The organism is Pseudomonas sp. GM30, assembly GCF_000282275.2.
Taxonomy (GTDB): Bacteria; Pseudomonadota; Gammaproteobacteria; order Pseudomonadales; family Pseudomonadaceae; genus Aquipseudomonas.
Genome location: NZ_AKJP02000005.1, coordinates 1 through 57671 on the forward strand (window position 1 = coordinate 1; position 57671 = coordinate 57671).

A 57671-nucleotide genomic window follows, 5' to 3' on the forward strand; every position below is an offset into this window, starting at 1 on the left:
CCGAAAACTGCGCAACTCATTGAATCTCAAGGAGTTTTCCGTTTCGACTGCGCCGGAAGTGGGGCGAATTATAGACCTCCTGAATCTGCCGTCAACCGTTAATTTCAGTTTTCTATGAAAGCACCCCAAAATGCCTTCTATATATAGACGCAACCGCTGCGGATGCGCAGCATATAGTCCATCGCCTAAGACACCGCCTTCGGATGATGTCTCACAATGACAGTCCAACTTCCTGGATCTGCCCCCATGCCTGGCTCCCGAATACGCCCTACCCCAGCGCCCCTGCTCAATCCAGGCGAGACCGTGGTGCTGTTCGACGGCGTTTGCAAGCTGTGCAACGGCTGGGCGCGTTTTCTGATCCGCCACGACAACAAGCAGCGGGTGCGCCTGGCGGCAGTGCAATCTCCAGAAGGTCAAGCATTGCTGGTATGGGCCGATCTGCCGGTGGACCAGTTCGACACCATGGCGGTGATCCGCGACCAGCATTACTGGGTACGCTCGGATGCGTTCTTTGAAGTCATTGCACTACTGCCCGCTCGTTGGTCGCCGGTCAGGCTTCTGCGTGTTTTCCCACGAGCACTTAGAGATTGGGCCTACGACCGCGTCGCACTGAATCGCTATCGGATTTTCGGCAAGTACGACAACTGCCTGTTACCCAACCCCGATCACGAACGACGCTTTCTCAAGTCGCCGGTGTGAATGCTCAGCTACAACATCAACCGCAGCCACTGCCCCGGCGTCATCTTCGTCACCATCATCAGCACGATCACGAACATCCCGAGAAACCCGCAAACACCCATCCAGAACCACTGCCGATAAACAGCCCGGTAATCAGCATCAAGCCCTGCCCCACCTTGCACCGCGTCCGCCGCCATCCCCTGCAAACGTTTCTGCAGCAACAGCACCGGCAGCCAAAGCGAGCCCACTGTAAAGAACAGGATCAGCGACATCAGCACCCAGTCCGTGGTCAAGGGCAACCCGGAAACCCTCGTCAGCCAATAACCCGTCGCGATCTGGATGAAGCCCGCCGGCGTGGTGATCCAGGCGTCATAGCGCACGACCATTCTCGCCACATGTGCGATCAATTGTGGATTGGCCGTGCGACTGGCGGCGATCAGGTACAGATAGGAACCCATGCCGAAGCCGAAGAGGAAAATCGCAGCGATGACATGCACGTACTTCACGCTCAGATAAAGCATGCTCAACGCAGCCCGTCAGAGAAATGCACCGACAGGCCAAGATTCTGCGGATCGTTGATCGCTGCCATGTATTCGTCGACGCTGATCTCACCGACACAAGGACGGGCACCCGGTTCGGGCAAGTAACCTCGGGCGATCTTCGCGGCCAGAGCAACGGCAGCACAACTCGGGATCTCCGGCCCCCTGTCATTCAGCGCGGTCAGTTGCGCCGTCATCGACAACGGCTGGTCGTTCAAGCCGACACCTTGCACATCTATATACATCGCACTTTTGCCATCCCCGAAACGCTCAAACCATGTCCCCCAGCGATGCAACCGGGCCGCCCACACCCTGTGGTCACGCACCAGCCCTTTCCTCATCGCCAGTGCAAACAGATAATTGGCTACGCCGCCGAACTTGAGGCCCGCGCCAGCCTTGAAACTCAAAGTGTGAGCGCCAAACCGGCTGGCAAAGATGTCCATGTCCGGCACATCCACATTGGCCAGCGCGCGAGTGCCCAGGTTCTGCAGCTTGCGCAGGGTCAGGTCTTCCCAGCCCATCACTTCATGCACTTGACCATTGCGCAGTTGGCGGATCGGTTTGCCCGCATATGCCAGCACACCCTCGATCGTCGATAACCCCGGCATTTTCGCTGATGAGGAAATGCCGTGCTCGATCGAGTCGATGCGTTTGAAGTGATGGCGCTGCTCATCGATGATCGCCGAAGACAGCGTCGGCACCGAACTGCAACCACTGAGGATGGTGAGACCGGCCTCTCTGGCCCGTGCATCGAGTATGCCGATGCCATTGACGAATGTCCGGCAATCCGCCAGATCGCAATAGTTGACGCCCGCCTCGATGCAACTCTCGGCCACCGCATAGGATTGCCCCTGAAACGGGCCGCCCGTGTGAACCACCAGTTGAATATTCATCGCGCGCAGAGCCGCGGCGAACCCGGCGCCCATCGCATCACCACACCAGTGCTCGCAGGTCGCCCCCAATTCAGTGACCTTGCGCGCCAGCTTCTGCGGATCGCGCCCCGAGATCGCCAGTTCGATGCCCGGCATGTCGATCAGATGCCGACAAACGATACTGCCAAAGTTTCCATACCCGCCAACCACCAACACCCTGAGTACCATCAACGCTTCCCTGAACGATTCATCTCGAATGGTAGATTTTGGCCGATAGCAGCCCCCCCCCTACCGCCCCGAAAACAACGCTAACCGACAAGCCAAGCCAAAAAACACCGCCCCCAACACCTGATTCAACCGCCGCGCGATCCGTGCATTACTCGCCAGCTTGTTCCCAACCTTGCTGGCCAAAACAATCACCGCCCCATTCACCAGCAATCCGATCACATTCAGGATCGTCGCAAACACTAACATCTGCAGCACCAGCGAGCCCTTCCCTGGATCGACAAACTGCGGAAACAGCGCCAGCACAAACAGGGCCATTTTCGGATTGAGCAGATTGGTCACCAACCCTTGGCGGAAGATGCGCAACAGCGGTGTGGCTGGCAGGGTCTCGCTGGTGGCCAAAGATGATGCGACGCTGGTGAAGGCTTTCCACGCCAGGAATGCCAGATAGGCGGCGCCGGCGAAGCGGATGATGTCGTAGGCGGCGGGCACGTTGGCGACCAGTTGCGACAATCCGAGGGCGGCTGCCAGTGCGTGGCAGTAGGTGCCGGCCTGAATGCCGGCGAGGGAGACGAAACCCGAGGCGCGGCCCTGACTCAGACTTCGGGAGGCGATCAGCAGCATGTCCGGGCCGGGGGTCAGGGCAAGCGCGAAACAGGCGCCGGCGAACAGGAGTGCTACGGAAAGGTCGATCATAAGGGCCTCGGCGTTTTTATTGTCTGGGTCGCCTTGCGGGCGAGTCGAGGCAGTTTACCGAACGGCAAAGCCCGTGACGAAGATCATGCGCAAAGTGCGATGTCGCGGCCATTTTAGATAGCGAATCGACTACCCTTCGCCACTGAGGTTTCACCTTTGAATGACTACACAGGGAATAACCATGTCGATCCATGCAGTGACCCTTCCTCGTTTCGCCCAGATGTTGCGCTCGCTGGCGGCCATCCTGTCCAAGAGCGAGGCTTTCGCCCTTGAGCGCGGCTACGACGCGCAAGTTCTGCTAGACGCACGTCTGGCGCCGGACATGCACAACCTCGCCACGCAGGTTCAATACACTTGCACTCAGGCTCAGGACGCCGTGCAGCGGCTGACACAACAACCGCTGACCAAGCTCACACCGCCTGAGAACATGGCGGCGGCCAAGGCCTTGATCGACAGCACACTGGAGATGCTGGCGGCGGCGAATCCGGCGCAGATCGACGCCAGCGCGGACAAGAACATCGCCCTTGAACTGCAAAACGGCATCGCCTTCGACATGACCGGCCGCGAATACGCCGTGGACTGGGCGATGCCGCAGTTCTACTTCCACCTGATCACCGCGTACAACATCCTGCGCCACAACGGCGTGCCGCTGGGCAAGGCGGATTATGTGCAACACATGTTTGCGTATCTAAGGAAGTAAGTGCAGCGCGAGCTTCGGGTCAATCAGGATTGACCCGGAGTTCCTGCAGAAGAAACGCCAGTGACTCCACCGCACCGTGATGGTTCTGTGTCGAACGCTGTGTATCCCATGACATGGCATCGTCCACACAGAAATCGCCAGCGCACTCCACGTTCAGGTCCTCATCCAGCAGGCCGAGCGGAATCCACACGTAAGGTGATCCGCGCAGCGGGTTGGGCACGGTCGAGCCGCATTGTGCGCAGAAGTCATTCCTGTAGCCGCTGGGTTTGACCCAACTGTTTATCAAGTCCTGGCCCGCCTCCCAGCGAAAGTCCCGAGCGCTGACCAGCGTAGCGAGGTTGAACCCGACACCGGTTTGCTTGCGACACAGTGAGCAGTGGCAGCGATAGAAAAAGCGCGGTTCCACTGTGAGGGAAAAGCGTACTGCAGCGCAAAGACACTGCCCTGTTATCACGGATATCTCCTTTGGACGAGCGCTTGCACATCCATGCTGAAGTTTTTGCTGGCCAAAACAGCATTCTAATGCCCCGGATGAAAAACCAAAGTTTTCCGCTCTGCACTGCATCCGTTTCACCCCCTGCTCCGTATATTCAACACCCTCATTTGAAGGGTCGAAGAATCCAGGAGACGCACCATGCACATGTTCATCAGACGCCTTGCTGTCGCTTGCTTCACCCTGCTCTGCCTCGGAGCCGGATCCAGCTTTGCCGCCGATACCGTGATGGTCGGCGGCGCGGCCATGTATCCGACCAAGACCATCGTCGAGAACGCAGTCAATTCTAAGGATCACACGACACTGGTCGCTGCGGTCAAGGCCGCCGGGCTAGTGGATACGCTCAACAGCAAGGGCCCGTTCACGGTCTTCGCCCCCACCAACGAAGCCTTCGCAAAACTGCCCGCCGGCACGGTCGATATATTGATCAAGCCTGAACACAAGGTCGATCTGACGAAGATCCTGACTTACCACGTCGTGGCCGGCACACACACGGCCAAGCAGTTGATGGACGATGCCAAAATGCACGGCAGCAAAGTGATGCTGAAAACCGTCCAGGGCGAATCGCTGACCGTAATGTTGCACGACGGCAAGCTGTGGGTGCAGGACGCCAAAGGCGGAAAAGCTGCGATCACCATCGCGGACGTCATGCAATCCAATGGCGTGATTCATGTGGTCGATACGGTGCTGATGCCGAATTGACTGGCTGACGTTGGCGGGCTCTCGTCAGAGCGTCCGCCAACGTCACGATTGAAATGCCTTGCGACTCACGCCGAACGTTTTTCCACCCAGCGCCGATATTGCCGAGTGCGAAACGCCATGGCGATCTGCTGCAAAATCAGCGCTCGCAACGGGGACACACTCGGATCAGGCTTTTTCGCTCGACTGAGTTTACCCAGCTGAAACTTCACCACCGCCATGTTCGCCAGGGCGGCGATGGCCTTGTTTTTCCAGGTGATCGGCGGCAATTGCGGGGCGTTGTCCTTGCCCTGCTGCCAGTCGCGCGGCAGGTGGGGATCGATCGCCAATGCGGTACCGATACCGACCATGTCCACACCACTCTGCACGACGTTTTCGGCAACCGGACGACGGCGGATGCCGCCGGTGACCATCACCGGCATTTTGGCAACGGTCTGAAGGTCCCGGGCAAACTCGACGAAATAGGCCTCGCGAGCCAACGTGCGACCATCGCGCGCCTCACCCTGCATGGCCGGGACTTCGTAGCTGCCACCGGACAGTTCCACCAGATCCACCCCCAATTCGTTGAGCAGCTCAACCACCTTTTTCGCATCGTCAGCGGTGAATCCGCCGCGCTGGAAATCTGCGGAATTGAGTTTGACCGCCACCGCAAATTGCGCGGAAACCACGGCCCTGACTGCCTTGACGATCTCGACCAACAACCGCGCACGGTTCTGCAGAGAGCCGCCCCACTCGTCCGTCCTTTGGTTGGTCAGAGGCGAGAGAAACTGGCTCAACAGATAGCCGTGAGCGGCGTGGATTTCCACCCCGGTGAAGCCGGCCTGTTCACCCAGGCGTGCGGTATTGGCAAAGCGCTGGATGACGTCCTTGATCACACTGGTGGTCATGGCGTGGGGCGTGGCGAAACGCTTGGACAGTTTGCCCAGCTCCAGCGGCACCGCTGACGGCGCCCAGGTTTTCTGCCCGAGGTTGGACTGCATCTGGCGCCCCGGATGATTGATCTGCAACCAGAACTGCGCACCGGCAGAACGACCGATCCGCGCCCAGCGCTTGAACTTGTCGAGTTGCTGATCATCCTGCAGCACCACGCCGCCCGGCCCGGTCATGGCGCGGCCGTCGACCATCACGTTGCCGGTGATGATCAGCCCGGCACCGCCATCGGCCCACGCCTGATACAGACGCATCAGCTCTGCGGAGGGCGCCTGGTCGGCGTCCGCCATGTTTTCTTCCATGGCGGCTTTGGCGATGCGGTTCTTGATGGTCGAACCGTTGGGCAAGGTCAGGGCGTCGAACATATTCATGGGGCAGTCCTCAACTGGAGATGAGGCCACCATAAGATTGAAGTCAACTTTAAGGTCAATGACTTTTTTCAAGCTCATTCAATGTTGATTTCGCTCGACCCAGGCAAGTGCGTCACCAGATCCGCGCCCAACAACCGCGCAGGTGTGTAGGCACCGCCGGGCGGACGTGTCTGCAACAGATAGCCGACCACCGCCAACGCAGCGTCGATCGTCAGGCTGTAGACGTTCGCGGTGTGCACGCGGGCGACTTTGCTTTCACCGCGAGCATTGCGCGCCTCGCCCCACACATAGGTGCCTTGGTCAGCACGTTTTGCTTGATCCGGGCCGGTCACGGTCTTGCCGATGCGCGCCTTGAGCAGCCGCTGCACAAACGACAGTCCCAGCAACGGACGAATCCAGTTAGCGAGCCTGGCGCCGCGAATCATCCCCGCCGAACCCGGTATGAACACCTCGATATTGGCGATGCCGGTGGTGTGCCAGGCGGTGGACACATCGCCCCAGGGGATGGTCATCGCCAGCTTCTCCCCGGCACCGAAATCGATACGCCGAACCCGATAGGCCAGCGGCACGGAAACGATCTTGCCGTCACGCCGGACCTTGCCGCCCTGCGCCAGGCCTTCGATTGAAGTCTTGGCAGTGCCGGGTGAAAAGCTCGAACGTGAATCGAAGCCCAGCGCCAGATGCGTCGCATCCGGCAGCGCGTCTTTCAGGGCGGCGGCAACGCAGTCGGTCGGAACTACATCGAAGCCGACGCCGGGGCAAATGACTGACCCCGCTGCCCGCGCCCGCTCATTCAGAGACTGCGCATGTTCGAATACGGCAATCTCGCCAGTGATATCCAGATAGTGTGCGCTGGCTCGCAGGCAGGCTTCGATCATCGGCGCGGCGGTTGCGGAAAACGGCCCCGCGCAATGCAGAATCAAGCCGTGACCCTTGATCTGCGCCAGCAACCGCGCAGGGTCATCCAGACCGAACACCCGGGCTTCGAGACCCAGCTCCCGGGCCAACGCTTCGACCTTGTCGCGGCTACGTCCGGCCAACACCGGTCTGAGTCCACGCCTGACGGCATCGCGAGCGATCAGTTCGCCGGTATAGCCGTTGGCGCCATAAATCATCCATTTCATCGGTGTATCCGGTTGGTCTTGCTGACTCATGCGTGGCTCCTGAGTGGATTGATGATCGGCGTTATTGCCTTGCCCAATCAGCGTCAGACGCTAGCGTTAAAGTCAGGTTGAGGGTCAAGCAAAAGTCCGATGGCATCGACGCAAATTATTCGCAGCAGCGGGGGTTGACCTTAAAGTGAGGTTTAAGGTGAGCATGCGCCGACCTGCTTGCTCGATGGAGCCCGGATGATGCTCAAGACCCTTGTTTCCTCTGCCCTGCTATTGATAGGTGGTGCTTTCATGACGTTTGCAAATGCTCAGTCGGCGGCTATCAAGGATCGCCAGATCCTGGTGATCATGACCAATCACGCCAGTTATCCCTCTCGAACCGATACCACCGGGTTGTGGCTGACCGAGCTGACCCACTTCACCGATGTGGTGGAAGCCGCCGGCTACACCACTGTGTTTGCCAGCCCCAAGGGTGGCGCGGTGCCTCTGGACGAACGCAGTCTGGGCTGGTTGTACATGGACAAGGCTGCGCGGGAGCACTTGCAGTCCCCTGCGTTCCGCGCGCGCCTGGCCAATACGCTGCCGATCGCCGAGGTCGATCCGTCCCGCTTCGGCGTCATCTACTTCACCGGGGGCCATGGCGTCATGTGGGACTTTCCCGACAACCCTGACCTGCGCCGTGTCGCCGAAACCATCTACAACCAGGGCGGCATCGTGTCGGCCGTGTGCCATGGCGTAGCGGGTCTGCTGGATCTGAAGGACAGCCAAGGCCAATTGATCATCAAGAACCGAAACATCACCGGTTTCTCTGACCGCGAAGAGCTGCTCTCGGGCATGAAAAATCAGGTGCCATTCTTTCTTGAGGACCGCTTGGTGAGCCAGGGCGCGCACTACCGCAAGGGCTGGCTGCCGTTCACTTCATTTGCCATTACCGATGGAAGACTGGTGACCGGCCAGAACCCTCAATCGCCCAAAGCCGTGGCTGAAGCCGTGATGGCGGTGCTCAACGCCGACGAACGAACGCGCTGAATCTTTTTGTAGTGCCTACCCACCGGAGAAAGTCCGATTGAAACTCGCAAGCGCCGTTTTAACAGGATTGCTGATCACCACTTTTGCCAACGCTGCGTTGGCGGAGACACCTGAAATGTCCGACCTGACCGAGACCACCACCATCGACATTGCCGGCCACCCGGTGCCCGTCGTCAAGGGTGGCCTCTATGACCGCTTTCGCTCCAATCCGCCGTTGTCGGTGATTGCCGCCGAAGTCCCGGGCGTTGATTTAAGCTGGTTCAAAGGACTGGAAAAGCACAAGGTCGACATTGGCTTCGAGTCCTATTCCCCAAACTTCTACTACCAGAACAGTCGTGTCACGGCGATCTATACCGCCGACCTCGACCGGCTCCGGGCGTTGATGCCGCCCGAAATACTGGCCACCGTGCAACCGCTGCAAGTCTGGCCAGGACGTGGCTTGATCGCATTCACTGCGTACACCTACGAGCATTGCGATAACGACGCCTATAACGAAGTTGCCGTGTCGATCATCACCAACAAACCCGGCAAAGCCAACCTGGGACCGCTCACGTTGATTGGCCAATCGATGTCAGAAGACTTCTGGGGTTATGTGCTCAAGTTGCCGGTCAATACCGAGCTGGCACGGGTGCGCGGAGTCGTCGGTTACAACCTGCCGAAGTGGCTGACCGGGATTGATCGCAAAGAAAACCGGCAATCGGTGATCTATGAGATCAGCGACAGCCAGACCGGCAAACCGGACGTGTCCTTCACCGCGAAGAAGCTCGACAAACTGTCGCGCAATGAGAATATCGTCACCAGCAGTTTCACCAACCTCGATCACCAGGGCCAACTGGCCTATGGCTACGCGGTGTCGCGCCAGCTCAGCCACGGTTCCAGCCGGGACGCGGATGCCGCCACGCTGACGCTGAGCGATGGCAGCCTGTCAACCTACCTGCGCGACCTGAAGCTGGGGAAAATGGTCAAGTACGAATATGTCCCGGAGTTCCAGAGTGCACTTTACGCACCAAAGCCGCTCGCCACGCTGGTTGGCAAGCGCTGAAAGCGGTAACGCCCGTCAGGCTCGGGATGCCTGGCGGGCGTTTGCTTTTCTTGCCGCAGCGGCTGGCTGCTTGTCGGGCGCAGAAGCCACGCCGTCTTCGCGCAGCCGATGGATCAGCATCTGCGCATTGTCGGCACACGCCATCCCCGCAGGTTTATCCTCGATACCCTGGATGGCCCGCAGCAGTTGCTCCTTGTTCTGCGCCAGTCGCTGCTGCAGGACTTCGATTTCATCGACTTTTCGCTTCAAGCCACTGAGCAACTGGTCGTGCTGCCAACCGCTGGCATTCATTGGCATCAACTGACGGATTTCCTCCAATGAGAAACCCGCCGCCTGCGCGCCCGTAATGATCTGCAGAATCCATTGGGTATCGGGGGCGTAATCGCGATAGCCATTGGCTTTGCGCGCGACCGAAGTGATCAACCCGCTCGCTTCGTAGAAGCGGATGCGCGACGGCGCCAGTCCGCTGATTTTCGCCAGTTCACCGATTCTCATGTCCAACTCCGCAAGCACGTTAACCTTGAAGCTGACTTTAAACCCGAAGGAGTGCAAGAGCCAACACGGCAGATCAAGCCAACAGCTCAGTCATCCACTGAATCTGCCGCGCTATCTCTTCCAGCTTTTCCTCGGGTACAGCCTGGCGCGCCTGTTTGAAGCTGTTCAGGGTCTTCTGTTTCTGCCGTAACGAGCGCTGCCATTTGGCGATGAATGCCGGGCTGCGTGCTTGCATCAACAACGGGCCGAAGTACAACTGTCGGGCGCTGTAGCTTACCGGGGCACCGCGTTCGGCGACGATGATTTCATAGAAGAAGCGGTTTTCCTGCAGCACTTCCTCGTCGAGGATGCGGTAGCCGTTGTCCATCAGCCATTGGCGCAGGGGTTGCTCGCCGCCGTTGGGTTGCAGGATCAGCCGTTCGTGCCCGCGCAGGCGCGCCTTACCGCTGTCGAGAATGTCGCGAATCGTCTCGCCGCCCATGCCGCAGAGGCTGATCGCGGTGATTCCGTCATCAGGCTCGATCGCCGCCAGACCGCTGGCCAGACGCACGCTGATGTGCTGCTGCAGATCGTTGTCGCGCACCGTGCGCACCGCGGCATGGAACGGCGTCAGCGCCACCTCGCCGGCCACCGCCGCAACGATGGCGCCACGACGCATCAGGGTCACCGGCAAATACCCGTGATCCGAGCCGATATCCGCCAGCCGCGCGCCCGCCGGTACCTGCGCCGCCACCCGCTCCAGACGCATGGACAAAGTGTGTTCGTTCAACTGCCGCCCTCTTCCCCAGCCATCGCCGGCGCTGCTGGCCGGACAAGGGGCGCGACTCTAGCGGGCAACGTCGGGTAATTCAAATCCGGACGGGCGCGGCCTTACTCCGACGCCGCTCGCTGCAGAGCCGCCTGCATCCGCTATCTTCTTTGCAACCGGCCTACTAATCTGCGCGCAGCCGTATCTCAAAACAACAAATGCACTCATGGAAGATCAACCTTGAAAACAGCTCTCGGCGCCCTGCTTCTATTTGGCCTGTCCACCAGCGCACTCGCGGATTCGCGTCCCACCGGCTTTCACAGCACGACCCTGGCGGCGGGCGCAATCGAAGTGCTCGAAGAAGACGCACCGGGCGATGGCGTCATTTGTCGGGATGGCGACCATGCGCGCCCGCGTGAGGAGATCCAACAGCAGGTGGTGGCGCTGATCAGCGATTTTCTGGCGACGTCGAAGCCATGATCGAGCGCGAGCAACTTCACCGGCAAGGTTATGCGCTGCTGCGCCGTGCGATCCCGGGAAAGTGGCTCGCCGACCTGCGCGCGGTATTCGATGCAAATGTGCAAGCATCAGAACACTGGCCGGTCCCGCGCGGCGCGGACTGGCGCCATTCGCTGCTGGACCTGGATGCAACCGTGCAAGCGGTGTGTCGCCTGCCGCAGGTACTGGCGGTGGCAGGTGAGCTGATTGGCGAACGCTTCTTCCTGTCCCAGGTCGAGGGTCGCGAACCGCTTGCCGGCGGCGGCCATCAGCAACTGCACCGCGACTTGTCGATCCAGCGGCCCGGCGACATGGTCAACGCCATCGCCTTTTTCGACGACTACGACCCCGCCAACGGCGCCACGCGCATCGTCCCGGGCAGCCACCGACCGTCGCCACAACAACTCCCATTCGACCCCAACGACGAGACCGCCGTCGTGCAGCTTTCAGGGACTGCGGGGGACATTCTGCTGTTTGACGTCGATCTGCTCCATGCAGCCAGTCGCAATATGAATGGCGCACGTCGGCGCTCTATTCTGATCAACTATTGCGCGCAGGCGCTGTACACGACGCAGCTGGAAACCGCGGCGTTGCGTGGTGTGCGCATGGACACCCGTGAACAGTTCGATCCTGCATCGCTGCAACAGACTCGCCAAAACGCTGCGAGCCGGTTTTAATGCGCGCCTGGCGGGCAGATGCCCAGCCCCTTCACCGAGAAGAAACATGAACCGTCAAAAGAAACTGCAGCAGTTGTTCAAGGAAAAGGCCAAAAAGGCCAGCGCCAAACTCGCGCCGAAAAAACCCAAGTACATCAGCAAGGCTGACCGCGCGAAGATGGCGGCCGAAGCGGCGGCCGAACCGGTTGAAACCAACGAAAGCTGATCCAGCGCGCCAGAGTTCAATCACACTCGGTCGGCTGAGACAGGCAGTCGGCATGCCGAGGACCGGGGATATATTCAGATTCTCGCATCCGGCGGCATATTCACTGGAGGCCAGCAGGCGTCTGGAGCGGGTGGCGCTTTGAGTGCTGAATGGGAGCTTGTCACGGGATCGTTCAGCTGCAATTCATTAATAAATGGATAGAGCGCAACGCCGCCTCCGAGAAAAATGATTACAAAAGCCATGCTCTTCATCCGTGTCCCTTCTGGCCATTTTCCTGGCCGGCATTTTTTTGCCGTGCCGAGCTCGTGCGCAGCAGTTTTTGCAGCGTAGACGCCCACAGCATAGTCAGCCCGGCTGCCTCTGGCGCCGTATGCGTATCTCCTGCCGATCGCGCGTCCGTCATGTCCTCAAGGCGCTCGCGACTGACTGTACCTGGAGACAGCCCGTAGCAGCGCAGAACAGTGGAAAAACGATACTGCCCTGCTAACCTCAGTTTCGGGTGGCGCGCCTGCGTACCCGGATCGCAAAGACAAATGTGCCATCCCATTCATGCAATTGCGGATCGTGAATGAAAGCTCGATGTCCCGAATGTGGCTATGTGACAAACAGCCCTCCGCCAACCCATAAGTGCCCTCAGTGCGACAATTTCTCCCATGACTGGCTGATTTACGACTGGGACAGCTTTGCTTCAATTCAGCGTCAGCATATTCGCTACAACCTGGTGATCATTGGCATAGTGCTGATCAGCCTTGTTACGACCATAAGCCTGGGACTGACCAGTGTGTTTCCGTGGATGATTGCCCTGTTCATCATCCCTGCCACGATCAGTCTGTTTTATTGTCGCAAGCGGCTTGCCAAGAAATCCGAATACAAAGGACATAAAGGCACGGCTATGTTTCCCTGGTTCTCTGGATTCGGGGGACTCTGAACGAGCACGCAAGTCCCGCGTAGCTGCAACTCATCAGGGCGCCGACGGTCGCCATGATCGCCGTCATGACCGCAATCTTGCAGGCGAAGCGATCGCCTTGTGCATGGGCATGATGGGTGGTGTGCTCGATGTGTTGCTCAGGGGGGCTGGAGACTTCGAACTCTTCAGGCATGGCTGTCGAACGTGGGTGAGTGACAAGAACTGGGCGGTCTTATGAGGACAACCACAGCGAAACACGCAAGCCACGCTGCGCCACTTCATCGACAAAACTCAAACCCACCCGAATCCCCGTGCGTTCGGCGATCGCCCTGACAATCGACAGCCCCAACCCGGACCCGGCCTCGCCGGTGCCCAGGCTGCGGTAAAACGGATCGAACACCAGCGCCTGTTCTTCGGCGCGGATGCCCGGCCCCGAGTCCTTGATTTCGATGCTCACGCCCTGCTCCGTCCGTTCGACGCTGAGGTCGACTCGTCCGCCCGCCGGGGTATAGCGAATGGCGTTATCCACCAGGTTCTTGATCAGGATCAACAGGTCGAGTTCGTTGATGACGACCTGCACGTCGTCGATGCTTTCCACGCCGATATCGATGTCTTTGTTCTCTGCCAGTGGCAGCAGGTCTTCCAGCACTCGGCGAAACACGGCATGCACCGACACAGCGGCCTCGGCGCGTTGCGCGATTGATTGCGCGGCGGCCAGGGCCAGCAATTGTTCGATCAGCTTGCGACTGCGCTCGATGCCCTGAGCCAGTGGCAGAAAGTTCTGCCGGGTGTCAGCCGACATGGGCGCAGCGGCCAATCGCTCAGCCTGCAGCGACAGCGCGGTCATCGGCGAGCGCAGTTCATGGGCGGCATCGGCGATAAACCGTCGTTGCGCCTCCATGGCCTGCGCCACACGTTTGAGCAATCGATTGATCGCCACAACGAAGGGCCGGATCTCGCTCGGCAGGTGCTGTTCATCGATCGGATGCAGTGCCTGCTGGTCACGCTGATCGATTTCCGCCGCAAGCGTCGCGATCGGTCGAAACAGCTTGCGCACCAGATCCCCCACCACCAACAGCAGCACCGGAAACAGGATCAGAAACGGCAGCAGACTGCGCCAGGCGCTTTCCCGCGCCTCCTTGTCGCGCACGTCGGCTTCCTGCGCGACCGCAATGCGTTCGCCTGCCGAGGTGGTTCTGACCAGTACACGATAGTGTTCACCGGCAATGTTCTGCGTCGACAAACCATCGGCCAGGGTCAGGGGAAAGGGCAATGGAATACTCGCGTCATCAGTGCCGACGGCTTTGCTGCTGTCAGCCAGGTATTGCACGGTGATCCGCGAGTCTTCGTCATCACCAACGACCTGCCCGGCAGCGGGATAACCCAAGGTCATGTGCTGCCGGTCGAACAGCAGCGCCACCTGACGCAGGCTTTCGTCCTGCATTTCGTGCGCTTCGTCGAGCGCCGAGATGAACGCGAATGCACCGGCGAGCAAGGCGACGATGAGAATCGCCAGTGACAGCGTGATGGAAAGCCGTGACTGCACCGAGTCGCTCAAACGCCTTTTGAAACCATCCATCCCATCCCCCTGACATTCCTGATGACATGGTTGCCCAGTTTGCGCCGCAGCGAATGGATCAAAAACTCCACCGCGTTGCTTTCCACTTCGTTGCCCCAGCCGTAAATCCGGTCTTCAAGTTCGCTGCGCGAGAGAATCGCCCCCGGGCGGATCAACAGTGCCTGCAACAGCGCGAACTCGCGGCTGGAAAGCTGCACATCGGCGACTTGCGCGGTGGAGGCCTGTTTCGAAATCAGGTTCAACGACACCTCGCCGTTATCCAGCAACGATTGCGCGTTACCGCCGCGCCGGCGCAATACCGCTCGCATGCGTGCCAGCAACTCGGCCATGTCGAACGGTTTGAGCAGGAAGTCATCCGCGCCGCCATCGAGGCCGCGCAGCCGGTCATCGAGGCCATCGCGGGCGGTGATAATCAGCAGCGGCACGGGGTTGTTGCGCGCGCGAATGGCATCCAGCACATCGAGCCCGTCCTTGCCGGGCAGGCCGAGGTCGAGCAGCACCAGGTCGTAGGTCTGAGTGTCCAGCGCCGCCAGCGCGGTGAGGCCGTTTTTCACCCAGTCGGTGGCGTAGCTCGCCTCCTTGAGCGCCGCCTCGATGGCTTCGCCAATCATCAGGTCATCTTCGACCAGCAGAATCCGCATGCAGCGCTCCGACAGAAAAAGGCGCGACGGTCATGGCCATCGCGCCTGTATTGAAGCACTTGAACCGACGTTTGTCCGCCGCCGGTTCAGCGCTGCGATCACTGCTTGCCGTTCATCGAATCGAAAGCCTTGAGCAGGTCGTCCATGGCCGCCTTGCAGTCAGCCTGCTTCGGCGAGTTGGCGCGCAGGGCATCCAGCGCGCGGTCGATGGCCTTGTCCAGTACATGCCAGTCGGCAGCGGCACGCGGCTTGATGCCGGCTTCGGCAGAGTCCCAGGAGGTCTCCAGATCCTTGATCCGGGTCTTGGCGCCGAGCAGGTCGTTTTTCTCGACCCGCGCGCTGACGTCGGCGGCGATGTTGCGGAACTCGCTCAGGTCACCCAGCTTCGAGCCCGATTGCGGCGGCGCGCTCAAAGAGCTGGTCGGCGTGCCGGCAGCGGGCTTGTCGGCGGGTTTCGAGCAGCCGGCGAGGCTACCGAGCAGTACCAGAGACGAGATGATCGCGACGTGGCGAAAAGCCGTTTTGAAGGCGTGCATATTGATTCCTTGATGGGTATCCAAACGTTTATTGAGTGAGGGCTTTGCGATTGCCAAGGCTGATCTGCGCGACCGCCACCAGCAGCACGATGACGCTGAGGAAGATCGCACTGGTCCAGGCGGCGCCCATGCCCAGGCCACCGTAGGTCTTGGCCTGAGTCAGCAAGTCACCGAGAGAGGCGCCGAACGGACGGGTGAGGATGTAGGCGATCCAGAAGGTCAGCACCACGTTGGCCCCCATCCGCCAGGCCAACAGCGTCGCCGCGATCAGCGCGCCGAATATCACTGCACCGACGGTGAAGCCCAACCCCAGCGCTTCGGTTGCCAGGTCCCCGGCGGCAGTGCCCAGGGCAAAGGTGCAGAGCACAGTGGACCAGTAAAAAAGCTCGCGCCGCGGCGTGTTGATTTCGCGGATCGACAGGTTGTCCTCCATCGTGAACCAGATCAGGAAGTTAACGGCCAGCAACACCGAGAACACCGCAGTGCTGACGTACAGGCTGATGTCGAGCATGTCGGTCATGATGTCGGTGATCTGCGTGCCGACGATGCTCACCAGCACCACAGTCAACCAGTAGATCCAGGGCGTATACGCGGTTTTACGCATTTGAAAGAACAGCGCGCACCCGAGTAACAGCGCCATGCCGATGCTGGTCCAGCCAGCACCGAAACCGGCATCCACGGCGAGAAAGTCGGCGCCGGTTTCCCCCACGGTCGTCGAGAGAATCTTGATCACCCAGAAGGCCAGTGTCACTTCGGGGACTTTGTTAAGCCATCCGGCTTTTGCGGGATTCATGTGTGGATCGCCTCTCCTGTCCAGCGCTGAACTTGCGCTGAGGGGAAGATACGAGCCAATACTTAGCTGAGACTGAGGACGTATACGGCGCGACCGATTCACCGGCCCGCTCTGCTCCCCGGAAATTTTCCGCCGTGCCCGGTTCGATCACCTAACCTCATAGATTGTGTGATCAACGAGAACCGGCCCCTCTCATGCGCAACACATTGAAGTTATTGTTTTTTGTCGCGCTGCTACTGCTCGCTCCGGGCGGTTCGGCACCGTGGGCGGCGGATTTGCCGGCGCCTTCGGCGACCACTGCGGTGCCGCTGGTGGAGGTCTCACAAAGTGATCTGCAAGCCCTGCAACTGCGCCTCGACGGGCTGAAGCAGCAGATTTCCGCCGCCAACAACTACAACCAGCTCGAAGGCCCGCAAGACCGGGTACAGACGTTCATTCTGGACATCGATCGGTTGTCGGCGTCGTTGTTGCCGCAGCAGGCACAACTGGCGGTGCAACTGGGGGTGCTCGGCGCGGCGCCGGATACGCAGATTGCCGCCGAACAAGCGGAAATCGCCGCGCAACGGGCAATGCTCAGCGAACAGAAAAACAAGGTCGATGCCACGCTCAAGAGCCTTGCCGCGCTCAAGCAAAGCGCCGCCGAGCTGATCACGCAAATCGCGGGGATTCGCCGCACGCTGCTCGAAAGCGAACTGACGCTGCGCACCGACAGCATCCTGAGCCCCGACTTCTGGTCGCCCTTGGTGTCGCCGGAGCCGGATGACCGCCAGCGCCTGAAGTTTTTCATCGATCAGGTGAACCTCACCTGGGCCACGGTCTGGGCGCCCGGGCAACGCTTTTTCACCTGTGTGCTGGTGCTGCTGGCGCTGGCTTTCTGGACGCTCGGCCGCCGACTCGCCGAGCGCGGGCTGACCTGGCTGTGCATCCACCGCATGCCCGAGGGGCGCCTGCGCCGCAGCGCGCTGGCATTCGCCTCGGCGCTGGCGACCCTTGGGCACCACGGCCATCGCTTTGCACCTGCTGTTTTACGCCTGCACCCGCCACGAACCGCTGACGCCGGTGCTGCAGACTTTTTCCGAGGAATTCGAAAAAGCCGTTTACGCCTGCGTCCTGATCACCGCGCTGAGCCGCGCGCTGCTGTCGACCAAACATCCCTCGTGGCGACTGCCGGCGATTGCCGACTCGGTGGCGCTGGCGTTGCGGCCCTATCCACGGATTCTCGCCGCCACCCTGCTGGTGCTGGTGACGCTGGTGCAGGTCAGCAACGCCACCGGCATGAGCAGCCAGATCGTGATCGCCCAGCGTGGGGTGATCGCCATCGTGGTGATTGTGATTCTGGTGCCGCTGCTGTGGCGCGTCGGCAAAGTGCGCAAGGCGCTGATCAGCGCCAATGAACCGGAGGCCGGCAGCACGTTTGCCGGGGCGATCTACAGCATTGCCACGGTGTGCATGTGCATATCGGCGCTGGCCTTGCTCACCGGCTACGTGTCGCTGGCCCGCTTCGTCACCTATGAGTTGGTCTGGGCCTATATCGTGCTGGCCGGGTTCTATTTGCTGATTCAAGTGGTCAAGGATGCCTGCGAATACCTTTTCTCGCCGCGCTACTCGGCCGGCAAGACCCTCAAGCAAACCCTGGGCATGGGCGACCGGCGGCTGGAGCAGATTTCCATTGTGCTGTCCGGTGCCAGCCGTGCCGGGCTGTTGCTGCTGGCGGTAATCACCCTGTTCGTCGGCGGCATCGGCACCACGTTCGGGCAACTGACCAGCAACGTCATGGGCATTCTCGGTGGCGCCGGGTTGCGCAAGCTGAACATCGTTCCCGCGCATCTGATCAATGCGGTGCTGGCGTTGCTGATCGGCATCTACCTGATCCGCGCTTTGCGCCGCTGGCTCGACAACGAATTCCTGCCCAAGACCGACATGGACCCGGGCATGTGCGCGTCGTTGAGCACGCTGTTTTCCAACATCGGTTATGCCACGGTCATCCTCCTGACGCTGTCGTCGCTGGGCGTGCGCTGGACCAATCTGGCGTGGATCGTCAGTGCGCTGTCGGTGGGGATCGGTTTCGGTCTGCAGGAGATCGTCAAGAACTTCGTCTCCGGGCTGATCCTGCTCACCGAACGGCCAGTGAAGGTCGGCGACCTGATCAGCATCAGCGGCGTCGAAGGCGATATCCGCCGGATCAACGTGCGCGCCACGGAAATCCAGCTCAGCGACCGCTCCATCGTGATCGTGCCCAACTCGCAACTGATCTCGCAGAACCTGCGCAACGTCACCCTCGGCGGCAGCGCCCAGGGGGTGGCAAGCCTGGAGCTGATGTTCCCGCTGGACATCGACCCCGAACAGGTCAAGGAACTGCTGTTGAACACCTACCGTGAAAACGAAAACATCCTCGACAAACCGGCGTCGTACGTGCGCTTCAGCAAACTCTCGCCGGATGGCATCACCTTGACGGTAACCGGCTACGTTGGCAGCCCACGGATTGTCGGCGGGACCAAGAGTGATCTGCTGTTCGAGATTCTCAAGCGGCTGGGCGCCGAGGGCATCGCGCTGGCCAAACCACCAGCGACGTAATCCTCCTTGCAGGAGCTGCGGCAGGCTGCGATCTGATGATCTTGAAATCCAGACATCAAAAGATCACAACCTCGTTGCACTCGACAGAGCCTGCAGGCTCTCGTGCCGCGTATGGATTCTGGCAAGGTATAAATCTATTTATGCCAGTACGCGAAATCGCCAATTTCACTTATGCGTCACCAATCCCTAGCCTCTCGCCAAATTCCTTCTTGAGCGAGGCTCCCATGCCCTATGTCATCTACATCTTTACCCTCAGCGCCTTTGCCTTGGGTCTGGCCGAATTCGTTCCGATCGGCCTCACCGACGTCATGGCTCGCAGTCTCGGCGTCGACGTCGAGGCGACCGGGGCAACCATCACTGCGTACGCCTTGGGCGCCACTTTCTCAGCACCGATCTTCAGTGCACTGATGGCAAGTTGGTCGCGCAAGAACGTAATGCTGGTGACCGCTCTGGTGTTCAGCGTCGGCAGTCTCGCCGCGGCGTTTGCAACCTCGCTGACCTTGATGCTGGTAGCGCGATTCATCGCCGGCATGGGACATGGCCTGTTCCTGGCGGTGGCTTCAAGCACCGCGGCGCGTCTGGCCGGGCCGGGTCGCGCAGGGAGCGCAGTGGCAGTGGTGTTTGGCGGGTTTACCCTGGCGATGGCGATTGGCGTGCCTGTCAGCACCTATCTGGGTGGCGTAATGTCGTGGCGCCTGGTGCTGGCGGCGATTGCCGTGTTCGGAGCGATTGGTTTCTTCGGCTTGCTGTTCGGCATGCGCGATCCGCTACCGACTGCTTCCGACGGCAGCTCGGCGTTGCACAGCCTTAAAGCGCTGCTCAACGGCAAGTTGCTGGCCGGCGCCCTGGTCACTGTGCTCGGCTACGCCGGTTCGTTCGTCGCCTACACCTACATCGCGCCAATGCTGACTGAAGTCACTCATACCACTGCCACCACTGTCGGCGTGTTCATGTTGTTGTACGGCGCGATGGCAGCCATCGGCAATGTACTGGGCGGCAAACTGACCGATGCCTGGGGAGTGGATCGCGCCAGCGCCGCATTGATTGCCGGGATCGTAGGGGTGACAGCGGGCATGTGGGGCTTCTCCGGTTCGCCGTGGATGATGGGCTTGCTCGTCGGCTTGTTGGGGATGTTCAGCTTTGCTGCAGTGCCGGCCTTGCAGGCCCGGCTGCTGGGAATCGCCGAGCGCCATGCGCCGCACGCGCATGGCGTTGCGGCCGGGCTGAACATCGCCGGGTTCAACTCGGGGATCGCGCTGGGTTCGGTGCTGGGTGGCGTGACGATCAGCCAGGTGGGCCTCAGTCATGTCGGGCTGACCGGTGCGGCAGTCTCAGCGCTCGGGCTGCTGCTGGTGTTAAGTCAAATGTTCGCTACGCCACGCTATCGCACGGCTGATAATCTGTAAGCCAACCTACATTTTCACGGGCGCCGAAGCACCATGAGCCACCTCACCCACCTGCGCACATTCCTCGAAGCGTACCGCACCAAGTCGTTCTCCAGGGCGGCGGACCATTTGGGCATCACCCAACCGGCGGCGTCGATGCATGTGCAGGCGGTGGAGGCGCTGGTCGGCAAACCGCTGTTTCAGCGTTTGCCTCGCGGGGTGGAACCCACCGAAGCGGCGGATGAACTGGCGCGTTCGGTGGCACCGTTTCTCGATGGGCTGGAAAACAAGATCGCGTCGCTGCGTCCGGGCCTGATCAAGGGCGGCACAGTGCATCTGGTCGGCCCCTCCGACTTCCTTCATGCGCTAGTCGCCGCTCGCCTCGCACCGCTGATCGACGAAGGCTTCACCCTGCGTTTTCACACCGGTGCCAAAAAGCGCATTTACGAGATGCTCGAAGCGAAGCAGACCGACTTCGCGATCACGGCCTCCATGCCCAACGAGCAATCCCACGGTTACGCCCATCTGCTCACCGAACGCCTGTTGCTGGTGTATGCACCGAGCCTCCTGGATCGCCTCGGCAAAGACCCGAATCAAGCACAACTCAAGCAAGTCCCGTTGATCGCTTTCGATGAGGATCTGGCGCTGGTTCGGCCACTGTGGACTTCAATGTTTCAGGTCGCGCCGCAACTGCAAGCGGCGTTGACGATTCCCGACCTGCGGATCATCAAGCAGCTGGTGCTCGACGGTCACGGCTGGAGCGTGCTGCCGGACTACCAGTGCGCCGACGCCATCGCTGACGGTCGGCTGATTTCACCGACACCGCCCAGCGAGGCACCGGTCAATGTGCTCTATCTGGTGTGGAGCAAAAGCGTGATGAAAAGCCCGAGCCTGCTTTACGTGCGCGACTATTTGCTCGCTGCATTCAGCGCCTCAGGCCGGCGCCCAACGCCGATGTAGCCATCGCGCCAACGCATCCAGGGCAAAGCCCAACACGCCGATCAGCAGCACCATCGCCATCAGTTCCGAATACGCCAGTCGATCTCGCGTATCGAGAATGAAGTAGCCCAACCCGGCGCTGACCCCGAGCATTTCGCACGGCACCAGCACGATCCACAGAATGCCGATCGACAGTCGCACCCCGGTCAGCACATGGCCGAGCACGCCGGGTAGGATCACCTTGCGCAGGGTTTCCCAACGGGTAGCGCTAAGACTACGGCTGAGTTGCAGCCAGCGCGGATCGAGCTGGCGCACGCCGGCCACGGTGTTGAGCAGGATCGGCCACACCGCAGCAAAGGTCAGCAGAAAGTAGATCGGCTGATCGCCAATGCCCATCAGCATCACCACCACCGGCATCCACGACAGCGGCGAAATCATTCGCAGAAACTGAAACGCCGGCGTGGTCGCCGCTTCCAGATGCCGGTAACTGCCGATCATCAGGCCCAGCGGCACGCCGATCAGCAATGCCAGCAGCAGGCCGACCACGATCCGCTTCAGGCTGACCAGCACATGCTCGTACAGCTCCGGGCGCAGCAGCAGTTCGCCGAGGCTGGCCAGCGTCGCCTCGGGTGAAAAGCGCAACGCCAGGCTGTGGTTGCCACCGAGCAAATGAACGCCCAGCCACCACAGCAGCAACAGGCACAACAGCCCTGCTACGCCCAACAAACCGTGCACGGTCGATGAAGATCGCTGACGCATCAGAGGCTGAACTCCTCGCTGCGTTCGAAGCTTTCCGGCAGGCCGAAGGTCTGCATGCCGCCCACCGACGCGATGGCATTGCGCACGAAGCGGTCATCCACCAGATCTTTAGCGGTTTGCTGCGGATCGAGGCTGGCGAGGAAACCCTTATCGCCCTCGATCAAGGTGTCCTTCAGGCGCTTGACCAGTTCCTCGGTGTAGCTCGGGAACGGGTACGGCTGAAAGTCGATGCGCTGCTCGTCCCAATGGCTGTGCTGGATCGCGCCGCTGGCCAGATACTGCTCGCGGTCGCTGGTGGCCGGCGCCAGCACCCGGTCGAGCACCGGTTGCGCATGCGGGGTGTAGCGATTGGCGCCGTCCTTGGACAGCAGTTTCGCCGCCTCGGCGCGGTTGTCGCGGGTCCAGACCTGAGCCTTGACGATGGCGTTCACCACTTTCTGCGACCACTCGGGGCGGTTGTTCAGATCCTGTTCGTGCATGAACACCACGCAGCAGGCGTGATTGCGCCAGACGTCGCCGGTAAAGCGCTGCACTCGGCCGACCTTGAGCTCCTCGGCCAGCGCATTGAACGGCTCGGCGACGATGTAGCCGGCGATGCGTTTGCTCGCCAGGGCGGGCGGCATGTCCGACGGCGGCAGCACCAGCAGATTGACCTCGTTCGGCGCCAGCGCGGCGCTCACCGACTTGCTCACGGGCACCAGTCCATGGTCGCGGAACAACTGCTGCACCACCACGTTATGAATCGAATACCAGAACGGAATCGCCACTGATTGCCCGCCGAGTTGTTTGACCTCGGTGATGCCCGGCGCCACGGTCAGGCCGGAGCCGCCGACGTGGTTCCACGCCACGACCTTGGCCGGCACCTTGCTGCCGTAACGCGCCCACACGGTCATCGGCGACAGCAGGTGAATCACGTTGACCTGCCCGGAAATGAACGCCTCGATCACCTGCGCCCAACTGCGCAGCAGCACCGGGCGCTCGGCCTGAATGCCTTCGGCTTCGAACAGGCCGTTGTTGTGCGCGACCAGCAACGGCGTGGCGTCGGTGATCGGCAGATATCCGATGCGCACTGGCGCGTTCGGCTCGGCAGCGGCGCGAGCGTTGAGGCTGTTGAGCAGCGGCAACGCGCCGCCGGCGGTCAGCAGCGCGCTGAGTTTGAGGAAGTCACGACGTGTGTGAGTGAAGTCGTCCAGGCACATGGTCAATCTCCGACGTAGCGGGCACAGGTTGAGTGAGGGGGTTGCGGCTCGCCCGCCGAAGGGTTTTGAGGATGTCGATGCGCAGCGCGCCCAGTTCCTCGACCAGCTCGGCACGCGGCTGAGGCAGGTCGATGCGCCACTCGCCGAGGATGTGCGCCGGGCTGTTACCCAGTAGCAGAATCCGCTCGGACAGCAGCAGGGCTTCGTCGATATCGTGGGTGATCAACACAGCCGCGGTGTGGTGCTCGGCGATCAATTGCAGGAGCAACTGCTGCATGTCGGCGCGGGTGATTTCATCCAGCGCGCCGAACGGTTCATCGAGCAGCAGCACCTGCGGCTGCCGCGCCAGACACCGCGCCAACGCGGTGCGCTGGGCCATGCCGCCGGACAATTGCGCCGGGTGCTGCAACCGCGCGTGGTCGAGGCCGACCGCAGCGATGGCGTGGTCGATCCGCGCCTTGCGCTGCTCGGCCGTCAGGTGCGGCTGGCGGGCGAAGTCGAGGCCGAAGGCGACGTTCTTTTCCAGGGTCAGCCACGGCAACAGGCTCGGGTCCTGAAACGCCACCGCCACCCGTGGATGCGCGCCGGTCAGCGGCTCGCCAAGCAGACTCACCCGCCCCTGTTGCGGCGCCTGCAACCCGGCCAGCACCCGTAGCAGGCTGGACTTGCCGACACCGCTGGGGCCAAGAATGGTCACCACTTCACCGGCCTGCAACTGCAGGTCGAAGTGTTCCAGCACCGTGTGCCAGCCCTGCTCTCGCGGGTAGCCGAGGCTGATGCCGTGCGCCTCCAGCAACGCTGCGGTCATGCCGTCGCTTCCCGTTTCTGCCGCTGCAATTCGGCGCGCAGTTGCACCAGGCTTGGGGTGACAATCGGCACGAACGCCGACTCGCGCCAGCGCCGGGCGAAACCGCTGCCGTGATCAGTCAGGTAGGCTTTGCCACCGCTGGATTGCAGTTCCAGTTGCACCGCATTGGCGGCGGATTCGGCCAGCGCGATGCGGATCTGGAACAACGCGCCCGGCTGGGTCAGGAAACGTCCGTCGTGCAGGCCCTGCTTGAGCGCGTCGACGGTCTGCGCCAGTTGCTCGCGCTGCTCCTGCAAAGGTTCCAGCAGGATCGAACGACCGTCCTGCAAATGCCCCTCGACCTCGGCCAGCGCCCGTCGCGCCAGACCAATCGCCATGCCGCACTGCAAGCCGAGAAACGCCGGGCGCACAGCAGGCAGAAACTTGCGCGCGTCGTCATGCAGCAGCCATTCGCGTCCGACCGCCACCTGCGCGAAATCGATCGCAGCGGTGTTGCTCGATTGCAGCCCCATCAGTTGCAGATCGGCGGAACGTTTTACGCCGGCAGCGTCATCGGCGATCGCCAGCACGAACGGCGAACCACCCTCCTCGTGCTCGATCGCCGCCGCCACCACGAAGCCGCTTTGGCGCAGATTGGTCACCCAGTGCAGGCGCCCGTTCAAAGTCCAGCCATCGGCGGAGTTGGCGGCGCGCACTTGCAGTGCCTCGATGCCCGACAGGTACTTCATCGCGTTGGACAAACCGGTGGCCCCGGCCAGTTCGCCGCTGAGCAACGCCGGCAGCAGTTTTTCCCTCAGCGCAGCGTTGGGGCTGTGCAGCAGGTATTCGATAAAGGCCCGTTGGCCCCAGAACACAAACGCCGCCGCCAGTGAATGGCTGGCGACAGCGGCCAGGGTTTCCACGGCATCACTGACGTGACCGCCGCTGCCACCCAGCGCTGGGTTGATGCCGACGCGCAGCACCCCGGCCTGCGCCAATTGCGTCAGCACCTGTTGCGGATCGCCGTCGCCCGCATCCAGGGCCTGGGCGTTGTGTTCCAGCCATTGCATCAATGCCGGATTGAGCATGTCGTTTCTCTCCTTGTACGCAGCAGCATCAACCATAGACGACGCTGCCGGAGCCGCCGACCGATTACGCGCGATACGCTGCCAGCTCAGGGTTGAGCGGCGTGTCGGCAAACACGTTGGCGAAGTTGCACAGGGTCGCCAGGCTGATGCCGAGGATCACTTCCAGCGCATTGCCTTCGGTGTAGCCGGCGGCCTTGAACTGGTTGAAGGTCTGATCGCTGACCTTGCCCCGGGTAGCAATCACTTCGCGGGCAAACGCGGCCAGGGTTTCCAGTTTTTCCACGGGGACAGTGGCTTTCTCACGCAGCGCACTGACCACTTCCGGTGGCAGTTTGGCCTTATTCAGCGCCACGGCGGTATGACCTGCGACACAGAAATCGCAACCATGATTGGTCGCCGCGATCAGTTGCACCACTTCGCGCTCGGCGAGGCTGAGTTCGGACTTGCCATTGAGCGCCGATACCGTAACGTAGGTTTCCAGCGCGGCCGGGGCATTGGCCAGCACGGCCAGCAGATTTGGAATGAATCCGGAGTTCTTCTGAGCATTTTCCAGAAACGGTCTGGCGGCTTCGGGGGCGCTTTGCACGGTGTGTAGAGTGACGCGCGACATGGAGTGGACTCCTGCTGTTGAGTGTCGGGCCAGTCTGTTGGTTATAAAAATTTCGATCCATATTCTAAAGTAGCGATTACTTGCTCCTGAGTGTTTCCATTAGATGATTTCGTCCAGCCCCCTGGTTGATTGGTTATTAGAAAGCCTCGAACTCGACGCCAGCCTGTTTCACGTCGGCCGCTACTGCGGTGGCTGGCATGCAAGTACACACGGGCTGGCGCGCGCCAGTTTTCATCTGATCGTGCAGGGCCGCTGCTGGCTGCACATTGACGGGCAGGAGCAGTCGATAGCGTTGAACGCCGGAGATGCGGTGTTTCTGCTGCGCGATCTGAACTACCGCCTCTCCAGCGCCGAAGAGCCGGCCCTCGCCCAGACGCTGCCGCGCAGGGCCATGACCGCGCTCGACAGTCAGGCACAGGATTGCGTCGGGCTGGTCTGCGGGTTCTTTCATTTCAAGTCGGGATTGTCATCGCTGATCATCGAAGGCCTGCCGGACTGGGTCATCCTGCGCGCGGGCGATCCGTCTTCGAGTGCGGCGCGCGCCTTGTTCGAATTGATCCTGCAAGAGTGCGAACGCCTGCCGGCGCCGTCCTCGGCGCTGCTCGAGCGCTTGAGTCATCTGCTGTTCCTGTACGTGTTGCGCCAACAGATGGCCGACAACCAGAGCCTCGGCGGCCTCGTGGCTTTGGCGCGCAATCCGCAGTTCGCGCCGTTGCTGGACCAGTTGATCGAACAGCCGCAATTGCCGTGGTCGCTGGAGAGCATGGCGGCGAGTATCGGCCTGTCGCGCTCGGCGTTTTTCAAACGCTTCAACGAACTGGCCGGGCAATCGCCGGGGCAAGTGCTGCTGGCGTTGCGCATTCGGCATGCCTGCCAATTGCTACGGGCCAATCACACGGTGGAACAGGTGTGCGCGGCGGTGGGCTATCAGTCGATCGCCGCGTTTACTCGGGCGTTCGCCAAGTCGGTGGGGGTGCAGCCGGGGGCGTATCGCAAGCAGCATGAGGGGCGCTGAGCGGCGCCCTCGCCAAAGAACTTAAAAGCATTAATAAATACAAAATCATTATTTATCGTTATAAAAATTATTGCGTACTCTCTGAGTCAATCCCTCATTGATCACAGTGAAGTGCGCCATGAACCCGACTGCCAACCTGATCGACTTCGTCGCCTACCGCAAACGCCGCCAGGCCCAGCAAGCTGCTCGGGCCATGTGGGAAATGTATGCGCGCAACGCCGGTTACCAGGCCTTTCAGTGGGTGCAAGCCAGTCGTTCGACCGAGCCTCGCCAAGCGTGAACGCGCGTGATCCCTCGCGCTTTCTGGCGAGCGCCGACGAACCTGTGCTGGATCTGAACAGCCTCGAAGCACTGGAAGAAGACCCGATCTGCGAACGGGTCGCGCAGAATTTGCAACGCTTGCGCGCCAAACGGCATTTGTCGCTTGATGCACTGGCGCGTCAATGTGGTGTGAGTCGGGCAATGCTGGCGCAGATCGAGTCCGGGCGCAGCGTGCCGTCAATCAAGGTGCTGTGCAAAATCGCCAAGGGCTTGAAGGTGTCGGTGGCAGCGTTCCTCGAACATCGTGCCTTTGAGGGCGTGGCGGTGTTGTCGGCGAGCCAGAGCAAACGGCTGGTGAGTGCCAGCGGTGCTTTTGTCAGCCGTGCGCTGTTCCCGTTCGACGTGGCGCGGCAGTCGGAATTTTATGAACTGCGTTTGAGTCCATTGGGCGAGGATCTGTCCGAGGGCCATGGGCCGGGCGTACAGGAAAACCTGGTGGTGGCTCAAGGTGTGCTGGAAATCAGCGTCAATGACGAACGCTATTTGCTCTCCACCGGCGACTCGATTCTGTTTTACGCCGACCAACCCCACCGCTACCGCAACCCCGCGGACAGCGAGGCCGTGGCCTATCTGGTCGTGACCTACCCCGAACGCCTGGACTGACCGCCCCTTTGTGGGAGCGAGCCTGCTCGCGAAAAGGTCGGCACATTCAGCATTTGCGTTGCCTGACTCACCGCTATCGCCAGCAGGCTGGCTCCCACAGGGGTTTGTGGTGATGGCTGGATAAGTGTTGGTCAACAGAATGAAAAAGCCCCCGAGGCCTGAGGCCGTCGGGGGCTTTTTTTGCGCTGCCGGGATCAGCAGGTGCAGCACATCATCGGCATGCCGTTACAGCTCATCATCATCGGCATGCTGCAGTCGTTCATCATTTTCATCATCAGAGCACAGCAGTTTTTCATCATGTCCATGCTCATGCCGGGCATCGGCATGATTTTGCACATCATGCAGTCAGCCATCATGGTGCATTCCATCACGCACTTCATCGATGGCATCGGCATGCCCATCATCGGCATCGGCATCATCATGTTCATCATCGGCATGGCCATGGCCGCCTGAGACATGCACATCATGCTCATGTTGCCGCAATGCATCATCATCGGCATGCCGCAGTCCATCATCATCTGCATCATTTCGCCGCTGTTCTTGAACATGGCCATATCCATGCCGGCGGCAGGCATCATCTTGCACATCATGCCGTCGTCCATCATTTCGCAGCTCATGGTCGCCATCATCATCGGCATGCCGGTCATTGGCATCATCGGCATGTTGGCGTTCATTGGCATTTGCATCTGCATGGCGTTCATCATGGTGTAGCTCCCTGAGGATTTAAGAACTGGATGAAAAGTTGATGGCGCTGATTCTATGGACTGGAGCAACCGGAACAAGATGCCCATCGAACAGCAAAATCCGATGTTCAAACCGCTCAAGCGCAGCGTTCCGCGCGCGTTGAACTGTTGGAGCAGCAGAGTAGACGCCATGACAGAAAGAGCAAATGTACTGACAGCGAATCCGACATCATGGATATGTAAAACAACGCTATATAAATAACCGAAAGAAATTATCGGTCTAACACGGGCGATTATTTTTCTTATTCCATCAATCAACCAACAAACCACTTTTTAATCTTTTATCGCTATTAACCTCGCCCCTTATAATTGCGCGTCTGCACTTAACTCATAAAAAGGGATGTTCCATGCAAAGACGCCTGTTACTGGCTGCACTGTTTGTCGCTGTCGCCGGGTGCGCCAGTCCTCCTGCTATTTCGGTGCACACCAAAGACCCTGCCAGTTCGACCCTGCAAGGCGACGCCTCGCGCCCGGCGCAGGCGCAGTGGATTCGCACCGAGCTGTACTTCTCGGTAGGCACGGTGGATGGCAAGGACGGTGCAGTGAGCCCGACGCGCTGGCGCGAGTTTCTCGACAAGGAAGTGACGTCGCGGTTTCCCGACGGTTTCACCGTGTTCGATGCGTATGGGCAGTGGCGTGATCATGGGGCGAAGGAGCCGGAGCGGCTAAGCACCAAGGTGATCGTGATCCTCCACGAGAACAATCCGCAGAACGCCGGCAACATCGAGGCAATTCGACTGGCGTACAAACGCATTACCGGGGATCTGTCGGTACTGCGTCTGTCGCAACCGGCCGACGTTTCGTTTTAATCGCTGATCTGCCCCAGAGCTTGCCGAGGCGTCGACGCCAGGCGGCTCAATCCCGCTAGCAGCAGCGCGCCCACCAGCAACACGCCAATCCCCAGAAACGCGCCCCACCCCACCACCGTCACGCTCGAATAGAGCATGTACAGGCACAGACCGAAAAACAGCAGCGGCACCAGCGGATACAACGGCACCCTGACCGGCCTCGGCACCTCGGGAAAGCGCCGCCGCAGAATGATCAACGCCAGGCTGCTGAAGCTCAGAAACAGCCAGTACACCGGGGTCAGGTACTCGACCATGGTGTTGAAGCCGCTCTGGGTGAAACTGCCGAACAGCACCAGCAACAATGCCACCGCGCCCTCCGCCAGCAAGGCTTTGCGCGGCACGCCGTCGCGTTCGTGCCACTCGCCGAAGCGACGCAACTGCGGCACATCGCGGGCCGCGGCATAGGTGGTGCGGGCGCCGACCAGCAAGGTCGAGTTGATGCTGGCGATGGCCGCGATGCCCACCATCAGCAGAATCAGCAGCACCCCCGGCGCACCGAATGCACGGTTCAACAGTTCCACCGCCGGTGCGTTGCTCGCCGCCAGTCCGGCGAATCCCAGGCCTCGCACAAACGCCCAGTTCAGCGCCAGATAAATCGCCATCAGCAGCGTCAGCGCACCGAGCATGGCGATGAAGATTCCGCGTCGTCCATCGCGCACTTCCGCCGACAAGGTCGCCGCATCGCTCCAGCCACCAAACGCCAGAAACACGAAAATCATTGCCGCCGAAAACCCGGCCATACCGGTGTTTTCCGGCGCAACCGAAACGCTCGCTGGCGCTGCTTCAATCCCCTGCCACGCCAGCCACACCCCGGCGCTGGCGATACTCAGAAAGCCCAGCGCCAACAAGCCGACCAACAAGGTCTGGGTGATGAAACCGATGTGCTTGCCAGTGAGATTGAGCAACACCAGCGCAGCGATCACCCCGCCGGCAAACAGCCCCGAGCCGTATCGACCGAGCGGCACCACGGCATTGACGTAGTCGGCAAACATGAACGCCGACAAGGCGATCCAGCCGGTGTGCATCACCGAAAAGCGCGACCAGGCGAACAGGAAACCCATGCGCTCGCCATAGGCCGTGCGCAGAAAGTGATAGTCGCCGCCAGGATGTGGAAATGCCGTGGCCATTTCGGCAAAGCACAACGCCCCGGCCATCGACGCCAGGCCGCCGAGCACCCAGACCCAGTAGAACCAGGCAGGCCCGACGTTCAGCGCCACGGTCGGCGCGGTCTTGAGGATGTCGGTGGTGATCACCATGCCAAGCGTGATCAGCAACGCCTGCAGCACCGGCAGATGGCGCTTGGGGCCGTTCGACTGATTCATTGAGTGTCCCGCAGAAGATCCGCCGTCCATGGCGGTTCGGCTCAGAAGCCGTAAGTGGCGCTGGCGTAGTAGTAAGCGCCGTTGGTGCCGATCGGCGACAACACGTCATACGGCAAGTTGCCGCCGTAATTGATCGCCGAGCCGGAGCGCTCCGGGTAGTTGTCGGTGAGGTTGTTGCCGCCCAGGGCCACGCTGAATTTCGGGGTGAATTTGTAGGTCACCTCGGCGTCCAGTTGCCACACCGCGCCATAGGTCTGCTCCGGTTGCGAGTCGCCGAAATCGAACACGCGAGTGGTCTCGCCCTGACGGGTCAGACGCCCGAGCAGGCCCCAGTGTTCGCTGGCCCAGTTGGCGGAAAACACGAAGCGATCCTTGGGCGCAGCGTCGGTGAGAGTATTGGTTTCTTCAACGCCGACCAGTGCATCGTTGCCGATCCCCAGCGCCGTCAGTTGCGACGGCGTGCCTTTGGTGCTGGTGACTTTGGTGTGGTTGTAGGTGTACGCGGTGGTCAGGCCCAGTTGCCCTTCGTATAGCGGCTGATGGTAGTTGAGCACCAGTTCGGCACCGTGGGTGCTGGTGTCGGCGGCGTTGGTGAAAAAGTTGACGTCATGCACCCCGGCCACGCCGAAGTTGTCGTTGATGTATTGCTCCATGGCGTCGCTGCCGATGCGCTGCGACAGAGTGATGCGGTCCTTGACGTCGATGCGGAACACGTCAAGGGAAGCATCGAAGCGCTCGTTGAGCTGGAACGTCAGGCCGAGGCTGAAGTTTTTCGAAGTCTCCGGATCGAGTTTCTCGGCCCCCAGCGCACGGGCAATCGGGTCGTTGACCGAGAGCACGCGAATATCGGTGAGCGTGCCGCCTTCGCCGAAGTTACTGGTGGTGTTCTGGAAACCGCTCTGCGCCAGCGACGGCGCACGGAAGTTGTTCGACACCGCACCGCGCAGCGCCCACTGCTCGGTCAGTTTGTAGCGACCGCTGAGCTTGCCGGTGAGCTTGCTGCCGGCATCGTCGTAATGTTCCCAGCGGGTGGCGGCGTCGACAAAGAAGCGCTCGGTGAGATCGCCCGACAACTCGGCGTAGGTAGCAAACACGTTGCGGTCCAGGTCCGACTCTTCGCTGGGGCGCAGGCCATTGGCGCCGTCAGCGCCGGAGCCGATGTAAGAGGCCTCGTCGCCAGCGTAGGTCAGGTAGTTTTCGTAACGATATTCACCGCCCAGCGCCAGCACGAATGAGCGTCCCCCGAGGCGCAGTTCGCGGCTGAAATCGAGGTTGGTGGTGGTCTGGCGCAGCTCGTAATCGCCAGTGTCGAATTTCGTCGGCGAGTCCTCGCCGAGGCTGACGTTAAGGGTGCGGCGGGTGGATCCGTCGAAGCGGTTACGGCCATGGGTAACGCTGCTGTCGAAGTCCCACTCTTCGCCGATCATGCCTTTGAAACCGGCGGTGGCAGAGACGTCCTTGTTGTCGCCCAGCGACTGCGGCAGATAGCCGTTGGGGTAGAACTGCGGCTGCTCGTAGGGATAGCGATAGAATTCGGCGCCGGTGGTGTGGCGCTGGTTGTAGGTGCCGAAGCTGTAGGCCTTGCCGCCGGCCAGCGGCAGCTCGCTGTTGAACCACAGGTTGACGTCCCGCGCCAGGCCGTCGCCCATCACGTAGTTGCGCTGATCGGGGGCATCGGCAAAGCCATCGAAACCGGCGCGGTTGGTCGGGTTGCGATTTTTGTACTCGGTGCCGCCGCGAATGAACCCGCCCTCTTCGCCCAGGCGCGTGCCGATCTTCGCGGTGGTCACGCTGTTCTGGCCGTCGGTGGTGGTTCTGTCGATGGCGTCCTGATGAGTGTGAAACGCGCCGTAGTTGGTGGACACTTCACCGCCCTCAGGCGCGTCGTCGAGGATGATGTTGATCACCCCGGCAATCGCATCGGAACCGTACTGCGCACCGGCGCCGTCACGCAGCACTTCGATGCGTTTGATCGCGCTGATGGGGATCGAGTTGAAGTCCACCGGCGCCGTGCCGCGACCGATTTTCGACGAGTCGTTGACCACCGCTGAAGTGTGGCGGCGCTTGCCGTTGACCAGCACCAGCACCTGATCCGGGCTCATGCCGCGCAGCTGTGCGGCGCGCACGTGGTCGGCGCCCCCGGAGTTGGACTGACGCGGCATGCTGAACGATGGCAGCAACGTCTGCAGCGCCTGGCCCAGTTCACCGTCAGCCGCGCCGGTGGACTTGAGATCGGCGGCGGTCAATACGTCCACCGGCACCGGAGAATCGAGCACCGTACGCGCAGTGCCCCGGGTGCCGGTGACCAGCACGGTACCCAGCCGTGTGTCATCGTCTGCGCGGGTCGAAGTGTCTTCGGCTTGCGCCGGAAGTTGCCAGATCGCACCGACCACCGCGATGGCCAGTAATGAACGGGAACGCTGATACATGTGACAGCTCCTTTATCGCAGCTAATACCCGGCCGTTGCCGACAATAAAGGGTCGGCAATCAATGCACGGCAATGTCTGCTGTAGTTTTAGAAAGCAGGAAGGTGGTGAAGGCTTTTTAGCGTGACGAGTGAGTGAAACGCAGGATCCCCATAGTTAGTTGTTTCCCCGTGAACACCGATGCTAGACGGGCCAAGCCTTGCCGTAAAAGAACCAATAACACTTAGGTTAGATCGGGCTGAATAGTTGTTTTTAGAGCAACACAAGTGTTGATCCACCAACACTTAAACCCTAACTAACACCCACTAATTCAAGATCAGCCAAAGATCTTTTGTAGGAGTGAGCCTGCTCGCGAAAGCGGTGTATCAGCCAATGCAGATGTTGGCTGAAATGGCCTCTTCGCGAGCAAGCTCGCTCCCACAGTTGTTATTGGAGTGAGCTGACTTTTTACTCCCAGCTGAAATCCAGTGTGGGAGCGAGCTTGCTCGCGAAAGCGGTGCATCAGTCAATGCAGATGCTGGCTGAAATGGCCTCTTCGCGAGCAAGCTCACTCCCACAGTTGTTATTGGAGTGAACTAACTCTTTACTCCCAGCTGAAATCCAGTGTGGGAGCGAGCTTGCTCGCGAAAGCGGTGCATCAGTCAATGCAAATGTTGGCTGCAATGGCCTCTTCTCGAGCTGGCTCGCTCCCACAGTTTTATGGAGGTGAACATACTTTCTGCTTTCACTACAGATCCAGTGTGAGGGCGAGCCTGCTCGCGAAATCGGTGTATCAGTCAATGCAGATGTTGGCTGCAATGGCCTCTTCGCGAGCAAGCTCGCTCCCACAGTTGTTATTGGAGTGAACTGACTTTTTACTCCCGGCTGAAATCCAGTGTGGGAGCGAGCTTGCTCGCGAAAGCGGTTTATCAGTCAACGCAGATGTTGACTGAAATGGCCGCTTCGCGAGCAGGCTCACTCCTACAGGGATCGGTGAAAGATTCAGGACTTTCAATTCGCCACAGGAATCCACTCAGCCCGCGCCACATTGGCGGTATCACCGAAGGCCGGGAGTTTTTGCGCCAGGTCGCGGACGTTTTTCACGTCCAGATCGAGCAACTGCTGACGGGTGATCAGGGTCGGTGGCACCAGCACTTGATGCCCGGGATTTTCGCCGGCAATCAACATCGCCAGACTGCGCACGCTGATCGCCCCCGCCACTTGCGGATTGACCGCTGCGGTCGCCGCCCAGGCGCTGTCCGGTTCTTTCATGATCTGGATGTCGGCGGTGGAAATGTCGGCGCTGTAGATCTTCACCTTGCGCCCTAGCCCCGCCTCGTCGACGGCGATCTTCGCGCCTTTGGCGAACTCGTCGAATGGCGCGAAGATCACGCTGATATCCGGATTGGCCCGCAGCACCGCGCTGGCCTGATCGGCCACCGAGTTGGCAATAGGCGGGTTGAGCGTGCCGAAGCGCGCCTTTTCGATGATGCCCGGATTGGCCTTTTTCACCTGACTCCAGATCTCGTCGCGGCGCTCCATCGGCGTGAAGCCGCTGATGTACACGTAACCGGCATCGAACCGCGTGCCGTTGTCCTTCACCGCCTGATCCAGCGCCAGTCGCGCCAGTGCATGGTGATCCTGTTCGACCTGAGTCACCTGCGGACTGTTCAGATCAACGTCGAACGCCACCACCTTGATACCTTTGGCGATCGCCCGATCAATCGGCCCCTTCAGGGTTTCCGCCAGGCCCAGTTGCACGATGATCCCGTCGACCCCGAGGTCGATCGCCTGATCAATCATCTCGCCCTGACTCGCCGCCTGCTGGCGCGCATCGAACACCCGCAGATTGGCCCCCAGCGCCTCGGTCTGTTTCTCCACGCCGCGCAGATACGCCTCGGGAAAGTCCCCGGAAAACAGATAACCGACCAGCGCGATCTGCACCTGACCTTTATCGAACGGCGCCGGAGCACCTGGCAATGCCTTGGCCTGAGCACTCAAAGCCAATGCCGAGAGCACCGCGCCGGCGAGGCAATGGCGTGCGAACTGCTTGATTGAACCGTGCATACATCTTCCTTGCAGCGACAAATGAACCGGCTCAGCGCGCCCGATGCGCGAGGCCGAAGGTGAACATCAGGGCCAGCACCAGCACCAGTCCCTTGACGAAATCCTGCGCGTAATACGGCGCGTTGAGCATGGTCAGGCCATTGAGCAGCGACGCCACCAGCAGTGCGCCGACCAACGTGCCGAAGGCATTGGGCTTCTTCGCCCCGAGCACGGCAAAGCCGATCAGCGCCGCGCCGAGGGCGTCCAGCACCAAGCCGTTGCCGGAGCTGACATCACCCCGGCCCAGGCGCGCCGCCAGCAGCAACCCACCGAGCGAGGCGAGCAATGCCGACAGCACGTAAGCGAGCAACTTGAAGCGCTGCACTGGTGCGCCGGCCAATCGCGCCGCCTGCTCGTTGCCGCCAATCGCATAAAACAATCGGCCGATGCGCGTGCGCTCGAGAAACAGCCACACCGTCAGCGCCACCAGCGCAGTGATCAACACCGGAACCGGCACCACGTCCCACAAGCGCCCGCGGCCGAGGGCGAGAAACGCCGCACTGAACGTGCCTTCGGTTTCCACGCCGCTGGGCAAGGTCATGCCCACCGCAATCGAGCGCCCACCCGTGGGAATCAGTTGCACACCGATCACCAGAAACATGCTGCCCAGCGTCGCGAGAATGTCCGGCACCCGCAGCTTGACGATCAGCCAGCCATTGAGCAGCCCGACCAGTGCGCCACCGGCCAGACTGATCAGCACCGCCGGCACCGCGCCCCAGCCGAGCACCACCATCACGTAACTGGCGATCATCAGGCTCATTGCCGCCACCGCACCGATCGACAGATCAAGCCCGCCGACCGCCATGGTCAGGGTCACACCAAGGGCCAGCAGTGCGACGATCGACACCGACTGCAAGATGCTGAACAGATTGCCGACGCGCAAAAACGCCGGTTCCGCGACACTGAAAAACACCACGATCAGCGCCAGCAGCCACAACAGGCCGTAGCGGATCAGCGCTTGCAGCAGGCGCTCGGCGGGTGCCGTAGCGGACGACAACAATGAACTCGAGTCAGGCACTCGCTCTGCTCCTTGGCGTGGCGTGAAAGGGATTTTCGCTAGCGTCGCTGCCGGCCAGCGCAGCGACCAGGGTCGCGCGTTCAAGGCCGGCGCGCGGGTATTCGGCGACCACCGCGTGATCGCGCACCAACAGAATGCGGTCGGCGATTTCCAGGGCTTCATCGACATCGGCGCAGATCACCAGGGTCGCGCGGCCGCCGGCACTGTCGCGCAACAACTGGCCGATCTCGCGGCGGGCGCGCACGTCGACGCCCTGAAACGGCTCGTCGAGGATCAACACCCGCCCTTCTCCGAGCAGCCAGCGGCCAAGCACGACCTTCTGTTGATTGCCGCCGGACAGCGCGCTCATCGGCACCTCGATGCCGGCGGCCTTGATTCCCAGTGCCGCGACTTGCGCCTCGACCGCTGCAGCTTCGGCGCGGTTGCGAATGAAACCGGCACGGGTGAAACGCTGTAGAAACGGTAAGGTCAGGGTGCGGCGCAGGGAGAAATCCGGCACCAGCGATTGACTGGCGCGATCCTCTGCTGCGAGAAACACGCCACTGCGAATCGCCGCCCTTGGCGAGTTCGGCAGCCAGTCCACACCATCCAGTTGCAGGCTGCCGGCGACGGCTTTGCGCAAGCCGAACAGCACTTCGGCGATCTCGCTTTTGCCCGCGCCGAGCAGTCCGGTCAGTACCACCACTTCGCCTTGGTGCAGGTCGAAATCGAAGCGTCTGGATCGTGGCAAAATCTGCAAACCGCGCACACCAAGGACTTTTCGGCCCACGCTGCCGGGCGTGTAGACATGCCCGTCCAGCGCCTGCCCGAGCATGGCGTGCACCGCTTCCGGCAACTGCCGCGCACTGAACTCTCCGGCCAGTCGCCCATCGCGCAGGACAATGGCGCGGTCAGCCACCCGTTGCAGATCGGACAAGCGATGGGAGATGTACAGAATCGACACGCCGCGGCTGCGCAAGATATCGATCAGATCAAACAGGCGCTGCGCCTCGGCATCCGACAAGGCTGCGGTCGGCTCATCGAGAATCAACAGACGCGGCTGCAAGGCAAAAGCCCGGGCCAGCACCACCAATTGCCGTTCGGCCTGGCCGAGGTCTTCGATCGGCTGCTCCAGCGGCAACACCAGCCCCAATCCGGCGGCAATACTCGCGGCGCGCTCCAGCAGGCGTTGGCGATTGAGCCAGAAGTCTGCGTCGGGTTTGCACAACTCATCGAGCAGCAGGTTTTCCGCCACGCTCAAACCGGGCGCGATGCCCTCGTTGATCTGCTGATGCACCGCGACAATCCCGACCCGACGGGCCGACAGCGGCGAACTGAATTGCCGGGGCTGGCCGTCGATGTAAATCTCGCCGCCATCGGCGCGCTGGCTGCCCGCCAGAATCTTCACCAGCGTCGACTTGCCGGCACCGTTGGCACCGAGCAACGCCACCACTTCGGCGGGATGAATCTGCAGGCTGACGCGATCCAGTACGCGGTTCGAGCCGAAGCGCTTGCTCAGTTCACGCACCTGAATCAGCGGCGCGCGGGCCACGACGACACTCATAAAATTCCTTAACGTCGATGGGCCAGCGAACGCACCAGCCGGTCGCCCAGGCTCTGCACGCCCTGCACCAGAATGACCAGCACCACCACGGTGGCGACCATCACTTCATTGTTGAAACGCTGATAGCCATATCGGATCGCCAGATCACCGAGGCCACCACCGCCAATCACCCCGGCCATGGAAGAAAAACCGATCAGCATCACCAGCGTCAGAGTGATCCCCGCGAGCAATGCCGGCAGCGCTTCGGGCAGCAGCACTTTGAAAATCACATGGCGGATATCGCCGCCCATGGCGAGGATCGCTTCGATCCGGCCCTTGTCGACTTCATCCAGGGCGTTCTCGACGATCCGCGCGAAAAACGGAAACGCGCCAATGGTGATCGGCACCACCGCAGCGGTGCTGCCCAGAGTCGTACCGACCAACAGACGCGTCAGCGGAATCAGCGCAATCAGCATCACCACAAACGGCAGCGAACGCCCCAGATTGACCAGCGAACCCAGCGCGGCATTGAGGCGTGGCAGCGGCCACAGTCCGTCACCGCGACTGACGAACAGCAACACCCCGAGCGGCAAACCGATCAGCAATGTGAACAGCCCTGCGAGCAAGACCATGTACAGGGTTTCGCCGGTGGCGTTGAACAGCAGTTGCAGGATTTCATCCCAGTTGATCGTGCGGTTCATGACTGGGCCGCCCGCACGCCGTATTGCTTGAGGAAGCTGAGCCCGGGGATGTCGTGGCCCAGCGGCAGGCCGCAGGTCGGACGCAACGAAGTGCCGAGACTCGATTGCGCATCGGCGAGCAAACGCGGCACCGGGCCGGACTCGACCAGGCGCCCGTCCGCCATGTACGCCGCGTGATCGCAGATCGACTTGACCACCTCCAGCTCATGGGTGATCAGCACAATGGTCACACCCAGTTGCCGGTTGATGTCGCGCAGCAGCTCGAGAATCGACGCGGTGGTTTCCGGATCGAGCGCGCTGGTGGCTTCGTCCGACAGCAGATACGCCGGCTCGGCGGCCAGGGCGCGGGCAATCCCGACCCGCTGTTTTTGCCCACCGGACAACTGTGAGGGAAAGGCTTGCGCCTTGTCCGTCAAGCCGACCAGTTCCAGCAGTTCGCGCACCCGCACATGTCGCCACGGTTTGCCGACGTTGGCGATTTCCAGCGGCACGGCGATGTTGTCGAACACGGTGCGCGAATGCAGCAGATTGAAGCCCTGGAAAATCATGCCGATGCGCTGCCGCTGGCGGCGCAGATCGCTGGGCGACAAGGTCAGCAGGTCCACGCCGTCGATGAGAATTTGCCCGCTGTCCGGGCGTTCGAGCAGATTGAGACAGCGCAACAGGGTCGACTTGCCTGCGCCGCTGCGCCCGAGGATGCCGTAGATCGCGCCGTCGGGAATACTCAGCGACACCTGATCCAGTGCCGGTGCCGGCGCCGCCGGGTAAGTCTTGCTCAACTGCTCGACGACGATCATGGCTTGGCATCCTCCACCGGAATCACCGAGCCCTTGAAGTTATCGGTGATGTATTTCGCCACTTGCGACGAGGTCAGGTCTTTGGCCAGTTGTGCGATGCGCGGATCGTTTTGCAGTGTCGGCGTGGTCACCAGAATGTTGGCGTACGGATTGTGCTCGGCCTTTTCCAGCCCCAGCGCATCCTGGGCCGGCACCAGTCCGGCTTCCAGCGCGTAGTTGCCGTTGATCACCGCAAGGTCGACGTCGTCCAGCGCCCGAGGAATTTGCGGCGATTCGATTTCGAGGATCTTCAGCTGTTTCGGGTTCTCGGCAATGTCCTTGGGCGTGGCCTGATCGGCCGCCGGATCCTTGAAGCCTGGCTTGAGTTTGATCAACCCGTTGTCCTGCAACAGGTACAGCGCACGGCTCAGGTTGGTGACGTTGTTGGGCACCGCCACGGTGCCTTTTTCCGGCACGTCGGCGAAGCTTTTGTGCCGGCGCGAATAGATGCCCAACGGCTCGATATGCACCGTGGCGGCCACCGCGAGTTTCTGCCCCAGCGCTTGTTCCTGGGATTTCAGGTACGGCAGATGCTGGAAGTAATTGGCATCGACATCGCCGTGCACCAACAGCTCGTTGGAGTTCACGCCGTTGGGAATCTCGATGACCTTGAGCTTGAGTTGCGGATCGATTGTCTGGATGTACGCGAGAATCTGCGCGTGGGGCACCGGGTCGGCGGCCACGCGCAACGGCTCCAGTGCCTGCGCGCCGAACGAAGTCACCAGCGCGCCGAGCACGGCCAGGGTCAAACCTGCTTTTTTCAACATGTGCGGAGTCCTTGAGCGAGTGATGAATCAGGCGTTGGCGGTTTTACGAGCCGGTGCGGCGGGCATCAGCGCGTCGGCATAGAAGCGCCGGGCGACGTCAGGGTGCGAACGCAACCGGCCCTTGAGGTAGTTCCAGCCGACATCGCGAAACAACGGATTGAGCGGATCACTCGCCGGGCCACGCGCTTCGCGCAGCAGCGCGGTGGGCAACGGATACAGCGGCACCACGGCATCGAGTTGCGCGCCGAGGAAGAAGGCGATGGACAAGCGCTCGCTGCCGGCGGGCGGCGACACCACCCGATGCACCGTGGCGCGCAGATAGCCGTTGGTAGCCAGCTCCAGTAGCTCGCCAATGTTCACCACCAAGGTGTTTTCACGCGGCAGCGCATCGATCCAGCGCCCCTCCTCGACCTCCACTTGCAACCCGGCCTGCTGGTCTTGCAGCAGAAAGCTGAGGAACCCGGAATCCTTGTGCGCGCCGACGCCTTGCTGGCTCGCGCTGGCGACCTGGCCTGGGTAGCGCATCAACTTGATGTGTTCGTTGGGCTTGTCGCCGTACAGCTGATCGAACGCGTCCGCCCGCAGCGACAGCGCCTGGGCAAAGGCACGCAGCAGACGCAACGCCATACGCGTCATCGCCTGTTGCCATTCGAGCAGCAGCGGTTTCAGTTCTGGCAGCGCCGCCGGCCATTGGTTGGGCCCCTGCAACCGAGCCAACAATGGACTGTCCGCGTCCAGCGGCAACGCTTCGCGCTCGGCGCCGAGATCGAATTGCTCACGCCAGTCGGGTTGACCACGGGTGATCTCGGAAGCGGCACGGTTGTACCCGCGAAAGTGCGGCGAATTGATCATGCCGACAGCGGTCTTTTCGTGCTCGGACAAGGCGAAGAACTGCCGGGCGTGATCCTGCACTTGCTTGAGCAGGTGGCTGTCGATGCCGTGGCCGGTGAGATAGAAAAAGCCGACGTCACGCGCGGCGTGACGCAGGTTTTCAAGAAATTCATAACGCTGTTGCGCGGTGCCTTCGAACAACGAAAGGTCGAGCGTCGGCAACGTGGTGATATCGAGGGTATGCGGCATGATTCACTCCCGTGTGAACCAAACCTGAAGAGCCTTTGATCGATTCAGCGTGTGCCGTCATGGCAATCGGGGGTCTATCGGTTTGATGCGTTTGATTCGTCGTGAGACAAAACTAAACGATCTTAAAAACCACGAACAAATACCCTTTTTGCATTAGCTTAGGCCTGACGCTCAGGTTCGCGGTCATCACGCAACCGCTATCCCACTTCCACTGATCAACGTGCCGGGTCATAAAACGGTTCGACTGCCACCCGGCTGCCGACAAAGAAACTGTCAGCCACCAGCCGCAGTGGCTGCAGATCCACGTCGCTGGCCCGATCGCCAATTAGTTGCTGAAAGTGCCGATACACCGCCGTGTACTCGCTCTCTTCCGATACCGCCTGGCGCACGCCGTCGATGCTCAGCAGCGCTCCGCCGTTGTCCAGACGCAGCAGCCCTTCGGCGCAGCGAATCTCGATGCTCCAGAGTTCGTCGTGACCGTGGTCGAAATCGAACTCGGCCTGCACGTCGAGCCGGTGCGCATCGGACATCTTGATCGACGCGGCAATCGGCGACTGGCAGTTGTCCGGTACGCGCAGTTCGGCGGACTTCACAAACAGTGGCTGCGTCAGCAAATAGGTGACAATCGACAAGGCATTGATGCCCGGATCGAAAACGCCCAGACCACCGGGTTGCCAGATCCACGTCTGACCGGGATGCCACTTGCGCACGTCTTCCTTCCAGTCGATCTGCACGCTGTGCAGCGTGCGGCCGGCGAGCCAGTCGCAGGCGGCTTCGATACCGGGGGCGTAGCGCGAATGCCAGGCGAACAACGCACTGACACCCTGTTGCTGCGCCTGACTGACCAGGGCCTGCGCCTCGCCCAGCGTGGCGCACGGCGGTTTTTCCACCAACACATGTTTGCCGGCGGCCAGCGCCTGCTGCACCAGGGCGAATCGACCTTGCGGCGGCGTACAAAACGCAATCGCATCCACCTCGGGGCCGTGTTCCAGCAACTCGCTCAACGAGTGAAAGTTCTCCACCCCGGCACAGGGTTTACCTTGCGTGGCGACCGCCACCAGACGAAATCCGGGATTGGCGTTGATCGCCGGAACATGTTGATCCTGGGCAATCTTGCCGTAGCCCACCAGACCGAGACGGATCGGATGCATCAGTGACTCCTGTTGTTGTCTTGTTGTCGTCAGCGAATGCGCAGATTAGCCGCAAACGTCAGGGAATACCCAACTGAGTCTGATCAAAAAACCGTAGAGGCCAGCGCTCGGTTCATCGCGCCGGGTAGCGTGCGTCAATGCAACGGCGCGACTGAAGTTCGCCTGCTCGCCAAAGCCCACAAGGTTACCGCCGACCGTGACAACCTCAGTTGCATGGCGGTGACCATCACGCGCCTGGCCGGTGATGTTGTGGAACTTGATGGTGTTGAGCAACTGCTCGTCAACCTGAAAAGAAAAGGCGTTCTGAGCAAGACAGAAATCATGGCCCTGCAAGGCCGCTACCTGCAGGAAGATGCTGCTCACTTAAGAGATTTTGCGTTCAATTGAAACCCGTGGCGAGGGAGCTTGCTCCCGCTGGGCTGCGTAGCAGTCCCTCTTTTGGGGCCGCTTCGCGACCCAGCGGGAGCAAGCTCCCTCGCCACAGTCACAGTGTCGGGCTTAAGTGAACAGCATTAGCTTTTCAGGGCAGGCTTTCACGTTCACAACGCTGCAATCATTTCTGCTGCGCGGTCAGCGCCGAGTAACTGTTCATCAGGTTCCGGTAGTTCGGAATCCGCTGCGACAGCAGATTGCCCAGCCCTTCGATGTCGTTGCGCCAGTCGCGGTGCAGCTCACAGGCAACCGAGAACCAGTTCATCATTTGTGCGCCGGCCTGGGTCATGCGGCTCCACGCGGCTTGCTGGACGGTGGTGTTGAAGGTGCCGGAGGCGTCGGTGACGACGAATACATCGAAGCCTTCGGCCAGTGCCGACAGGGTCGGGAACGCGACGCAGACGTCGGTCACCACGCCGGCAATGATGATCTGTTTGCGGCCGGTGGCCTTGATCGCCTTGACGAAGTCTTCGTTGTCCCACGCGTTGATCTGACCTGGGCGGGCGATGTACGGCGCATCGGGGAACATTTCTTTCAGTTCCGGAACCAGCGGGCCGTTGGGGCCTTGTTCGAAACTGGTGGTGAGAATGGTCGGCAGGTTGAAGAATTTCGCCAGGTCGGCCAGGGCCAGGACGTTGTTCTTGAACTCGTTCGGCGAGAAGTCCTGAACCAGAGAAATCAGACCGGTCTGGTGGTCGACCAGCAGGACTACGGCGTCGTCTTTGTTGAGGCGGTTGTAGGTTGCAGTGCTCATGGTTGAATCCCTTTTCTTGGTTGAGGTAGTGGGCGTTGCGTTGAACATGGGCACAGATTACTGACACAACCGGAACCGATAAATCGGTTGAAAAGGGTTTCACTGTCAACTTGAAGCGGACAATCGAGCGACGCGCAAGCTCGGCTGCAAGCAAACTCATGGCGACGGGTTATGAGCTAATAACGCCTTCATTAAACCGTCTTTCAAACGTTGTACTAGGATAGGATCCACATCCTGACATTTGCGCCGACCAGGGAACATGCTCGACGCAGGTCAGGAATGGGACTGTTTCACCTGAAACTCATGGATGATGTTTATGAATTCACACCTGTTTCCCCACATCGGTAAAGTCATTGCGAGCACCGGCAGCCGGCACTTTCCGCGGATGCTGCATGACCTGATCCAGACACAACTGGCGGTGGACGCCACACACATTCGCCAGATGCGCGTCGAGCCGGTGGGCCGCCCCGTCCATCGCAACCCGCCGGAAACCGGCCAAGACTCGGCCCAGCAGGCTGAAACGGTATTCTGCGAACAGATTGCCGCACGCTCGAGCGAGCCGATGGACACGCCAGACGCGGCCAGCGCCGACGCCTCGCAGCTACACCTGACCCGGCGCAAGGACGGCTACCGCTACGTGATTTCGGTGTATCGCAACGACCACTCGCAACGATTCTCGGCTCAGGAGCAGAGTTTGTTGCAGGACATTTCTCCGGTGCTGTTGCCGATGGTGGAAAAACACATTCACGCCCTGCAACCCCAGCAGACCAACACCGAAGACCCGTCGCCCGGCGCTGATGGCGCGCAACAGGGCCTGGAAAACCTGCGGCTGCGTTTCAACGAGCGTTTACAGCAACTGGGCCTGAGCCTGTCCAATCGCGAAACCGAAGTGTGCATCGGCCTGCTCGCCGGGCGTACCGCGCCGGAGCTGGCCGAACAGTTGCAACTGAAGGTCAACACGGTGGAAAGCTACCTCAAGCGCGCGGCGATCAAACTGGGGATCAGCGGCCGGCATTCGTTGATGCGCTGGATGTATTCGCCGGAGGACACCAGCCACGCCACCAGCGCAGCCTGAGTCCACAACAGAACAAAAAACCGCCGCCCTCCCGGGCGGCGGTTTTTTTACATTGGAGGCCTAATCCTTCGGCACGACTCTATCCAGCGCTTGATTCACCGCCAACTCCCCCAGCATCACTACCTGCGCAATGCCCAGCGCGGTATTGCGACCCGGCCCCTCCAGCGTGCCGGCGAAATCACCGAGCATGACCGTGGCCGAGGCCAGGGATTCGCAGGCGTTGGCCAGCAGGGATTCGGTGTCGGTTTGCGGGTTGACCAGGAACATGCTGCTGGGGGTGTACGGCGTCGCCATGATGTGCGCGGGCGCGAGGTAGTGATCGAGGGCGCGTTCGGCGGCTTCGTGGAGTTTTCTCGAGTTGAGGGATTCGTAGGGTGATAACGGGTCTGTGATCGGCGGATTGGGTGGGGTTTCGGGCATCAGCTGGAACTCCGATCAAGGCACTTTGAACGAATGATGACCTGTAGGAGCTGCCGAAGGCTGCGATCTTTTGATCTTGATCTTGATCTTGACCTTGAAAAACAAAATCAAAAGATCGCAGCCTGCGGCAGCTCCTACAGGGGACCGGGATCGAGATCTTCAGTGCGCCGGGGTTGAGGTAGAAGTTGATGGCGCGGTCGGTTGCCGCTTTTATCTTCTGCGGGTCGAGGGCCGGGTCGTACGGGATCGAGGTGTCCGGGGGGTTGGGTGTGGCTTTGAACATGGATGAAGCTCCTGCTTGGCAAAAGTAAGGAGCCATCACTCTCGCTACCAAACGAGGGTGGCGGCCATACGCGGGTTGGTAGACCGGTCTAAGCAGGAAAACCCGGCGCTCCCGAAGGAGCCCCACGCATGGCCACCATAAAATCGAGTCCCTGAAAAAGGACTGCACACGGTGTCGCCATCACACTTAGAAACGGGCTACCAAACCCGATCACTGATTTTCAGTGACAGGGAAACGATATAGCCCGGCCCATAGCCGTGTAAGCCGGCGGATTCTGGCGTACGCGTAGGTAACGGCGCAAGGCGTTGTAGCCGTTATGGCGTAACGGTTCGTGTACTTTAAACGTGGTTGCAGGGGTGCGTTTATGTGCGGGGTCTGCTCTGTTGTTTTGATGTTGTCTGGCAGGCCGCTTTCGCGAGCAAGCTCGCTCCCACAGTTGGATTGCGTGCATTCAGGTGGGAGGTTGGTCGGCTGGTAGGCCGTCATCGCTGGCAAGCCAGCTCCCACAATTTGACCGAGAGCATTCAGTCAGGGATTGGTCGGCTCGTAGGCCGCCATTGCCAGCAGGGCTGGGCGAAAAACAGGGACGGGTTCATGACCCGTCCCTTTTGATTTGTGCACTTCAGGCACTAGCCCGGCCAATCAGCTCCGGCAATCAGTCCCGCGCCAACGCCTCGATCGGGTCCAGGCGTGAAGCATTACGCGCGGGGACGAAGCCGAAGACGATGCCGATCAGCGTCGAGCAGATCACTGCCGTCACCACCGAGGCCATGGAGAACACCATTTCCCATTCCTTGATGAACAGCGAAAACAGGTGACCGATGGCATACGACAACGAGATGCCGATCGCCCCGCCGAGCAGGCAGACCATCACCGCTTCCACCAGAAACTGCTGACGAATGTCCGACTGGCGCGCGCCGACCGCCATGCGAATGCCGATCTCCCGCGTGCGCTCGGTCACCGACACCAGCATGATGTTCATCACGCCGATGCCGCCGACCACCAGCGAAATCACCGCGATCAGCGACAGCAGCAAGGCCAGCGAGCGACTGGTTTTCTGCACGGTCTGCATCACGCTGTCGAGGTTGTTGGTGTAGAAGTCCTTGATGCCGTGGCGTTGCAGCATCAATTGGGTGACGTGATTTTCCACGACTTTGCTCGACTGGCCGTCCTTGATCCGTACGCTGATGCTGTCGAGAAAGCGTTGGCCCAGAATACGCCCGGCGGCGGTTTCGTAGGGCACCCAGACGTTGAGGGTCTTGCCGGAGGCAAACAGGTTCTTGTTCTCGGCCGCCACGCCGATCACCGTGCACGGCAGGTTGCCGATCAGGATCACCTGGCCCAGCGGATCAACACCCTCGCCGAACAGCCGATGCCGGGTGTTGTAGTCGATTACCACCACCTGCGCCTGGCGCCGCGCATCGCTTTCGCTGAAGGTGATGCCCGCCTCCAGTTTGATCCCGCGCACCTGAAAGTACTGGTCGCTGACGCCGTTGATCTGCGCGTCGAGGTCGATGTTGCGGTAACGCAGGAGCATGCTGCGGCCGACCACCGGGGTGGCGCTGTCGACGTAATACAGTTGATTCAGTGCGGTGACGTCAGCCGGTACCAGCGTCTCGATCGAGGCCGCGCGCTTGTCACCGAAACTGCTGCCGGAATAGATGTCGATGGTGTTGCTGCCGATCGCCGAAATGTCCTTGAGCACGTAATTTTTCGCGCCCTCGCCAATCGCCGAAATCGACACCACCGAGGTGATACCGATGACGATGCCGAGCATGGTCAGCAAGGTGCGCATGCGGTGCGAAATCAGCGCCACCCAGGCCATGTTGAAGGCTTCCTTGAACAGCCCGAGGCTGGCCACCAGACGGCGTGTCGCCGGTGGTTTAGGCGGCACCTCCTCTTCGCCCGGCAGTTGCCCGGTGTCGCGCTGATTGCGGCGGTCGCTGAGGATTTCACCGTCGCTGACTTCGATGATGCGCTCGGCGTTGGCCGCGACTTTCGGGTCGTGGGTCACCAGAATCACCGTGTGCCCGGCCGCGTGCAGCTCCAGCAGGATGCGCATCACCTCTTTACCGCTGGCGGTGTCGAGGGCGCCGGTGGGTTCGTCGGCGAGTATCACTTCACCGCCATTCATCAAGGCCCGGGCGATACTCACCCGTTGTTGCTGACCACCGGAGAGCTGACTCGGCCGGTGGGTCAGGTGTCCATCAAGGCCCAGTCGCGCCAGCAGCTCACGGGCGCGGGCATGGCGTTGTGGCGCCGGGATGCCAGCGTAAATTGCCGGCATCTCGACGTTGTGCATCGCACTCAGGTGCGGCAGCAAGTGATAGCGCTGGAAGATGAAACCGAAGTAATCACGGCGCAGCTCGGCCAGCGCCTGGTCGTCGAGGTCGCGCGTCTCCTGGCCGTTGATCTTGTAACTGCCGGCGGTCGCATAGTCGAGGCAGCCGAGGATGTTCATCAGGGTTGATTTGCCGGAACCCGAGGCGCCGATGATCGCCACCATTTCTCCGGCATTGATCGTCAGGTTGATATCCTTCAGCGCGAGAAACTCGCGGTCGCCAGCGGTGAAACTGCGGGTGATGCCGGTCAGTTGCAGCAATGCTTGCGTCATGCTCAAGCCCCCGCCACGGCGGGCAACGGATCACCGATCACCACCCGCTCGCCTTCGCTGAGGCCCTGATTGATCTGCACTTTGACGTTGTTGTTGATCCCGGTCTGCACGTTGCGCGACTGCGCCTGGCCCTTGGCGTCCAGCACTCGCACCGGAAAACTGCCATCGGCGTTGCGCGGCCCAAGCGCGGCCACCGGCACGGTCAGCACCGATTGCGCGGTATCGAGGACGATGCGCACTTGCGCGGTCATCGAGATGCGCAAGCGATGGTCGGGATTGGGCACTTCGAACAGCGCGTTGTAGAACACCGCGGTGTTTTGTTTGGGGGTGCCGGCCGGCGGCGTTTCGAGGAAGTTTTGCGGCGCAGGCTCCGTGCCACGCAGCTTGCCGTAATAGCGTTTGTCCTCGCCGAGAATGGTGAAGTACACCTGCTGCCCCGGCGCGATATGAATCACGTCGGCCTCCGACACCTGGGCCTTGATGGTCATGGTGTCCAGATCCGCCAGTTTCAGCAGGATCGGCGCCAACTGGTTGGCGATCACGGTCTGGCCTTCCTGGGTGACGATGCCGACCACGTCGCCATCGATCGGCGCGACGATTCGCGTGTACGCGAGGTTGACCTTGGCGGTGTCGATCTGGATGTGCGCGCTCTTGATCTGCGCGTCCAGCGACAGCAGATTGGCCTGCTGCACCTCGTAGTCCGATTGCGCGGTTTCGAAGTCCTGACGCGAGATCGACGCATCTTCCTGCAGGTTCTGATAGCGCTCGTAGATCGCTTTGGTCTGTTTGAGCTGGGCCTGCGTGGCGCGCTTCTGCGCCTGCAGGTTTTCCTCATCGACCTGCGCCTGACGCAGGGTGTTCTGCAGCACCAGCGGATCGATCTCGGCCAGCCACTGGCCCTTCTTCACCTTGTCGCCAACCTTGACCTTGAGCGACTTCAACTGCCCCGACACCTGAGCGCCGACGTCCACCTGTTTGACGCCTTCCAGCAAACCGGTGGCGAGCACAGTGTTTTCGATATCCGAGCGTTCGACCGGGGCGGTCTGGTATTTCGGTGCTTCGGCCGGTGCCTGCACCGTGTACAGCACCAACCCGGCCACCACCGCCAACGCCAACCCCATACCGACTTTGCGCAACTTCGACTTTTCCATAAATAACCACAAGTCCGTTCAGGGATGAACCCGGCCAGCGGCCGGGTCTTGATAGAACAACCACACTCAGGACAGCACTTCGCCGACCGCCAGCGCCAGACCGTCATGCCACCACGCGGCGAAACTGAAGACATTGGGTGCCTTGAGAATCGTGAAGTGGTTGCCCGGCCCGTACCACACCGCCAGATCGCTGACCTGCCGCTGCCAGCCTTCGAGCACCGCCGCGTGTTCGCGCTGATTGCCCCACTCGTCCAGCGTCGGGTCGTCGACCAGCACCAGCCGCACCGGCCCGGTGTAGGCCAGGCGCGGTTGATAGACCGTGCGCAAGGCGCTGGCGAACGTGCGTACCGGGCCGTGCATCGCGTCCGGCGCCGCGCGTTCCGACAACACCCCGGCGCGCACCATGCCTGCCTGCAGCAGGCGCAATTGCGTGGTGTCGTCGGCGTTGGCGAAGGTCGCAGGATCGATGCCCAGCGACTTGCCACAGGACAATTGCAGGGTGTCGATCAGCCGTTGCAGCGCGGCAGTGGCGGTGTATGGCTTGCCCGCCGTGCCGTCACCGCCCGGCGCTTCGCTGTCGATCAACGTCAGCGAAGCCACCTCGCGCCCGGCCGCCTGCAACTGCGCGGCCATGGCATGCGCGACCCAGCCGCCGAACGAATGGCCGATCAGGTGCAGCGGCCCCTGCGGGTGAATCTGCTCGATGGCCTGCAGGTAGAACGCCGCAGCGGCTTCCACCGCGCTGTGCGGCACGCTGACGCCGTCCAGCCCGCGCGGTTGCAGACCGATGATCGGCCATTCCGGGCCGATCGCCTCGGTCAAGTGAATGAATCCGGTGACACTGTCTCCCGCCCCCGGCACGCAGAAAATCGGCGCATGCCCCGGCTGCCCGGTCTGAATCGTCAGCAGCGGTTGATACAGCGCCGGTTCCGGCGTCACCAGGGTTGCCAGCGCTTGGGTAATCGCCTGGCCGAGTGCCTGAATGTGCGGGTGCTTCATCATCGTCCGGTGATCGCCGGGGATGTCGATGCAACGCAGCAAGCCACTGTCGAAACGCTCTTCCCAGCCACGAGTCGGACTCGGCAATGACTGGCCGTCCATCAACTCCTGGGCACGGAACAGGTGGATCGGCTGACTCGCCGGGCTGACCCGATAATGCGCCAGCGCCAGACGATGCGCCGCTTCGCGATCAAAGTAATGCCAGGCGTCCGCCGCACTGACCGTGGCCAGTTCCGGATCGGTCAGTTGCTGCGCCTGACAGCGCTCGAACAGCTCGGGGAAATCCAGTTGTTCGACTTGCGCTTCCAGTACTTGCACCGCTGCCAGCGCCGCCTCGCTGTCGGCACCAAGCATCAGCGAACGCCCACGGCAATGGCCGAGCAACTGACGCTTGTCGAGGCCCTCGCCGTTCCACATGGCCTTGTCCTGAGCCAACGGATTCGGTGCGTAGCTGTCGAGCATGCCGATGAATTCCACCGGCTCATCAAGGCCGAGCAATTGCTGCGCGACCTCATGCGCCAGCACCCCGCCGAACGACCAGCCTGCCAGACGATACGGACCGTGAGGCTGTACCGCGCGGATGATCCCGACCATGCGCTGCGCCATGCACTCCAGCGTGCGCAATTGCGCTTGCCCCAGCGGCACACCGGGCAGGCCGTAAATCGGGAACTCGCCACCGATGTGCTGGGCCAGGGTCGGGAAGTACACGTCGCGGCCGCTGAACTCATGCAGCAGGAACAGCGGCGTACCGTGCGTCCCGGCACGCACCACGACCAGCCCGTCAGGCTGACTGAACGCCTCGCCCTGACTGAGCAGCGCGGCGGCAGACTCGATGCTCGGATGCTGGAACAGTTCGGCCAGCGACAGCGGCAGGCCGGCCCGTTGCAGCAGATTGACCAGCTTCACCGCCAGCAACGAATGCCCGCCCAGTTCGAAGAAGTTGTCGTGCCGGCCCACCTGTTCGACGCCGAGGACTTCAGCCCAGATCTGCGCCAGCGCGGTTTCGACTTCACCCTGTGGCGCCACGTATGGGCGATTGATAACGGCGTCTGCCCCCGGTTCCGGCAGGGCTTTGCGGTCGATCTTGTCGTTCGGTGTCAGCGGCAAAGCGTCGAGCAGCACAAACGCACCCGGCACCATGTACTCCGGCAGACGCTCCAGCACATGCGCGCGCAAGGTCTCCAGCGATGGCGCGTCAATGCCGGCGCGCACGGTGTACCACGCCACCAGGCGCTCATCGCGGACCATCACCACCGCTTGGCGGATCGCCGGATGCTCGATCAGCCGTGCCTCGATTTCCCCCGGTTCCAGACGCAAGCCACGCAGCTTGATCTGGAAGTCATTACGACCAAGGAATTCCAGTTCACCATGGTTGTTGTAGCGCGCCAGATCTCCTGTGCGGTACAGGCGGTCCCCCGCCACAAACGGGCTGTCGATGAAACGCTCGGCCTGCATTTCCGGCAAACCGTGATAACCACGCGCCACGCCAACGCCGCCGATATGCAACTCACCACTGACGCCTTGCGGCACCGGCTGACCGTAAGCATCGAGCACGTACAGCCGGGTATTGCTCAGTGCTGTGCCGATCGGCACCACGTTGTCCGGCACCGGCATATCCGGCTCCAGCGTCCAGCCTGTGCTGTCCACCGTGGTTTCGGTCGGGCCATAAACGTTGTGCAATCGCACCCACGGCAAGCGATCACGCACTTGGCGCGCCAGCGCCGCACTGAGTTCGCCACCACCGTTGAGCACATCGGTCAGGCTGGTGCACTGTTCGACGTCGTCCTGCTCGATGAACTGCTGCAACAGCGCCGGGACGAACTTGACCACCGTCACCTGCTGCTCGCGAATGGTCTGCACCACATACGCCGAATCGCGATTGCCGTCCGGTCGCGCGAGTACCAGACGCATGCCGGAACACAGCGGCCAGAAGATCTCCCACACCGAACTGTCGAAGCTGAACGGCGCTTTTTGCAGCAGCGCACCGTGTTCGGTCGGCGGCGAAATCTGCGAACCCCAATGCACCATGTTGCAGGCGCTGCGGTGTTCGATCATCACGCCTTTCGGCAACCCGGTAGAACCCGAGGTGTAGATCATGTACGCAAGATTCGAAACACTTAGGCCCGGCACTGGCGAATCGTGATCCGGCAGGTGCTGCCAAGTGTCCTGATTCAGGTCGATCAGCGTCACGGCCGCGTCATCGAACAACCCGCGAGTCGCTGTTTGCACCAGCACCGCGGTCGGCGCGCTGTCCTTGAGCATGTAGGCCAGGCGTTCCGCCGGGTAGCTCGGATCCAGCGGCACATAAGCACCACCGGCCTTGAGGATGCCGAGCAGACCGACGATCAGATCCAGCCCGCGCTCGACGCAGATAGCCACCCGCGCATCCGGCTGCACACCTTGCGCACGCAGGTGCTGAGCCAGACGATTGGCGCGCTGATTGAGCTCGCGGTAGGTCAGGTTGCCTTGCGCGGATTGCAGCGCGACAGCGTCCGGTTTGCGCCGCACTTGTGCTTCGAACAAGCCGTGCAACGGTTGCTCCAACGGACAATCGACTGCGCTGGCATTGAAGTCGACCAGCAAGCGCTGCTGCTCCTGCGGTGCCAGCAACGGCACTCGCGCAAGCACCGCCTGATCATCGTTGACCAGCGCCGCCAGCAGCCGCTGGAAGTAGCCGACGAAACGCTGCACCGTCGACTCATCGAACAACGCCGTGGCGTAGCGCAACGAACCGCGAATGCCGTCGTGTGAATCGCCGAGGCTCAGCGACAGGTCGAATTTCACAAAATGGCTGTCGCCGGCCACGCCTTCCAGGGTCAGGTCGCCGAGGGTCAGGCTCGGGTCGTCGTTGTTGTCCCAACTGAGCATGGTCTGGAACAACGCGCTGTGCGACAGGCTGCGCAGCGGTTTGCTGATGTCCACCACTTGCTCGAACGGCAGATCCTGATGCGCCTGTGCGTCCAGGGTTTGCGCCTTGACCCGCGCCAACAGCGTCTCGCCGCTCGGCTCGCCCGAGGTGTCGATGCGCAGCGCCAGGGTGTTGACGAACATGCCGATCAGGCCTTCGATCTCCGCGCGGGTGCGGTTGGCCACCGGCGAGCCGATCACCACGTCGTCCTGCCCGGACAAACGACTGAGCAACATCGCCCAGGCGCTCATGATCACCATGTACGGCGTCACCGCGCGACGCTGACACAAGGCTTTCAAACCGGCGCTCAAGTGTTCATCGAGCAGCAGGTCGACGCGGCTGCCGGAATAGTCCTGCTGTGGCGGACGCGGACGGTCGGTGGGCAGGCTCAGCAAGGCCGGCACGCCGGCCAGGGTCTGCTGCCAGTAATCGCTCTGACGCTGCAACACCTCGCCGCTGAGCCAGCGCCGTTGCCACACTGCGTAGTCGGTGTATTGCAGCGCCAGCGGCGGCAACGGATCGTCCTCGCCACGGCTGAACGCCAGATACAACGCCGCCAGCTCACGGGTCAGCACGCCCATCGACCAGCCATCGGCGATGATGTGGTGCAGCGTCAGCAACAGCACATGATGATCGTCAGCCAGACGCACCAGACGTCCGCGCAGCAGCGCATCGTGCTGCAGATTGAACGAGGCGCAGGCCTGCTCCTCGATCAGGCCGCGCAAGGCATTGTCAGCCTGCGGGTGTTGACGCAGGTCTTCTACCGCCAGCAACAGACCGCTCTCGGCCGGCAGAATCCGCACCTGCGGCTGATCGTCGATCTGACTGAAGCGGCTGCGCAGGGTTTCGTGACGCTCAACGATGCGTGCCAGTGCCCGTTGCAGCGCATCTTCATCCAGCCGACCGCGCAAGCGCAGACCGACCGGGATGTTGTAGGCGCTGTGGCCACCGTCCATCTGCGCCAGGAACCACAGGCGTTGCTGAGCGAAGGACAGCGGCAATAGCTGATCACGCGGCGCCGGCAAAATCTCCGGCAAGGTGCTGCGCCCCGCCCGGCTCAGCACCTCGGCGACCGCGGCCAGTTCGGGGTTGGCGAACAGCTCGGCGAGTGTCAGCTCGACACCCAACTGCTGACGCACCTGCGACAGCATGCGCATCGCCAGCAACGAATGCCCGCCCAGCTCAAAGAAGTTGTCGTAACGACCGACTTGTTCGAGCTGCAGCAAACCGGCCCAGATCCGCGCCAGATGTTCCTCCAGCGCCGAGATCGGCGCGACATACACCCGACTGAGCAGCGCTGCCTGCGTCGGCGCCGGCAGCGCCTTGCGGTCGACCTTGCCGTTGTTGTTCAACGGCAACACATCGAGTTGCACCCACGCGCTCGGCACCATGTATTCCGGCAGTCGCGCCAGCAACTGCGCGTGCAGATCGGCGCTGTCCAGGCGCCCGGCGTGCGCGGTGTAGTACGCCACCAGACGAGTGATGTCCTGACCATCGCGGCGCGCCAGCACCACGGCTTCCTTGATCCCCTGGCAGTTGAGCAGGCGGTTTTCGATTTCGCCCAGTTCGATACGGAAACCGCGAATCTTCACCTGATCGTCGTTGCGCCCGATGCAGTCGAGCTGCCCCGGGGCCAGCCAGCGTGCGAGGTCGCCAGTGCGATACAGCAGCGCGCCCGGCTGCTCGCTGAAAGGATCACGCAGAAACTTCTCGGCGGTCAGATCCGGGCGATTCAGATAACCCAGCGCCACGCCCTGCCCGCCGATGTACAACTCGCCGGTCACGCCCATCGGCACCGGTTGCTGATGCGCATCGAGTACATACACCTGAGTGTTGGAGATCGGCGCGCCAATCGGCACGCTCTCGGCGTTTTCCGCCACTTCACGCACTTCAAACGTCGTGGCGTAAGTGGTGGTTTCGGTCGGGCCGTAGCAATGCACGATGCGCAGCGCGGACGCCTCGGCCAGCAGTCGACGGAACGCCGCCGGGTCGCCACGCTCACCGCCACACAACAGAATGCGCAAGCCTTTCAGCGCCTGCGGAATCAGCTGCACATACTGATTGAACAGCGCAGTGGTGACGAACAGCACCGTTGCCCCGGTTGCGCTCAACTCATGGCCGAACGCGTTTGGATCAAGCAAGGTCTGGTGATCGATCACCACCACGCGCCCGCCGTTGAGCAGCGGCCCCCAGATGTCCATGGTGCTGGCGTCGAACGCCGGATTGGAGGCGAACACCACGCGATCCTGCGGGTTGAAATCGGCATAACCGTTGTTCAGCACCAGACGGCCGATGGCGCGGTGCGGGACCATCACGCCTTTCGGCGTGCCGGTGGAGCCGGAGGTGTACATGATGTACGCCAGCGCCTGCGAGGACTGCACCAGGTTCGGGTTGTGCGTCGGTTGGCCGCTGAGGGTCAAGCGGTCGAGGTCGATGCGTGGCGCAGCGTAGTCGATGACTTCACCGCTGAGGGTCAGCAACGCCGCGGCCTGACAGTCCTCGACCATGAACGCCTGTCGCTCGCTTGGGGCATTGATGTCCAGCGGCACGTAGGCGGCCGCGCACTTGGCAATCGCCAGTTGCGCCACCAGCAATTCCAGCGAACGCGGCAACAGGATCGCCACGTGGTCGCCGGGCTGCACGCCCTGGCCGATCAAGTGATGCGCCAGACGATTCGCCTGGGCGTTCAGCTCAAAGTAACTCAGCGAATGCTCGCCATGCACCGCCGCCACCGCTTTGGGATGCGCCGCTGCCTGTTGCTGGAAAATCCCGTGCACGGTCAGGGTTTGCGGGTATTCGCGTGCGGTGGCGTTGAAGTCGTACAGCAGGCGCTGACGCTCAGACTCGGTGAGTAACGGCACATGCTCCAGCACGGTCTGCTCATCGTTGACCATCGCCGCCAGCAGGCGCTGCAGGTAGCCGACATAACGCTCGACGGTCGCTTGATCGAACAACGCCGTGGCGTATTCCAGCGAACCGCGAATCACCCCGTTGACCTCACCCAGGGTCAGGGTCAGGTCGAACTTGGCAACCCGGCCCGGTGCGGCCACACCTTCAAGACTCAGATCGCCCAGCGCCAGGTTCGGCCCGACGCTGCTGTCCCAGCTCAGCGTGCTCTGGAACAACGGGCTGTGCGCCAGACTGCGCGCCGGCCGGGTGATTTCCACCACTTGCTCGAACGGCAGATCCTGATGCGCCTGCGCTTCCAGCGTGCGCGCCTTGACCCGCGCCAGCAGCGTGGCCACGCTCGGTTCACCCGAGGTGTCGATGCGCAGCGCCAGAGTGTTGACGAACATGCCGATCAGGCCTTCGATCTCGGCCCGGGTGCGGTTGGCCACCGGCGAACCGATCACCACGTCGGACTGCCCGGACAAACGACTCAGCAACAGCGACCAGGCACTCATCAGGGTCATGAACAGGGTCACACCGTGCCGCTGACTCAAGGCTTTGAGCCCGGCACTCAGACGCTCATCCAGGCGTACTTCGACGCTGCTGCCGGCAAAGTCCTGCTGTGGCGGACGCGGACGATCGGTGGGCAGGGTCAGCAGCGCGGGTGCCCCTTCGAGGGTCTGCTGCCAGTAATCGCTTTGCTGCTGCAGCACCTCACCGCTGAGCCAGCGCCGTTGCCACACGGCATAGTCGCCGTATTGCAGCGCCAGTGGCGGCAACGGATCGGGCTGGCCCTGACTGAAAGCCTGATACAGCGCCATCAGTTCGCGGGTCAGTACGCCCATCGACCAGCCATCGGCGACGATGTGATGCACGGTCAGCAACAGCACATGGTGATCGTCAGCCAGGCGCACCAACCGTCCGCGAATCAGCGAATCGTTTTGCAGATCGAACGCCGTCGAGGCCTCCTGCGCGAGCAGCGCCTGCAAGGTGGCTTCAGCCTGCGAATCCTGGCGCAGGTCGGCAATCTGCAGCAGCAGATCGCTGTCGACCGGCGCAATCATCACCTGCGGCTGATCGTCGATCTGGCTGAAGCGGCTGCGCAGGGTTTCGTGGCGATCGACGATGCGTGCCAGTGCCCGTTGCAGCGCGTCTTCATCCAGCCGACCGCGCAGGCGCAGGCCAAGCGGAATGTTGTACGCCGAATTGCCGCCGTCCATTTGCGCGAGGAACCACAGGCGTTGCTGGGCGAAGGACAGCGGCAGCGCTTGATCAGGTTCCGCTGCGACAATCTGCGGCAGCGTGCTGCGCCCGGCGCGGTTCAGCACCGCGGCCACCGCACTGAGATGCGGATCGGCAAACAACTCGCTCAGGGGCAGTTCGACGCCGAGACGCTGGCGCACCTGCGACAGCATGCGCATCGCCAGCAACGAATGCCCGCCGAGTTCGAAGAAGTGATCGTGGCGGCCGATCTGCTCGACTTGCAGGGTCTCGGCCCAGATCTGCGCCAATGCAATTTCCAGTTCACCCTGTGGCGCAACGTATTCGCGGGTGATCAACGCCGCAGCATCCGGTTCGGGCAAGGCTTTGCGATCGACCTTGCCGTTGTTGGTCAACGGCAAGGCATCGAGCTGCACCCAGGCACTTGGCACCATGTATTCCGGCAACTGCGCCTGCACATGCTCACGCAGGTCGGCGAGTTCCAGCGCGCCGTCGTGCGCGGTGTAGTAGGCCACCAGCCGCAGCGGTTCCTGACCATCGCGCCGGGCGAGCACCACCGCTTCGTTGATCCCCGGGTAGCCCAGCAGACGATTTTCGATCTCGCCGAGTTCGATGCGGAAACCACGGATTTTCACCTGATCGTCATTGCGCCCGATGCAGTCGAGCTGCCCCGGCGCCAG

At 61.4% G+C, this 57671-nt stretch carries 50 protein-coding genes and 3 pseudogenes (1 of these 53 running past the window's edge); 18 read left to right on the forward strand and 35 right to left on the reverse strand.

What is annotated here, in order from left to right:
* Positions 1-246: 246 nt before the first annotated feature.
* Positions 247-699 (forward strand): thiol-disulfide oxidoreductase DCC family protein, encoded by a 453-nt coding sequence (locus PMI25_RS03940; protein ID WP_007966327.1) that lies wholly within the window; start codon positions 247-249, stop codon positions 697-699.
* A gap of 8 nt (positions 700-707) precedes the next feature.
* Here the strand turns inward: PMI25_RS03940 and PMI25_RS03945 are convergent, their stop codons facing one another.
* The 3 genes from PMI25_RS03945 to PMI25_RS03955 are packed head-to-tail and all read right to left on the reverse strand — an operon-like array spanning position 708 to position 3010.
* Positions 708-1199 carry a DUF2269 family protein gene (locus PMI25_RS03945; protein WP_007966328.1) on the reverse strand — a complete coding sequence of 164 codons (492 nt, stop codon included), beginning with the start codon at positions 1197-1199 and terminating at the stop codon, positions 708-710.
* Between the two features lie 2 nt (positions 1200-1201).
* On the reverse strand, positions 1202-2317 hold the full coding sequence (locus PMI25_RS03950) for a saccharopine dehydrogenase family protein (RefSeq protein WP_007966330.1): 1116 nt from the start codon (positions 2315-2317) through the stop codon (positions 1202-1204).
* Positions 2318-2377: 60 nt separating this feature from the next.
* Positions 2378-3010, reverse strand: a complete 633-nt coding sequence (locus tag PMI25_RS03955; protein ID WP_007966332.1) for a LysE family translocator — start codon at positions 3008-3010, stop codon at positions 2378-2380.
* Positions 3011-3191: 181 nt separating this feature from the next.
* Here PMI25_RS03955 and PMI25_RS03960 point away from each other — a divergent pair, with 181 nt between their 5' ends.
* On the forward strand, positions 3192-3710 hold the full coding sequence (locus PMI25_RS03960) for a DUF1993 domain-containing protein (RefSeq protein WP_007966333.1): 519 nt from the start codon (positions 3192-3194) through the stop codon (positions 3708-3710).
* Between the two features lie 19 nt (positions 3711-3729).
* Here PMI25_RS03960 and PMI25_RS03965 read toward each other — a convergent pair whose 3' ends face one another.
* On the reverse strand, positions 3730-4275 hold the full coding sequence (locus PMI25_RS03965) for a GFA family protein (protein WP_238547066.1): 546 nt from the start codon (positions 4273-4275) through the stop codon (positions 3730-3732).
* A 69-nt stretch (positions 4276-4344) separates the two neighbouring features.
* Here PMI25_RS03965 and PMI25_RS03970 point away from each other — a divergent pair, with 69 nt between their 5' ends.
* Complete coding sequence (locus PMI25_RS03970) at positions 4345-4905, forward strand: fasciclin domain-containing protein (RefSeq protein ID WP_007966335.1); 561 nt, start codon at positions 4345-4347, stop codon at positions 4903-4905.
* A gap of 65 nt (positions 4906-4970) precedes the next feature.
* Here PMI25_RS03970 and PMI25_RS03975 read toward each other — a convergent pair whose 3' ends face one another.
* A complete protein-coding gene (locus PMI25_RS03975) occupies positions 4971-6203 on the reverse strand; it encodes an NADH:flavin oxidoreductase/NADH oxidase family protein (RefSeq protein WP_007966336.1) in 1233 nt (410 codons plus the stop codon).
* Between the two features lie 74 nt (positions 6204-6277).
* The gene (locus PMI25_RS03980; RefSeq protein WP_007966338.1) at positions 6278-7357 is read right to left on the reverse strand and encodes a saccharopine dehydrogenase family protein; all 1080 of its coding nucleotides are present in this window, start codon (positions 7355-7357) and stop codon (positions 6278-6280) included.
* Between the two features lie 195 nt (positions 7358-7552).
* Between PMI25_RS03980 and PMI25_RS03985 the strand changes: the two genes are divergently transcribed.
* Together PMI25_RS03985 and PMI25_RS03990 are read left to right on the forward strand one after the other, a co-directional pair.
* Positions 7553-8344, forward strand: a complete 792-nt coding sequence (locus PMI25_RS03985; RefSeq protein ID WP_007966340.1) for a type 1 glutamine amidotransferase domain-containing protein — start codon at positions 7553-7555, stop codon at positions 8342-8344.
* A 37-nt stretch (positions 8345-8381) separates the two neighbouring features.
* Positions 8382-9386: a hypothetical protein gene (locus PMI25_RS03990; protein WP_045121975.1), complete on the forward strand. Its 1005-nt coding sequence runs from the start codon at positions 8382-8384 to the stop codon at positions 9384-9386.
* Between the two features lie 15 nt (positions 9387-9401).
* Here the strand turns inward: PMI25_RS03990 and PMI25_RS03995 are convergent, their stop codons facing one another.
* Positions 9402-9881, reverse strand: a complete 480-nt coding sequence (locus tag PMI25_RS03995) for a MerR family transcriptional regulator (protein ID WP_007966344.1) — start codon at positions 9879-9881, stop codon at positions 9402-9404.
* Between the two features lie 73 nt (positions 9882-9954).
* Complete coding sequence (locus PMI25_RS04000; protein WP_007966346.1) at positions 9955-10650, reverse strand: tRNA (adenine(22)-N(1))-methyltransferase; 696 nt, start codon at positions 10648-10650, stop codon at positions 9955-9957.
* A 318-nt stretch (positions 10651-10968) separates the two neighbouring features.
* Here PMI25_RS04000 and PMI25_RS28545 point away from each other — a divergent pair.
* The 3 genes and pseudogenes from PMI25_RS28545 to PMI25_RS27940 all read left to right on the forward strand — a co-directional run.
* Positions 10969-11109: pseudogene (locus PMI25_RS28545) on the forward strand (dienelactone hydrolase); the annotation flags it as partial.
* Positions 11106-11804 carry a phytanoyl-CoA dioxygenase family protein gene (locus tag PMI25_RS04010; RefSeq protein WP_007966348.1) on the forward strand — a complete coding sequence of 233 codons (699 nt, stop codon included), beginning with the start codon at positions 11106-11108 and terminating at the stop codon, positions 11802-11804. The pseudogene PMI25_RS28545 and the gene PMI25_RS04010, both read left to right, overlap by 4 nt.
* Positions 11805-11850: 46 nt before the next feature.
* The gene (locus tag PMI25_RS27940; RefSeq protein WP_007966349.1) at positions 11851-12009 is read left to right on the forward strand and encodes a DUF2986 domain-containing protein; all 159 of its coding nucleotides are present in this window, start codon (positions 11851-11853) and stop codon (positions 12007-12009) included.
* 74 nt (positions 12010-12083) lie between these two features.
* Here PMI25_RS27940 and PMI25_RS29375 read toward each other — a convergent pair whose 3' ends face one another.
* Positions 12084-12251: a hypothetical protein gene (locus tag PMI25_RS29375; protein ID WP_160165318.1), complete on the reverse strand. Its 168-nt coding sequence runs from the start codon at positions 12249-12251 to the stop codon at positions 12084-12086.
* 326 nt (positions 12252-12577) lie between these two features.
* On the opposite strand from PMI25_RS29375, the gene PMI25_RS04015 reads away from it, so the two are divergent.
* The gene (locus PMI25_RS04015) at positions 12578-12937 is read left to right on the forward strand and encodes a hypothetical protein (protein WP_007966350.1); all 360 of its coding nucleotides are present in this window, start codon (positions 12578-12580) and stop codon (positions 12935-12937) included.
* A 211-nt stretch (positions 12938-13148) separates the two neighbouring features.
* Here the strand turns inward: PMI25_RS04015 and PMI25_RS04020 are convergent, their stop codons facing one another.
* The 4 genes from PMI25_RS04020 to PMI25_RS04035 all read right to left on the reverse strand — a co-directional run bounded on the left by PMI25_RS04020 (position 13149) and on the right by PMI25_RS04035 (position 16465).
* Positions 13149-14495: an ATP-binding protein gene (locus PMI25_RS04020; RefSeq protein ID WP_007966351.1), complete on the reverse strand. Its 1347-nt coding sequence runs from the start codon at positions 14493-14495 to the stop codon at positions 13149-13151.
* On the reverse strand, positions 14471-15136 hold the full coding sequence (locus PMI25_RS04025; RefSeq protein ID WP_007966352.1) for a response regulator: 666 nt from the start codon (positions 15134-15136) through the stop codon (positions 14471-14473). Before PMI25_RS04025 ends, PMI25_RS04020 begins: the two co-directional genes overlap by 25 nt.
* Positions 15137-15234: 98 nt before the next feature.
* On the reverse strand, positions 15235-15672 hold the full coding sequence (locus PMI25_RS04030; RefSeq protein ID WP_007966353.1) for a hypothetical protein: 438 nt from the start codon (positions 15670-15672) through the stop codon (positions 15235-15237).
* Between the two features lie 28 nt (positions 15673-15700).
* Positions 15701-16465, reverse strand: a complete 765-nt coding sequence (locus tag PMI25_RS04035) for a COG4705 family protein (RefSeq protein WP_007966354.1) — start codon at positions 16463-16465, stop codon at positions 15701-15703.
* 194 nt (positions 16466-16659) lie between these two features.
* Between PMI25_RS04035 and PMI25_RS04040 the strand changes: the two are divergent.
* The 3 genes and pseudogenes from PMI25_RS04040 to PMI25_RS04050 all read left to right on the forward strand — a co-directional run bounded on the left by PMI25_RS04040 (position 16660) and on the right by PMI25_RS04050 (position 21384).
* A pseudogene (locus PMI25_RS04040) lies at positions 16660-19039 on the forward strand (DUF3772 domain-containing protein).
* A gap of 224 nt (positions 19040-19263) precedes the next feature.
* Positions 19264-20445 (forward strand): MFS transporter, encoded by a 1182-nt coding sequence (locus PMI25_RS04045; RefSeq protein WP_007966359.1) that lies wholly within the window; start codon positions 19264-19266, stop codon positions 20443-20445.
* Positions 20446-20478: 33 nt separating this feature from the next.
* Positions 20479-21384 carry a LysR family transcriptional regulator gene (locus PMI25_RS04050; protein WP_007966361.1) on the forward strand — a complete coding sequence of 302 codons (906 nt, stop codon included), beginning with the start codon at positions 20479-20481 and terminating at the stop codon, positions 21382-21384.
* On the opposite strand, the gene PMI25_RS04055 is transcribed toward PMI25_RS04050, so the two are convergent.
* From PMI25_RS04055 to PMI25_RS04075, 5 genes are all read right to left on the reverse strand, one after another.
* On the reverse strand, positions 21358-22122 hold the full coding sequence (locus tag PMI25_RS04055; RefSeq protein WP_007966363.1) for an ABC transporter permease: 765 nt from the start codon (positions 22120-22122) through the stop codon (positions 21358-21360). The two genes, PMI25_RS04050 and PMI25_RS04055, sit on opposite strands and share 27 nt — an antisense overlap.
* Positions 22122-23321 (reverse strand): ABC transporter substrate-binding protein, encoded by a 1200-nt coding sequence (locus tag PMI25_RS04060; RefSeq protein ID WP_007966365.1) that lies wholly within the window; start codon positions 23319-23321, stop codon positions 22122-22124. Before PMI25_RS04060 ends, PMI25_RS04055 begins: the two co-directional genes overlap by 1 nt.
* A complete protein-coding gene (locus PMI25_RS04065) occupies positions 23287-24129 on the reverse strand; it encodes an ABC transporter ATP-binding protein (RefSeq protein ID WP_007966366.1) in 843 nt (280 codons plus the stop codon). Before PMI25_RS04065 ends, PMI25_RS04060 begins: the two co-directional genes overlap by 35 nt.
* Positions 24126-25196 (reverse strand): acyl-CoA dehydrogenase family protein, encoded by a 1071-nt coding sequence (locus PMI25_RS04070; RefSeq protein WP_007966368.1) that lies wholly within the window; start codon positions 25194-25196, stop codon positions 24126-24128. The genes PMI25_RS04065 and PMI25_RS04070 overlap by 4 nt, the downstream gene beginning before the upstream one ends.
* A 64-nt stretch (positions 25197-25260) precedes the next feature.
* Positions 25261-25806, reverse strand: a complete 546-nt coding sequence (locus PMI25_RS04075) for a carboxymuconolactone decarboxylase family protein (protein ID WP_007966370.1) — start codon at positions 25804-25806, stop codon at positions 25261-25263.
* Between the two features lie 103 nt (positions 25807-25909).
* Here PMI25_RS04075 and PMI25_RS04080 point away from each other — a divergent pair, with 103 nt between their 5' ends.
* From PMI25_RS04080 to PMI25_RS04085, 3 genes are all read left to right on the forward strand, one after another.
* Entirely contained in the window at positions 25910-26821 is a 912-nt protein-coding gene (locus tag PMI25_RS04080) for an AraC family transcriptional regulator (protein ID WP_007966373.1), read from the forward strand.
* 118 nt (positions 26822-26939) lie between these two features.
* Positions 26940-27101, forward strand: a complete 162-nt coding sequence (locus tag PMI25_RS29425; protein WP_007966374.1) for a hypothetical protein — start codon at positions 26940-26942, stop codon at positions 27099-27101.
* A 53-nt stretch (positions 27102-27154) separates the two neighbouring features.
* Positions 27155-27745, forward strand: a complete 591-nt coding sequence (locus PMI25_RS04085) for a helix-turn-helix domain-containing protein (RefSeq protein WP_177325665.1) — start codon at positions 27155-27157, stop codon at positions 27743-27745.
* A 194-nt stretch (positions 27746-27939) separates the two neighbouring features.
* Here PMI25_RS04085 and PMI25_RS27950 read toward each other — a convergent pair whose 3' ends face one another.
* On the reverse strand, positions 27940-28449 hold the full coding sequence (locus PMI25_RS27950; RefSeq protein ID WP_007966376.1) for a hypothetical protein: 510 nt from the start codon (positions 28447-28449) through the stop codon (positions 27940-27942).
* 386 nt (positions 28450-28835) lie between these two features.
* Between PMI25_RS27950 and PMI25_RS04100 the strand changes: the two genes are divergently transcribed.
* Positions 28836-29297, forward strand: coding sequence for a DUF3574 domain-containing protein (locus tag PMI25_RS04100; protein WP_007966377.1), 462 nt, complete (start codon positions 28836-28838; stop codon positions 29295-29297).
* On the opposite strand, the gene PMI25_RS04105 is transcribed toward PMI25_RS04100, so the two are convergent.
* From PMI25_RS04105 to PMI25_RS04150, 10 genes are all read right to left on the reverse strand, one after another.
* Positions 29294-30658, reverse strand: coding sequence for an APC family permease (locus tag PMI25_RS04105; RefSeq protein WP_007966378.1), 1365 nt, complete (start codon positions 30656-30658; stop codon positions 29294-29296). The two genes, PMI25_RS04100 and PMI25_RS04105, sit on opposite strands and share 4 nt — an antisense overlap.
* Positions 30659-30699: 41 nt before the next feature.
* On the reverse strand, positions 30700-33087 hold the full coding sequence (locus PMI25_RS04110) for a TonB-dependent receptor plug domain-containing protein (protein WP_007966379.1): 2388 nt from the start codon (positions 33085-33087) through the stop codon (positions 30700-30702).
* 988 nt (positions 33088-34075) lie between these two features.
* The gene (locus tag PMI25_RS04115; protein ID WP_007966380.1) at positions 34076-35131 is read right to left on the reverse strand and encodes a substrate-binding domain-containing protein; all 1056 of its coding nucleotides are present in this window, start codon (positions 35129-35131) and stop codon (positions 34076-34078) included.
* A gap of 31 nt (positions 35132-35162) precedes the next feature.
* Positions 35163-36188 (reverse strand): ABC transporter permease, encoded by a 1026-nt coding sequence (locus PMI25_RS04120; protein WP_007966382.1) that lies wholly within the window; start codon positions 36186-36188, stop codon positions 35163-35165.
* On the reverse strand, positions 36181-37731 hold the full coding sequence (locus PMI25_RS04125) for a sugar ABC transporter ATP-binding protein (protein ID WP_007966385.1): 1551 nt from the start codon (positions 37729-37731) through the stop codon (positions 36181-36183). The genes PMI25_RS04120 and PMI25_RS04125 overlap by 8 nt, the downstream gene beginning before the upstream one ends.
* An 8-nt stretch (positions 37732-37739) precedes the next feature.
* The gene (locus PMI25_RS28565) at positions 37740-38411 is read right to left on the reverse strand and encodes a methionine ABC transporter permease (RefSeq protein WP_007966387.1); all 672 of its coding nucleotides are present in this window, start codon (positions 38409-38411) and stop codon (positions 37740-37742) included.
* Positions 38408-39208 carry a methionine ABC transporter ATP-binding protein gene (locus PMI25_RS04135; RefSeq protein WP_007966389.1) on the reverse strand — a complete coding sequence of 267 codons (801 nt, stop codon included), beginning with the start codon at positions 39206-39208 and terminating at the stop codon, positions 38408-38410. Before PMI25_RS04135 ends, PMI25_RS28565 begins: the two co-directional genes overlap by 4 nt.
* The gene (locus tag PMI25_RS04140) at positions 39205-40014 is read right to left on the reverse strand and encodes a MetQ/NlpA family ABC transporter substrate-binding protein (protein ID WP_007966391.1); all 810 of its coding nucleotides are present in this window, start codon (positions 40012-40014) and stop codon (positions 39205-39207) included. The genes PMI25_RS04135 and PMI25_RS04140 overlap by 4 nt, the downstream gene beginning before the upstream one ends.
* 27 nt (positions 40015-40041) lie before the next feature.
* On the reverse strand, positions 40042-41094 hold the full coding sequence (locus PMI25_RS04145; protein ID WP_007966393.1) for an isopenicillin N synthase family dioxygenase: 1053 nt from the start codon (positions 41092-41094) through the stop codon (positions 40042-40044).
* Positions 41095-41309: 215 nt separating this feature from the next.
* Complete coding sequence (locus PMI25_RS04150) at positions 41310-42245, reverse strand: Gfo/Idh/MocA family protein (protein WP_007966396.1); 936 nt, start codon at positions 42243-42245, stop codon at positions 41310-41312.
* A gap of 129 nt (positions 42246-42374) precedes the next feature.
* Here PMI25_RS04150 and PMI25_RS04155 point away from each other — a divergent pair, with 129 nt between their 5' ends.
* Positions 42375-42632 carry a hypothetical protein gene (locus PMI25_RS04155; protein WP_052026364.1) on the forward strand — a complete coding sequence of 86 codons (258 nt, stop codon included), beginning with the start codon at positions 42375-42377 and terminating at the stop codon, positions 42630-42632.
* Between the two features lie 166 nt (positions 42633-42798).
* Here the strand turns inward: PMI25_RS04155 and ycaC are convergent, their stop codons facing one another.
* A complete protein-coding gene (gene ycaC / locus PMI25_RS04160; protein ID WP_007966399.1) occupies positions 42799-43431 on the reverse strand; it encodes an isochorismate family cysteine hydrolase YcaC in 633 nt (210 codons plus the stop codon).
* Between the two features lie 316 nt (positions 43432-43747).
* Between ycaC and PMI25_RS04165 the strand changes: the two genes are divergently transcribed.
* Positions 43748-44506 carry a helix-turn-helix transcriptional regulator gene (locus PMI25_RS04165; RefSeq protein WP_007966401.1) on the forward strand — a complete coding sequence of 253 codons (759 nt, stop codon included), beginning with the start codon at positions 43748-43750 and terminating at the stop codon, positions 44504-44506.
* Positions 44507-44566: 60 nt separating this feature from the next.
* Here PMI25_RS04165 and PMI25_RS04170 read toward each other — a convergent pair whose 3' ends face one another.
* The 5 genes and pseudogenes from PMI25_RS04170 to PMI25_RS04185 form a co-directional block, all read right to left on the reverse strand.
* Complete coding sequence (locus PMI25_RS04170; protein WP_007966403.1) at positions 44567-44926, reverse strand: DUF6124 family protein; 360 nt, start codon at positions 44924-44926, stop codon at positions 44567-44569.
* Positions 44927-45071: 145 nt separating this feature from the next.
* Positions 45072-45209: pseudogene (locus PMI25_RS29825) on the reverse strand (DUF6124 family protein); the annotation flags it as partial.
* A gap of 655 nt (positions 45210-45864) precedes the next feature.
* Positions 45865-47823: a MacB family efflux pump subunit gene (locus PMI25_RS04175; RefSeq protein ID WP_007969709.1), complete on the reverse strand. Its 1959-nt coding sequence runs from the start codon at positions 47821-47823 to the stop codon at positions 45865-45867.
* Between the two features lie 2 nt (positions 47824-47825).
* Positions 47826-48974, reverse strand: coding sequence for a macrolide transporter subunit MacA (macA, locus tag PMI25_RS04180; RefSeq protein WP_007969710.1), 1149 nt, complete (start codon positions 48972-48974; stop codon positions 47826-47828).
* Positions 48975-49040: 66 nt separating this feature from the next.
* Positions 49041-57671, reverse strand: the final stretch of a protein-coding gene (locus tag PMI25_RS04185) for a non-ribosomal peptide synthase/polyketide synthase (RefSeq protein WP_024164421.1). 9213 nt of this gene lie beyond the right edge of the window; 8631 of the gene's 17844 nt are visible here — the last part of the coding sequence; its start codon lies off the right edge, out of view; the stop codon is at positions 49041-49043.

Coding starts and splice junctions, on each gene's coding strand:
- PMI25_RS03940 (WP_007966327.1), top strand. CDS start 247: ATGCCTGGCTCCCGAATACGCCCTACCCCAGCGCCCCTGCTCAATCCA.
- PMI25_RS03945 (WP_007966328.1), bottom strand. CDS start 1,199: ATGCTTTATCTGAGCGTGAAGTACGTGCATGTCATCGCTGCGATTTTC.
- PMI25_RS03950 (WP_007966330.1), bottom strand. CDS start 2,317: ATGGTACTCAGGGTGTTGGTGGTTGGCGGGTATGGAAACTTTGGCAGT.
- PMI25_RS03955 (WP_007966332.1), bottom strand. CDS start 3,010: ATGATCGACCTTTCCGTAGCACTCCTGTTCGCCGGCGCCTGTTTCGCG.
- PMI25_RS03960 (WP_007966333.1), top strand. CDS start 3,192: ATGTCGATCCATGCAGTGACCCTTCCTCGTTTCGCCCAGATGTTGCGC.
- PMI25_RS03965 (WP_238547066.1), bottom strand. CDS start 4,275: ATGCAGTGCAGAGCGGAAAACTTTGGTTTTTCATCCGGGGCATTAGAA.
- PMI25_RS03970 (WP_007966335.1), top strand. CDS start 4,345: ATGCACATGTTCATCAGACGCCTTGCTGTCGCTTGCTTCACCCTGCTC.
- PMI25_RS03975 (WP_007966336.1), bottom strand. CDS start 6,203: ATGAATATGTTCGACGCCCTGACCTTGCCCAACGGTTCGACCATCAAG.
- PMI25_RS03980 (WP_007966338.1), bottom strand. CDS start 7,357: ATGAGTCAGCAAGACCAACCGGATACACCGATGAAATGGATGATTTAT.
- PMI25_RS03985 (WP_007966340.1), top strand. CDS start 7,553: ATGATGCTCAAGACCCTTGTTTCCTCTGCCCTGCTATTGATAGGTGGT.
- PMI25_RS03995 (WP_007966344.1), bottom strand. CDS start 9,881: ATGAGAATCGGTGAACTGGCGAAAATCAGCGGACTGGCGCCGTCGCGC.
- PMI25_RS04010 (WP_007966348.1), top strand. CDS start 11,106: ATGATCGAGCGCGAGCAACTTCACCGGCAAGGTTATGCGCTGCTGCGC.
- PMI25_RS27940 (WP_007966349.1), top strand. CDS start 11,851: ATGAACCGTCAAAAGAAACTGCAGCAGTTGTTCAAGGAAAAGGCCAAA.
- PMI25_RS29375 (WP_160165318.1), bottom strand. CDS start 12,251: ATGGCTTTTGTAATCATTTTTCTCGGAGGCGGCGTTGCGCTCTATCCA.
- PMI25_RS04015 (WP_007966350.1), top strand. CDS start 12,578: ATGAAAGCTCGATGTCCCGAATGTGGCTATGTGACAAACAGCCCTCCG.
- PMI25_RS04020 (WP_007966351.1), bottom strand. CDS start 14,495: ATGGATGGTTTCAAAAGGCGTTTGAGCGACTCGGTGCAGTCACGGCTT.
- PMI25_RS04025 (WP_007966352.1), bottom strand. CDS start 15,136: ATGCGGATTCTGCTGGTCGAAGATGACCTGATGATTGGCGAAGCCATC.
- PMI25_RS04030 (WP_007966353.1), bottom strand. CDS start 15,672: ATGCACGCCTTCAAAACGGCTTTTCGCCACGTCGCGATCATCTCGTCT.
- PMI25_RS04035 (WP_007966354.1), bottom strand. CDS start 16,465: ATGAATCCCGCAAAAGCCGGATGGCTTAACAAAGTCCCCGAAGTGACA.
- PMI25_RS04045 (WP_007966359.1), top strand. CDS start 19,264: ATGCCCTATGTCATCTACATCTTTACCCTCAGCGCCTTTGCCTTGGGT.
- PMI25_RS04050 (WP_007966361.1), top strand. CDS start 20,479: ATGAGCCACCTCACCCACCTGCGCACATTCCTCGAAGCGTACCGCACC.
- PMI25_RS04055 (WP_007966363.1), bottom strand. CDS start 22,122: ATGCGTCAGCGATCTTCATCGACCGTGCACGGTTTGTTGGGCGTAGCA.
- PMI25_RS04060 (WP_007966365.1), bottom strand. CDS start 23,321: ATGTGCCTGGACGACTTCACTCACACACGTCGTGACTTCCTCAAACTC.
- PMI25_RS04065 (WP_007966366.1), bottom strand. CDS start 24,129: ATGACCGCAGCGTTGCTGGAGGCGCACGGCATCAGCCTCGGCTACCCG.
- PMI25_RS04070 (WP_007966368.1), bottom strand. CDS start 25,196: ATGCTCAATCCGGCATTGATGCAATGGCTGGAACACAACGCCCAGGCC.
- PMI25_RS04075 (WP_007966370.1), bottom strand. CDS start 25,806: ATGTCGCGCGTCACTCTACACACCGTGCAAAGCGCCCCCGAAGCCGCC.
- PMI25_RS04080 (WP_007966373.1), top strand. CDS start 25,910: ATGATTTCGTCCAGCCCCCTGGTTGATTGGTTATTAGAAAGCCTCGAA.
- PMI25_RS29425 (WP_007966374.1), top strand. CDS start 26,940: ATGAACCCGACTGCCAACCTGATCGACTTCGTCGCCTACCGCAAACGC.
- PMI25_RS27950 (WP_007966376.1), bottom strand. CDS start 28,449: ATGATGAACGCCATGCAGATGCAAATGCCAATGAACGCCAACATGCCG.
- PMI25_RS04100 (WP_007966377.1), top strand. CDS start 28,836: ATGCAAAGACGCCTGTTACTGGCTGCACTGTTTGTCGCTGTCGCCGGG.
- PMI25_RS04105 (WP_007966378.1), bottom strand. CDS start 30,658: ATGAATCAGTCGAACGGCCCCAAGCGCCATCTGCCGGTGCTGCAGGCG.
- PMI25_RS04110 (WP_007966379.1), bottom strand. CDS start 33,087: ATGTATCAGCGTTCCCGTTCATTACTGGCCATCGCGGTGGTCGGTGCG.
- PMI25_RS04115 (WP_007966380.1), bottom strand. CDS start 35,131: ATGCACGGTTCAATCAAGCAGTTCGCACGCCATTGCCTCGCCGGCGCG.
- PMI25_RS04125 (WP_007966385.1), bottom strand. CDS start 37,731: ATGAGTGTCGTCGTGGCCCGCGCGCCGCTGATTCAGGTGCGTGAACTG.
- PMI25_RS28565 (WP_007966387.1), bottom strand. CDS start 38,411: ATGAACCGCACGATCAACTGGGATGAAATCCTGCAACTGCTGTTCAAC.
- PMI25_RS04135 (WP_007966389.1), bottom strand. CDS start 39,208: ATGATCGTCGTCGAGCAGTTGAGCAAGACTTACCCGGCGGCGCCGGCA.
- PMI25_RS04140 (WP_007966391.1), bottom strand. CDS start 40,014: ATGTTGAAAAAAGCAGGTTTGACCCTGGCCGTGCTCGGCGCGCTGGTG.
- PMI25_RS04145 (WP_007966393.1), bottom strand. CDS start 41,094: ATGCCGCATACCCTCGATATCACCACGTTGCCGACGCTCGACCTTTCG.
- PMI25_RS04150 (WP_007966396.1), bottom strand. CDS start 42,245: ATGCATCCGATCCGTCTCGGTCTGGTGGGCTACGGCAAGATTGCCCAG.
- ycaC (WP_007966399.1), bottom strand. CDS start 43,431: ATGAGCACTGCAACCTACAACCGCCTCAACAAAGACGACGCCGTAGTC.
- PMI25_RS04165 (WP_007966401.1), top strand. CDS start 43,748: ATGAATTCACACCTGTTTCCCCACATCGGTAAAGTCATTGCGAGCACC.
- PMI25_RS04170 (WP_007966403.1), bottom strand. CDS start 44,926: ATGCCCGAAACCCCACCCAATCCGCCGATCACAGACCCGTTATCACCC.
- PMI25_RS04175 (WP_007969709.1), bottom strand. CDS start 47,823: ATGACGCAAGCATTGCTGCAACTGACCGGCATCACCCGCAGTTTCACC.
- macA (WP_007969710.1), bottom strand. CDS start 48,974: ATGGAAAAGTCGAAGTTGCGCAAAGTCGGTATGGGGTTGGCGTTGGCG.